Below are 57,671 nucleotides of genomic sequence, written 5' to 3' on the forward strand. Positions count from 1 at the left end.
TTACGTGCGGTTTTGAACGTTCAAATTTTTCTTTAGACATAATAGTCCCTCTGGATAAAGGTCATTGGTACAAAGCACCATTGGTTTACGCTTACCGACCGGTAAAAAGTAATAGGGAGACTAAAAAAGGAATGTGGTGCTGATAGGCAGATTCGAACTGCCGACCTCACCCTTACCAAGGGTGCGCTCTACCAACTGAGCTATATCAGCACTGTGGAGCGGGCAGCGGGAATCGAACCCGCATCATCAGCTTGGAAGGCTGAGGTAATAGCCATTATACGATGCCCGCATCAAACCTTTGGAAGACGACCTACTACCAAAATAAATGGTGGGGGGGGACGGATTCGAACCATCGAAGCTTTCGCGGCAGATTTACAATCTGCTCCCTTTGGCCACTCGGGAACCCCCCCACACTGTCACCTTGTAACAAGGTGAAGCCTTACACTTAAGAGATGGTGCCGATTGCCGGAGTCGAACTGGCGACCTACTGATTACAAGTCAGTTGCTCTACCAACTGAGCTAAATCGGCATCGCTTAAGTGCTGCGCATTCTATGTAATGCATTTATTAAATGCAACAACCAAATGGAAAAAAAAACTAAGGATTGATGTGAACGCGCAAAAATCAGCCAGCAGGCTCAATTATTGGCCGCGTAGCGATACTTCACCGGCCATAAAGGCTTGTTGTTGGCCGTTTATTTCAAGCAGTAATTGGCCTTGCTTATCTACGCCTTTTGCCGTGCCTTTTAACTGTCGCTCCTCGGAGAAGCGCAAGCTTACTGCTTGATCCGCAAAAATATCGTAGCGATTCCAACGCTGCTGCAGTGCAGCGAAGCCCTGTAACCGAAATACCTCGAACATCTGATTCAAAGACTCAACAATGGCTATAGCTAAGTCGGTTCTGTTTAACGGGGACTTGGCATTAGTTTCTAACTGAGCGAAAGCTTGGTCAATTTGCTCTGCTTGAAGGCTGGCCACTCTAACATTCACTCCTAAGCCAACCACCAAACTAACTTCGCTATTAGCGTGACCTTGAAGCTCAATTAGTACTCCACCAAGCTTATCACCACCAAGATAAATATCATTTGGCCACTTTAAGCCTAAATCCTTAAAACCGGCCTTTTCTAATGCTTCTACAATCGCTAGCCCAACAGCTAAGCTTAAGCCCATGGCGGCTTCAATGCCATCCTGCAGGCGCCACAACAAAGACATACAAAGTTGACCCGCATAGGGCGTTTGCCATGCTCGCCCTCTCCTGCCGCGACCAGCACTTTGGTATTCGGCGAGAACCACTTGGCCATGCTCCACGCTGTCTATATTGCTCATTAACCAAGCATTGGTTGAATCAACCTGATCGAATACCAAGGGCATATTATTGGGTAAAGCCTGTTCTAAGACTTTAGAATCTAGCAGAGAGAGCGGCTGGGCCAAGCGGTAACCTTTGCCTTTCACACTGTAGATATCTAAACCCAAAACAGAGTACTGCTTGATATAACTAGCAATTGTGGTTCGAGAAACATCAAGTTGCTTAGCTAAGCTTTCGCCAGAGCAAAATTCACCTAATGAGAGAGCGCTTATCAGCTGATAAGGTTTACTCTGTTGCATCGGGCCTGCCTAATACTGTGCTTGGCTCAATCTCACCAGAGCGCGTAATAAAACGAACTTCTGGTTGCAGTAACACATTAAAGGATTGCCATACTTGCTGGCGAATGTGGCGACATAGTGCGAGTAAGTCGCTAGCTTTTGCATTGGCTTTGTTAACCAATACCAATGCTTGATCTTGATGCACTGCTGCACCACCTATTGAATAACCTTTTAGGCCAAGTTTATCAATTAGCCAACCCGCGGCTAGCTTAGCTTGTCCCTTGCTTGCTGGATAATTTGGCATCTCAGGGTAACGAGATAACAAGCTTGAAAGATGCCCTTGGCTAACCAGAGGGTTTTTAAAAAAGCTGCCAGCATTGCCTAGCATCTTAGGATCAGGCAGTTTGCTGATGCGCATTCTGCACACCTCTTCAAACACTGTCTGCGCAGACACACCTTCAGCTAGCTGCTGCAATCCACCATAGTCAACCTTTGCTAGCCATGACTTACTAAGCTTAAAGGTAACCTTGCTGATAATAACTTGGTCTTTTAGCTGAGCTTTGAAAATGCTGTCTCGATAAGCAAATTTGCACTGTTTACTGCTAAGAGTTTGCATGCTGTTAGTCAGCAAGGAGTAAAATTCAACCTCACTGCATACATCGGCTAGCTCAATGCCATAAGCGCCAATGTTTTGTACAGGAGACGCACCCACTGTTCCTGGGATCAGAGCTAAATTCTCTAAGCCCGGCATTCCTTGTGTAACGGTCCACTGCACAAACTGGTGCCAATCTTCTCCCGCTGCTGCTTTAATGGTGTAGCAGTCTGCGTCATCACTAACTTCAATGCCGCGTAATTTATTTACTATAACCAGCCCGTTAAAGTCTTCTAGCAGCAGTAAGTTAGAGCCTCCACCAATCACCATCCACGGCAGTTGCTTGGAGCCCGCCCAGGCAATGAGCTTGTTGATGTCTTCAGCATGTTTTAATTCAACAAAATGCTTAGCTTTAGCCACTAAGGCAAAGGTATTGTAGGGGCTTAAATCAACATCACTTTGTATCAAGGAAACTGCACTCATTTTCTTAAACGAACCCGACTTACTTCATGGTTAGCACTTTTCTCTAAAATCAAATCAGCGCGCTCTCGGGTGGGAAGAATATTCTCAATTAAATTTACGTGGTTAATTGAAGACCAGATTTGCTTAGCAATCTCTGCGGCTTCGCTTTCGCCAAGTCGAGCGTAATGATGGAAGTAGTTATTAGGATGAGTAAAAGCGCTAGCCCGTAACTTTTGAAAGCGTTCGATATACCAGGTTTCAAGAAGCTCTGGTTCGGCATCAACAAATATTGAAAAATCTAGGTAATCGGAAACAAATACCTGCCGAGGTTGATTGGGATAATCGCGGGCAGACTGCAACACGTTTAAGCCTTCAAGAATAACAATATCCGGCTGTTCTACTTTAATCTGCTTATCTTTTACGATGTTGTAGGAAAGGTGAGAATATACTGGCGCCGAAACACTCTCCTCTCCAGATTTAAGTGCCGCCACAAAATCGACCAAGGCTTTTTGATCATAACTTTCTGGGAAACCTTTACGCTGCATCAAGCCACGCGCTTCAAGCTCTTCGTTAGGCAATAAGAAACCGTCGGTGGTAACAATATCAACCTTAGGATGCTCCGGCCAACGTTGCAGCAGCGCCTGTAAGATCCGCGAAGTGGTACTTTTGCCGCCGGCTACACTACCAGAAACACCAATAATATAAGGGACATGTTTTCCACTACCCAAAAAATTAGCTAATACTTCTCGGCGGTCTTGGCGCGCTTTAACGTATAAGTTGAGCAAGCGAGATAACGGCAGGTAAATATCAACAACCTGAGGCAGGGACAGCGCTTCGTTAATACCACGAATGCTTTCTAGATCATCTTCGGTAAGAGTAAGAGGTACTGATTGACGGAGTGTTGACCAAGCTTCGCGTTCAAAATCTAAATAACTAAACGCATGCGGCGCGGTGGTGTAAGTTGCTGGCATGGGCCCTTCCTATATAGTGCGGCACAACCATATACCAAAACTAAATAACTCTCCAGCTTAAGGCAGGATTTAACCCTGTTTGCGGAATTTGTCTTCGCGTAAGGGAACTACTTTAGGGCTGCGTTCAACCAAATGAACAGAAGGTAGGTCGTAATCGTAAGCACGTTTGTTGCGGGCGACTTTATTAAATACTACGCCAGATATTTCTAAATCCATCCGCGCCAACTTATTCAAAGCATTCTCTATTGATTTGCCATCAGTTCGTTCCGCCTGCACAACCAACAACGTGGCGTCTACCGAAGGTGCGACCATAACCGCATCACTAACCTGCATTAATGGGCCGGTTTCAATAACAATGCGATCGTAGTGCTGACGCAGGCCCTTAAGCAACAGCTTGAACTTTTTAGAGGCTAATAAAGAGGTAGAGTGTCGGTCAATCAAACCTGCGGTTAGAACATCAAAACCTAACTGGTTATCACGGTGAATACATTGCGATACAGAATGAGTACGCGCGAGTAAGTGGGTTAAACCCGGTTGTGACAACGAGTAATTTAAGTAGGTAGAAACCGAAGCACGGCGTAAGTCAGCATCAATCAACAATACCTTTTCTACATCACTACAGGCCGAGGCTGTTTGGATGGTTAAACTGGTTTTGCCCTCACCTTCTAAAGCAGAGGTAAACAACACTACTTGGCCGCGGTTTGGCCGCATTTGTAAACGCGCTCGCAAAGAACGCAGTGGCTCACCCAACCAAGGGTGAACACCTTGTCTGAGCCATTTGTTGCTGCGCACCTTCACTTTTGGTACTTCAGCTATCACTTCAATACTTAGCGCATTTTCCAGCTCATCAACCGTTGAGAACGTACGTGACATAGCCTGTCTAAGTAATACAAACACCACACTCAAAATACCGGCAAGCATGCCGGCTAGTATCACGATGATTGCTTTCTTTGGTTTAATTGGAGACTCAGGGATCCGTGCGCTATCAACCAACTGAGCATAACCCCGGTTGAATCCTTCTGCTGCTTCGGCTTCCTTAAACTTCTCAAGGAAAGTGTTGTAAAGTCGGGTATTACTTTCTATCTCGCGAGTCAGTTGGTTAAAACGCGTTGTCTTGCGGCTAAGGTCTTGATATCTCACCTTAGCTAACCGTAAAGATTCTGATAAAGCGGCTTCGCGCGCAACAGCAGACTGATAGCTTTTCTCGATACCTGAGATAATAAAATCGGTTTGGCTGCGTAGCTCTAATTCAACCCTTGAGATCTCTCCCGTCAAGGACACACGCTTAGGGTGTTTAGGTCCATAACGCTTAGCTAAGTCGGCTTGTTCTAATTCCAGCTCAATCCGTCGGCGCTTAATATTTTGCACCATAGGATCACGTTGAATCTCACTTAGCGAGGTAAGTTTATTCAAATCGCCAGTGGCGGTGCGTCTTACTAGATTCCATAGCGCACTGGCCTCACTTTTAATCCGCTGAGCTTCCAGTTGCTGAGTTGTCAGTTGCTGCAGCTCTTTACCGATAAGCCCTAAGATACCTTCCTGATCAACCAGGTTTTCTTGCTCGCGATACAGCTGCAGCTCAACTTCTGAGCTCTGCAGGGCCGACTTTAAGCGATTCAGCTCTTGCAATAACCAGCCAATAGTTTGATCAGTGGCCGCTTCACTAGAACTTCGGTGATACTCAATATAGGCTTCTGCTACCGCGATAGATACTTGCTGAGCCAGTAACTTGTCCCAGCTTCTAAATTTGATTTCGACTAAACGACTTTTAGGTAACGGCGTTACCGATAATCGACTTTTAAATACCCTTAATATCTGAGCTTCACTTGGTGAGTTAGTGCTACTAAATTGAGAACTATAGCCAAGGGTAATGACCTGCCACCAATAACGCCAAGGGGCAATTGGTTTGCGTAAGAATTCAGGGTGATGTTGTAAATCTAACTTATGAATAACCGCTAATGCGATACGCTCAGAACGAAGAATTTCTGTTTCAGTATTAAAATATGCTTCAGCTTGGGTATCGAAGTTGTAGACATCTTCTACAGCTACCATTTTGGTTTGGCTGTAACCGATCATTAGCTTGGAGGATGCTTGGTATAAAGAAGGCAGTGCTTTTACATACAACATACTTAGCAGCAACGTGACCATCACAACCAAGATAATGTTTAATTTTGCTTGCCACAAAGTAACAAAGAGATGACGTAAATCGACTTCTTTGCTCTCTCTATTTTGTGACGACTTCTGCTCTTCCATGAACCTAAACGGTGACTCCATTACCTAATGTACTTCCTATAACTAACTGATACTGCCAGCTCAGCGGGCTACATGCAATTAGGAAATATCGGAATTGCAGGTGAAAAAAATGCTTCATGCTGCAAAAAACAATAATAATATAATTATTATTAATAAACGAAAAAAGGCTCCCAATGGGAGCCTTTTTCATAGTTTTAAAGCTTAGGCTTTAACTACTACGTCTACCAAAGTCCAAGACTTAGTCTTAGAGATTGGAGCACATTCTCTGATGGTAACTACATCGCCTTGAGCGGCAACGTTAGCTTCATCATGAGCGTGTAGCTTAGTAGTGCGTTTGGTGTATTTCCCGTAGATAGGGTGTTTAACCTGACGCTCAATAGCAACAACAATAGACTTGTCCATTTTGTCGCTAACTACTTTACCTTGCAATGTACGGATATCGCTCATTACGCACCTGCCTTCTGATTCAGAATTGTTTTCACACGCGCGATATCGCGACGTACGTTTTTAAGCAAGTGAGTTTGAGCCAATTGGCCAGTACTTGCTTGCATACGCAAGTTGAATTGCTCACGAAGCAGGTTTAGTAGCTCAGCTTTAAGCTCTTCAACACTTTTATCTTTAAGTTCGTTCGCTGTCATTACATCACCGTCCGCGTTACAAAAGTGGTGCTAATAGGTAACTTACGCGCAGCAAGCTCGAAAGCTTCGCGAGCAAGACCTTCTGAAACGCCGTCCATTTCATACAGAACTTTGCCTGGCTGAATTTGGGCTACCCAGTATTCCACGTTACCTTTACCTTTACCCATACGAACCTCAAGAGGCTTCTGAGTAATCGGCTTGTCTGGGAATACACGGATCCAGATTTTACCTTGACGTTTAATGTGACGAGTCATCGCACGACGTGCTGCTTCGATCTGACGAGCAGTAAGACGGCCACGACCAGTCGCTTTAAGACCGAAGTCGCCAAAAGACACGTTTTGTCCTTTGCCTAAACCACGGTTACGACCAGTGTGTTGCTTACGGAATTTAGTACGTTTTGGTTGTAACATTCCCGGTTCTCCTATTTAGCGTTGCGCTTGTTACCGCGCTTCGGCTTAGAAGGAGCTTCAGGTGCTGCAGCCACTGGCATTCCGCCAAGTACTTCGCCTTTAAAGATCCAAACTTTAACGCCGATGATACCGTAAGTAGTCAACGCTTCTGAAGTTGAGTAATCGATATCAGCACGTAAAGTGTGTAGAGGTACACGACCTTCACGGTACCATTCAGCACGAGCAATTTCTGCACCGCCTAAACGACCACTAACTTGAACCTTGATACCTTTAGCGCCTAGGCGCATTGCGTTTTGTACTGCGCGCTTCATAGCACGACGGAACATAACACGACGCTCTAGCTGGCTAGAGATAGAGTCTGCTACTAATTTAGCGTCTAACTCAGGCTTACGAACTTCTGAGATATTGATTTGCGCAGGTACGCCAGCTAATTTAGCTACGTTCTTGCGAAGTTTTTCAACATCTTCACCTTTCTTACCAATTACAACACCTGGGCGAGCAGTGTGAATAGTTACACGAATGCTCTTAGCAGGACGTTCAATAGTAATGCGAGATACAGAAGCGCTTTTCAATTCTTTAGTTAAGAATTGACGCACTTTGTGGTCGCTGTAAAGGTTATCTGCGTATTCACCTTTATCGGCATACCAGGTTGAATTCCATGGTTTTACGATACCTAGGCGAATACCATTAGGATGTACTTTCTGACCCATTGCTTATCTCCTAGTTATCAGACACAACCACAGTGATGTGGCTGGTACGCTTGATAATACGGTCGGCTCGGCCTTTAGCACGAGGACGAATACGCTTTAGAGTTGGACCATCATCTACGAAGATTTTGGTGATTTTCAACTCATCAATATCAGCACCTTCGTTGTGCTCAGCGTTAGCAATGGCAGATTCTAGAACTTTCTTAACAAGTCCTGCTGCTTTTTTGCTGCTGAATTGCAACGTAACAAGTGCTTTTTCAACTGGTAGACCACGTACTTGATCTGCAACCAGGCGAGCTTTTTGCGCAGAACCACGAGCAAAACGATGTTTAGCTAAAGCTTCCATTATTTAGACTCCTACTTCTTCTTCGCTTTCTTATCAGCAGCGTGGCCGCGATAAGTACGAGTTGGCGCAAATTCACCCAGTTTATGACCGATCATTTCATCGGTAACAAATACTGGAACGTGCTGACGACCATTATGGACAGCGATGGTCAAACCGATCATTTGTGGAATGATCATTGAGCGACGAGACCAAGTTTTCAATGGTTTCTTGTCCCCGCTTTCCACCGCTTTCTCTACCTTCTTCAACAAGTGTAGGTCAATGAATGGACCCTTCTTGAGAGAACGTGGCATGGCGATTCCCCTTATTTCTTAGAACGACGGCGTACGATATATTGATCCGTACTCTTGTTTTTACGAGTTTTGTAACCTTTGGTTGGAACACCCCATGGAGTAACTGGATGACGGCCACCAGAAGTACGACCTTCACCACCACCGTGTGGGTGATCAACTGGGTTCATTACCACACCGCGAACGGTAGGACGAACACCACGCCAGCGCGTAGCACCAGCTTTACCAAGTTTACGTAGCATATGCTCAGCGTTACCAACTTCGCCCAATGTAGCGCGACAATCAGATAAAACTTTACGCATTTCACCGCTACGTAGACGTAGAGTTACGTATGCGCCATCACGCGCTACGATTTGAGCGTAAGCACCAGCAGAACGTGCCATTTGGGCACCTTTACCAGGCTTCATTTCAATCGCGTGCACAGTAGAACCTACTGGCATGTTGCGCATTGGCAAACAGTTACCTGCTTCGATTGGTGCATCAACACCAGTCATTAGCGGAGTGCCTGCTTTAACACCTTTAGGTGCTAAAATGTAACGACGCTCACCGTCAGCAAACAATACAAGAGCAATGTTTGCGCTGCGGTTTGGATCGTATTCTAGACGCTCTACTTTCGCAGGGATGCCGTCTTTGTCATTACGTTTGAAGTCGATCATGCGGTAGTGTTGCTTATGACCACCACCGATATGACGAACGGTAATTACACCGCGGTTGTTACGACCACCAGACTTAGACTTACTTTCCAATAAAGGAGCGTAAGGCTTGCCTTTGTGCAGGTCTTGGTTAACCACTTTAACAACGTGGCGACGACCAGCAGATGTAGGCTTACATTTTACAATAGCCATTTAAGATACTCCTTACTCTGCGGCACCGGTGAAGTCGATGTCTGCACCTTCAGCTAAGGTTACATACGCTTTCTTCACGTCGTTGCGGCGACCAAAACGTGCTCCGTGACGCTTAGTTTTACCTTTTTGGTTCAAGGTAGTAACACCAGTCACTTCAACTTCGAATAGTTTTTCAACTGCAGCTTTGATTTCTGCTTTAGTAGCGGTTTTCACTACTTTGAATACGATAGTGTTATCGGCTTCAGCAGACATAGTGCTCTTTTCAGAGATATGTGGAGCTACTAGAACTTTCAACAAACGTTCTTCGCTGATCATGCTAACCACTCCTCAATTTGTTTAACTGCATCAGCAGTTACCAACACTTTATCAAAAGCAATCAAGCTAACTGGGTCAATACCAGCTACGTCACGTACGTCTACTTTATATAGGTTACGTGCGGCCAAGAATAAGTTTTCGTCAACTTCAGGAGTAACGATTAATACATCGTTAAGATCGAAGTCTTTCAACTTAGCAACTAATTCTTTAGTTTTTGGCGCTTCAACAGCAAATTTTTCAACCACAATCAAACGTTCTTGACGAACAAGTTCAGACAAGATGCTGCGGATTGCGCCGCGGTACATTTTCTTGTTAACTTTTTGGCTGTGATCTTGTGGCTTAGCTGCAAAGGTTACCCCGCCGCTACGCCAAATTGGGCTACGAATAGTACCGGCACGAGCTCGGCCTGTACCTTTCTGACGCCATGGTTTCTTACCACCACCTGATACTTCAGAACGTGTTTTCTGAGCGCGTGAACCCTGGCGAGAACCTGCAGCATATGCAGTTACTACCTGGTGAATCAACGCTTCGTTAAAGTCACGTCCGAAGGTAGTTTCGGAAACTTCAAGAGCGCTTTGCGCGTCTTTCAATACCAATTCCATTACTATCTCCTAACGTTACGCTTTAACAGCAGGTTTAATGATCACGTCACCATTGGTAGCGCCAGGTACGGCACCTTTAACCAAAATTAGGTTACGTTCAACATCAACACGTACAACATCTAGGTTTTGCGTAGTTACACGCTCAGCACCCATATGTCCGGCCATCTTCTTGCCCTTGAATACTTTACCTGGGCTTTGGTTTTGACCAATAGAACCAGGAGCACGGTGGCTCAAAGAGTTACCGTGAGTAAAATCTTGGGTAGCGAAGTTCCAGCGTTTAACACCGCCTTGGAAACCTTTACCTTTAGAAGTACCAGTAACGTCTACTTTTTTAACTTCATTGAACAAGTCAACTTTTAGCTCATCAGCTACGTTAACTTCTTCGCCTTCACCGTCTGCTAGACGGAATTCCCACAGGCCGCGACCCGCGTCAACACCAGCTTTAGCGAATTGACCCGCTTCTGGTTTGCTAACACGACTTGCTTTTTTAGCGCCGGTGGTCACTTGCAGAGCGCGGTAACCGTCGCTGTCCTCAGTGATAACACGAGTAACGCGGTTTGGCTCACATTCGATTACGGTAACTGGAATAGAAGCGCCATCTTCAGTGAAGATGCGAGTCATTCCAACTTTACGACCGATTAGACCAATCATTGTAAAAACCTCTTATTAAACAGACTCAGGCTTAGCCCAAGCTGATTTGCACATCTACACCAGCAGCAAGGTCAAGGCGCATCAAAGCGTCAACTGTTTTATCAGTTGGCTCAACGATGTCTACAAGACGTTTGTGGGTGCGAATTTCATACTGATCACGCGCGTCTTTGTTAACGTGCGGAGATACTAGTACGGTGTAACGCTCTTTACGAGTAGGTAGTGGGATAGGACCACGAACCTGAGCGCCAGTGCGTTTGGCAGTTTCTACGATTTCCGCAGTAGATTGATCGATCAGACGGTGATCAAATGCTTTCAAGCGGATTCGAATTCTTTGGTTCTGCATTGACAGAGCTCCAAATAAAAAATAAAAGAACCTAACACACACCAACGACATCCGATTCCAATATCTGGGGATGGTAGTGCATGCGACGAGTAACGTTTGCTTCCAAATCGGAAGCACTGTTAGTAGTTAACCGTTTAACCAGTTAACTGATGAATTGCCGAAACAACTCAGCCACTAATTTAGTGAGCCGCGGTATTATACTCAAGCACTGTTAAAAAACAAGCCAATCTACAAATTTTGTTCAATCGCTAACCAAATCACCTTCACACAACAGCGGGAATCTTTAAGCAGCTCGCAAAACCTTAATAGTTGTAAGCCTATAATATTCAACAACAAGCATTTAAAAGAGCTAGTATGAATACCCAACATAGCTTACTGATTGTTAGCCAACACCCTTGGCCAAAGCAGCTGGAGCATGAAGATGCTCCCTGGGCCTACTGGCAAACTAAGACCTTTCCTAATTCCCAACAACTCTCAGAGCACCAACTTGCGCTCGTCGTTGTAGATATAGCCTTACTGCAAAGCCCAGAAAACAACGCCAGCCTAAGGCATTTGCTCAGTCTGCCTACAACAGAAACGGCTAATGTGCTGTTTTATGCCGACAAGCTACCCAGCGCTAAACGATTATGCGAGTTAGTTAATCAGTTCACGCCGATGCACATACTCTCTCCAGAAGACTCTGACAGTGAGTTGATTGAGCAGCTAAGATTGCATTGGCCAATTGCCGAACACCACCAGCAGCAACGTTGGCTAGAAAAACAATTGGCCGAGCATGTTGCTCAGTTTCGCGCTAACTTTTTTGATTACACCGCACTTAGTGACCAAGAGTTATCCAACCAAGTTATTTCGGCACTGTATGCCTTTTTTAAGAATAACGATGAAGACCACTTGTGCCGAACTTACAGTGCCAACCATTTACTAACCCAAGAAGGAAAAGCCAATCAGTTTTTGTGGTTTATTGCCAAAGGAGAAGTGGTTTTAAAGAAACAACAAGACCAACAAACCTTAGAAGTTGCCCGCATGCAGGCTGGCTCATTGGTAGGAGGCATGTCCTTTGTAACTGGCGAACTCGGTTTTACTAGCGCAGTGACCACCATGCAAACCGATGTGATTAAGTTAGATAGGGTCACGTTTGCCAAGGTATTGGATTCTAGCAGCCACTTATTGCCTTTGTTTACCAACTTGTTGTTGCGACATTTTAATCGGCGTCTACAAAAAAGCATTCATACCAAACTTACCTTACAAAGTACGCTCAACTCATTAGATTCTGCCCACGAACAGCTCATAGAGAAAGAGAAGATGGCAGTGCTCGGTCAGCTCATCTCTGGCATTGCTCACGAACTAAATAATCCGGTTGCCGCCATTACCCGCGGCAGTGACACTATCGCGAAGCAATTGCCTAAGGTACTTAACAGTCCGCTTAGTGATGCACAGCAAGCGTTGGGTCAACAGCTGCTCGAAGCAGCTTTTACCCTAACACCTATGTCTACTAGCGAGATTCGTCAGCGTAGCAATAACTCAATCGATTTATTTGGTGATGCCATAACCGCCAGAAAGGCTGTAAGCATAGGCTTAGATAAACCAGACCTCAGGCAACAGTATTTACAGTGTGCAAGCACCTCCGATAACGTAGAGCTAATAAACGCCCTATCTAGCTTCCATCAAATTGGTAATTTTTTACGCAATATTCAAGTCTGTGCGGCACGTATCGCAGAGCTAGTTAAAGGCTTAAAACACTACGCAGGGCAAGATCCGGAGCAACCGGTACTCGCCGATTTAAATGAAGGCATTGCTGAAACGCTAGTGATCTTAGAAAACCGATTACGCGGCTTCGAAGTAGAGTGTAATTACGGTTTATTGCCAGTGTATCGTTGTCACCCAATCGCCTTACAACAAGTTTGGACTAACCTCATTGCTAACGCTTTAGATGCCATGGAGAGTCGTGGCAAACTAAGTATTAGTAGTCAATATGTAGAAGCCTCACCTAGCTATATTTCAATTGTTATAGAAGACACCGGCCCCGGGATAAAGCCCGAGATTATTGAGAAGATTTTCCAGCTAAATTTCACCACCAAACGAGAAGGTAATTTTGGCCTTGGTATAGGCTTAACCGTTTGCCAACAAATAGTTGCACAACATTTAGGCAGAATCGAAGTGGAATCTGAGCTAGGACAATTTACCCGTTTCATTATTACCTTACCATTAAACCAACAATAGGACTTAGAGGAGTCGCACCATGGAACAACTACTGATTTTGTGTGTTGATGATGAACGCGAAGTATTGGATAGCGTTCTTAACGATATAGCCCCTTTAAGCCCACCATTTACTATAGATGGCGCCGAAAGCGTTGCGGAAGCACGCCAAGTGATTAATGACTTTGAAGCGCAAGGCGGCAAGCTAGCCTTAATTCTTGCCGACCACATCATGCCCGATGAGTTAGGCATCGATTTTCTCATCGACCTCAACCACGCTAGCACCAGTGAATCAGCTAAAAAAATCCTATTAACTGGGCAGGCTGGTCTGCACGACACCATAGAAGCGATTAATCGAGGTGGACTAAATTACTATCTCGCTAAGCCATGGTCAGAAGAGCAACTGCTTAACATCATTAAAGAAAAGCTAACCGATTTTGTTATTGAGTATTGCGACAACCCTATGCCCTTTGCTCAGGTACTAGACGGAGAGCGGATCTTTAGTCATATGAACCAACACCGCCTAGATCTAGGTAATTAACAAAATGTCAGTAGAGATTGCTTGCTGCTTAGATAAATTTGTTTAATGGCTTTATTATAAAAGCAGGATTCTAGAGTTATACCTATCACGCTAGGTAAGTGATTAAAAATAACGCAGGAAAAATACTCGAGAATAAGGCAGGATTTTTCGATAAGTAGTTATTCTACAATCAAAAATTCTAACGCAGTTATCCAGTATTTTAACCAGATAGAATGAACAGGTACTTAGTACGATTGGTATTAGGCAAAGTTATGAATTACGAACAACTAAAAGCGTATTTAATGGGCAAACCTGAGGTGACCCAAGATTTGCCCTTTGCCCCCGATGTGCCGGTATTTAAAGTTCGCGGGAAAATGTTTGCTCTAGTAGGTTGGAAAGACGGCGTAATGAATATGAACTTAAAATGCCAACCCGAGCAAATCGATGCGCTGATCGATATTTATCCCGCCATCACCCGTGGCTATCATATGAATAAACGCCACTGGCTAACTCTTTATTTTGATGGAAGTGATGCCGAACAAGAAGCCTTGCGTTTAATTGATAACTCGTTTGAGTTGGTGGTTAAAGGCATGAACAAACAGGCTCAGCAACAACTGCTAGGCGCAAGGTAATCTTGACTCAGCCGTTAAGGTTAGCCTTTAAGCTAGTGCAATTTGGCCTGATTTTGGCGTTATCTGCATGCTCTAGTAATGATAATAAGGCTGCCAGCTCAATTCCTTTAAAAATCGCTTACTGGCCACATCCTGATGTGAGCACAACACCTTTACCACAACTTAAAGTCGCTACGCTAAACCTTGCCCATGGACGTAAACATGCACTTAATCAGCTGCTGGTGAACGGCGATACCACCAAAAAGAATTTGTTAGATATAGCCACTTACTTACAACAACAAAATATCGACATTGTGGCTTTACAAGAAGCAGACGCAAGTTCATCTTGGTCTGGCGGCTTTGACCATGTTGCTTACCTCGCTCAACATGCTGGCTATCGCTGGTATGCACATAGCATTCACAGCAGCAGTAAGTTGGCGAGCTATGGCACCGCCATTCTTTCCAAATATCCTATTAGTGAAGCGCTTGCGGTTAACTTTGCACCTAGCCCGCCCACTACCAGTAAAGGCTTTACCCATGCACGCATAAGGCTTAACTCTGAGCAGAGCCTTGATGTAGTTTCTGTGCACCTAGATTTTTCTCGCGCCAGTATTCGCCAGCAACAACTTGAGCAACTCAATAAACAACTAAATGATACGGTAAATCACACCATTATCATGGGCGACTTTAATAGTGAGGGGCAGCTAGACAAGCCAGATGAAGTAAACCACTTTCTTCAGCATAGTCCTTACCGAGCGTTTGAGCTGGGTAGCAAGGCCTTAGCCAGCTATAAAAACAAACGCTTAGATTGGATTTTTCTTTCTAAAGACCTAAGTTTTATTGACTACCAAGTTGGGCCAGATAGCTTATCTGACCATCGCCCAGTAATTAGCCTTATTCAAATTCCGGCACACTAAACGATAATAGAAACAGCAATAAAAAAGCCTCGCGATGCGAGGCTTTGGCAACACAAACGATGACTGTTAAGCCACGTTTTGCTTATGAATAAGTGTGCTGTTATCAATGATGAACTCTAAAGCAACTTCATCACAGGCATGCTGACGAGGACAAATATCGCAATCTTTCATCACTTTCTCTGGCAACATGTTTTTAGAGGTTGGGCTAAAGCCTAACTTCATGAAGAATTCTGGCACTCGAGTTAGTACAAATACCTTCTCGATTTCCATTTTCTTGGCTTTCTTCATTAAGTGCTGCACCATTGCACGACCTTGGCCAACACGCTGTGAGCCTGGGTTTACACCCAATGAGCGAATCTCTGCTAAACCAGTGTCATAAAGGTAAAGCGATGCACAGCCGGTAACTTTGCCAGCTTGCTCACTAACCGTGAAATCACCAATTGCTTGAACTAGCTCCGGACGAGGACGAGGCAAATTTTCACCGGCTTGTGACCAGTAATTTACCATCTCTTCGATGTTGTCTAAATCGGTCATGCGGGCAGAACGTACATACAAACCTTTTACGTTTCGTTTTGATAAACGTACTTCTGCTTCGGTGAGAGCATGTTCAACTTGCTCAGGCGCTACACCACCTAGAGCTTGGCGCTTCGCAAGAGTAGATTCTAACGATAAGTTTGGATAAACGTCATCTTCAATCTCTGGTGCTAGCTCTTTAAACTCAGCTAAGCTTAGCTCTTCTAGCGGCACACCTTTTTCTATGGCTTTCACTACCGCAATACCCACAATATGGTGAGCCTCGCGGAATGGGATGCCTTTCGCCACTAGATAGTCGGCAAGCTCTGTGGCATTAGAGTAACCACCTTTGGCAGCTTCGGTAGTGGTTTCTTCGTGCACGTTCATATCATCAAGCACGAGCTCTGCCATAGCTAAGCAGTCGCCCCATGTATCTAGCGCGTCGAACAAGCCTTCTTTGTCTTCCTGCATGTCTTTGTTGTAAGCCAAAGGCAATGCTTTTAAGGTCATCATAATGCCAGACAAAGAGCCGTAAACTCGACCGGCTTTACCACGAATAAGCTCTAGCGCATCGGGGTTTTTCTTTTGTGGCATTAATGACGAGCCAGAAGTCACTTGGTCTGACAAATCAAGGAAGGCAGACTCACCTGAGTTATAGAAGATTAAATCTTCAGCCATGCGACTTAGGTGAATCATGCTAATAGATGCAGTAGAAATAAGCTCAACCACATGGTCGCGATCCGATACCGAATCTAAGCTATTACGTGTTGCGCGGCGAAAGCCTAAATCTTTAGCAATTTGCTGGCGATCCATTGGGTAAGCAGTACCGGCAAGCGCACCACAACCAAGCGGACAAACATCTACCCTGCTTAGCGCATCTTGCAAACGTGAATAATCACGTTCAAACATTTCTACATAGGCCATTGCCCAGTGAGAAAAAGTTACCGGTTGGGCACGTTGTAAGTGAGTGTAACCTGGCAGAACAGTGTCTTGCTGCTGGCGCGCAAATTTAACCAGTTTTTGTTGCAGCTTGTCTAAATGCTCAAGAAGTTCAACTCCTTGGCTTTTACACCACAATTTTAAATCGGTAGCAACTTGGTCATTACGGCTGCGGCCGGTATGTAGCTTTTTACCTAAATCACCTACCCGTTGAATCAGTTGAATCTCAACCCAAGAGTGAATATCTTCGGCATCGCTACCCAAAATTTGCTGTGGGTTTTCGGCGACTTGCTTACCTAAATCTAATAACGCGTCTTCAAGTTTGCTTTGCTCATCTTGTGTGAGAACGCCAACACTTAATAAGGCCTTAGACCAGGCAATAGAACCCGTTATGTCTTGTTCCGCTAAGCGGTAATCAAAACGTAAAGAATCGTTGAACTGCTTAAATCTGGTATCTGCAGCTTGGCTAAAACGCCCACCCCACAATGCCATTTTACTCTCCATTTATTATTGCAAAGACCTCAGAGCAACTTGCCTCTGAGGTCTAAGTATTCCTGCTTATTACTTCTGCCAATCTTACTTGCTATTTAAAGCGCGGATCCGGCTGGCTAGAGAGTATAAACGAATAAAGCCTTCAGCGTGCTTTTGATCGTAAACTTGGTCTTCACCAAAGGTTGCAAACTCTTCCGAGTACAAGCTATTTGGCGAACGTTTTTGCACCGCAACTGCTTGGCCTTTATAAAGCTTAATCACTACATCACCATTGGCATCAGCAGCCATCGCTTCTGACGCGGCAATGAGTGATTTACACAGTGGCGTAAACCAACGACCGTCGTATACCAAGTGTGCCATTTCTTGGCCCACTTTCTCACGCCATACCCGTGAAGTTTTATCTAATACTAACTCTTCAATTGCGCGTAGCGCCGCAACAATCACCGTGCCGCCAGGAGTTTCGTAACAACCACGAGACTTCATACCAACAGTACGGTTCTCTGTAATATCAATACGACCAACACCATGAGCAGCAGCAATATCGTTTAGCTTCATTACTACTTGGTAAGGGCTTAATGCTTCATCGTTAACCGCAACAACACGGCCTTGCTCAACTTTAAGGCTTACGTATTCTGGCTCGTTTGGTGCATCTACTGGATCAACGGTTAAGGTCCAAACACCTTTGCTTGGCTCGTTCCAAGGGTCTTCTAGCTCGCCACCTTCGTGCGAGATATGCCATGCGTTAGCATCACGGCTGTAGATTTTAGTTGCTGAAGCAGTAGTCGCAATGTTGCGCTCTGCTAGGTAGTCCAGCAAATCTTCACGGCTTTCCATGTCCCACTCACGCCAAGGCGCAATTACTGTTAGTTCTGGAGCCAATGCTGCAAAACAGCTTTCGAAGCGAATTTGGTCATTACCTTTACCAGTACAACCATGACATACCGCGTCGGCGCCAACTTTACGGGCAACTTCTACTTGCGCTTTAGCAATGATAGGGCGCGCCATTGAGGTACCTAACAAGTAAGTCCCTTCGTATACTGCACCAGTAGCAATGGTTGGGTAAATGTAGTCAGCTACAAACTCTTCTTTAAGGTCAACGATGTAACATTCAGATGCACCAGAGGCTAAAGCTTTCTCTTCTAGGCCAACTAGCTCTTCTTCGCCTTGGCCAACATCGGCACAAAAGGCAACAATTTCACAGTTGTTGTAGGTTTCTTTTAACCACGGAATGATGGCCGAAGTATCTAGGCCGCCTGAGTATGCTAATACTACTTTTTTGATATCTGACATTTAAAAATTCCTTGTTTAACTCAGCCTAGAGCTGAACATTCACTAACTTAATAAACTTACTAGTACGGCGTTTTGTGCATGCATACGATTCTCGGCTTGATCAAAAATCAAAGATTGAGGACCGTCCATCACTTCCGAAGTAATTTCCAACTCGCGGTGAGCAGGTTGGCAGTGCAGCACGTGGTTAATAGCACATTGTTGCATCAAATTCTGGTTAATTTGATAAGCCATAAACTTATCTTTAACTGATTGCAGTGGCGTATCGTCGCCCATCGATACCCAAGTATCACCATATACTACGTCGTAGCCTTTAATGTCTTCAACGGTATTGGTCACTACAATTTTGCCGCCATGCGCTTTGGCTAATTGATTAGCTTTTTGCACAACTTGCGCATCTGGGCTTGAGCCTAGCGGGCAAACGGCAGCCACTTCCATGCCTAAAATAGCGCCGCCTAACAATAATGAATGCGTCACATTGTTGCCATCGCCTAAGTAAGCCAGCTTAACTTTGCTTAAATCTGAGTAGTGCTCAGCGATGGTTTGGAAATCAGCTAAGCCTTGGCATGGGTGGTACAAATCACACAGTGAGTTGATAATTGGTACCGACGAATGCTCACGCAAAGTTTGTAGGGTTTTATGAGAAAACACTCGCGCTACAATCGCATCAGCCCAACGGGTAATGTTAGAGGCAAAGTCTTTCACACTTTCACGCTCGCCCATCGCACCATTTTGCTGGTCTAAATAAACCGCATGTCCGCCTAAACGGTTAATGCCAATATCAAAAGTTACTCGTGTACGTAATGATGGTTTTTCAAACAAAGTTACAACACTTTTACCTGCAAGGGTTTGCCCATAATCTGCGGGTGTTTTTTTAATTTTAGCGGCCAGCTCAAGCAGCCCTAAAATTTGTTCTTGAGTTAGATCCTGCAAGCTTAACAGGTGTTTAAAATCACTCATCATCTTTCCTTAAACGGTAACCTGAGTCCCTACCGACTCACCTTTATATGTTTGTCCAGCTAACAAGCTGGCGAGTTTCGCAGGATCTTTCCATGATGCTAGCGAAACCGGTGTTTGCAAAAATTCGGCAGCCTCTAGAGCCGCTTTAACTTTTACCGTCATGCCATCGGTAATCACACCATCGGCAATCAATTTGTCAGCCAGTGCGCTATTTAGCTCAGCCACCAGCTGTTTATCTTGGTCGAGTACGCCAGCCACATCGGATAATAACACCAATTGGCCCTGCAGCAATTTACACACCGCTAACGCAGCTTGGTCGGCATTCACATTGTAAAGTTCGCCGTCTTCGCCAATACCAATTGAGCTCATTACCGGCACGTGGCCCAGCTCAATAAGGCTATTTAACAATGCAGGGTTGCCTAAAGATGCCTCGCCAACGTGGCCTAAACGTGCATCCATTTGGCTTACTTTACAAGAGCCTGCATCACTTAAACACAAGCCCACAGCCGACAAACCTGCTTTTAGCGCTTGCGCTAACAACAACTTATTGCTGGTACCTGCCAAGGCACCCACTACATAAGGAATTTGCTCTTTAGGTGTTATGCGCAAACCGTCTAACTTTTCTGATACAAAGCCGGTTTTAGCTAATACATCTTCTACGACTACACCGCCACCATGCACTAATACAATAGGTTGCTTAACTTGTTGCAAGGCAGCAAATAAATTGTCTAGGGCTAGGCTGTTATTTAAAACGGCACCGCCTAACTTAATCACTAATGGTTTCATTGCCTGCTCCTAAACCAGCGACTCAGTAAGGGCAAAGCCATTACGAATATTCAAACACTGGATAGCTTGGCTAGCTGCACCTTTTAATAGGTTATCTTCAGCTGATACCACAATTAAGTCTTCACCTTGTTGTTGCCAAGCCACATCAATAAACGGTGTGTTTTCTACTTTGGCAATAGAAGGCCACTCACCTTCCAATATGCGCACAATGTTTTGGCCTGCATACGCTTGCTGATAAGCCGCATTTACTTGCTCTTCAGTGGTGCCTGCTTTTAGCACCACATTAATGGTGGCTAAAATACCGCGTTTAAAGTTACCCAAATGTGGAGTGAAGATCACTGGGTGACCTAAGTGGGCAGCAATTTCTGGTTGGTGGCGGTGATTAAACACCCCATAAGGCGCTAGGCTTACTTCGCAGAATGAGCTAGTTAACGAGGCTTTGCGCCCTGCACCACTTACGCCACTAGTAGCATTAATTACCGCTTTGTTGCTTGACTCAACCAACCCAGCTTCAACTAATGGCTTAAGCGCGGTTAATGATGCAGTTGGGTAACAACCTGCTACAGCGACTAAATCCGTTTGCTTAATTTTCTCGGCATTCCATTCAGCTAAACCGTATACCGCTTTTTCTAATAACTCGGGGAACTGATGAGTAAAACCGTAGAATTTTTCGTAAAACTCTGCGCTTTGAACACGGAAGGCACCAGACAAATCGAAGACCTGACAACCTGCATTTAAAAATGCTTCGGCTAAATCATGGCTTACTTCGTGAGCAGTGGCTAACAAAACAATATCAATATTAGCAAAGTTTTTGGCGATATCAGCCACAATTAACGGTTGCACTGGAGCGTCAACCACACCGCGTAATTTGCCGTGCAGAGTAGATAGCGCCTTGCCTGCGTCTACACTTCGCTCTGAAACATACAACCCGGCAAGTTCTAAATCTGAATGGCGACTTACATAGCCTGCCAACTCTGCTCCGGTGTATCCACTTGCACCAACAATCGCTGCCTTTAACATCGTTTCTTGTTCCCTTGAAATCTTATGGCATAGTGTTATTTATTGAGCTGCATTTTACTGACCAAATGAACAAAATGTCACGCTTGTCAGCTCAAAAAAAACTAGCTGTCTTTAATATAAACGGAGAATACCACAGGCAATTCTTTATGCAATAAAAATGAATTTTTATTTATTGTTAAATTTACGCATATAGGTTAAAAAGTAAGCCAAACAAAGTTGCCCTTATTAAAATATGAGTAACAATCTATAAATAGCCGCTTGATCCTAAGCAAAGGAAACAGCGTTATTTGTAATTTAATTACAGGTATTTTGACTATATGCTCGGTCTTAGGTATGTTTTTGCCCTAGGACTAGGGTGATTTAGTAAAAAAATTTCAATAATCGCTAGCAAACGCAAACAGTGAAGGAAAGACAATGAGCCAGAATATGCCTCAGGAGATTAACGCCTCGTTACGAGGAAATGTGAGTCTACTCGGACAACTACTTGGTAACACGATCAAGAGCCATATGGGAGAAGCGTTTCTAGAGAAAGTAGAAACCATACGCCAGCTAGCTAAGGCCTCACGTAATAACGATGATGAGGCGCGCGAGCAGTTATTGGAGCTATTGCGTAACCTAAGTGATGACGAGCTATTGCCGGTAACCCGCGCCTTTAGCCAATTCCTAAACTTGGCAAATATCGCCGAGCAATTCCACACCATTTCACGTAACTGCGAAGGCAGTACCTGTGCCCAAGATCCTATCGTCCAAGTTTTCAATAAACTAAAGCAAGAAAACTTAAGTGAAGCAGAGATCCACCATGCAGTGGCACAGCTAAATATTGAGCTGGTACTTACCGCGCACCCAACCGAGGTGACCCGCCGTACCCTAATCAACAAACACGTTGCCATTAATAACTGTTTAGATTGGTTAGAACTCGACTTACCAGACCAAGAGCGCAGCCAACTGCTAAGCCGCTTAGAACAGCTAATCAACCAAGCATGGCACACCGACGAAATTCGCCAGCAGCGCCCTACTCCAGTAGATGAAGCTAAATGGGGTTTTGCGGTAATTGAAAACTCACTATGGCAAGCCGTGCCAGACTTTGTGCGCCAGTTAGACAAAAAACTTGGCCAGCACTTCGATATGCGCATGGCTTTAGATGCTGCGCCAGTAGTGTTCTCATCTTGGATGGGAGGCGACCGTGACGGTAACCCATTTGTTACTTCTAAAGTAACCGAAGAAGTATTGTTGTCTAGCCGCTGGGTTGCCGTTGACCTTTACTTAAAAGAAATTCAAACCTTGGTTAGCGAATTGTCGATGAGCGATGCTAACGAAGCGCTGCTTGAGCAAACTGGTGACCAAAACGAACCTTACCGCGCCTTATTAAAAGTATTGCGCAGCGAGCTGCAAGAAACTCACGACTACCTTACAGCCAAGCTAAAAGGCCAGTACACCGAAGCGCGCGATATTATCACCAATACCGAGCAGCTACGTGAGCCACTTGAGCTTTGTTACTACTCGCTACAAGACTGCGGCATGGGCATCATCGCCGACGGCACCTTGCTAGATCTACTGCGTCGTATTGCCTGTTTTGGCATCAACTTACTACGTTTGGATATTCGCCAAGACAGTGGCCGCCACGAAGAAGTGTTCTCAGAAATCACTCGTTACTTAGGCATGGGTGACTATGCACATTGGAACGAAACCGATAAACAGCACTTCTTACTGCAAGAGTTAAACTCTAAACGCCCGTTGTTCCCACGTGATTGGGAGCCAAGTGAATCGGTACAAGAAGTACTAGACACGTGTGCCATTATCGCCAAGCAAGAGCGCGAAGCATTAGGCATTTACATTATCTCTATGGCGAGTGAGCCATCTGACGTATTAGCCGTGCAACTGCTACTGCAAGAAGCTGGTTGTCCGTTCCGCTTGCCGGTTGCGCCTTTGTTCGAAACCCTAGACGATTTGAACAATGCGCCAGCTACCATGAGCAAACTGCTATCAGTTGATTGGTACCGCGGTTACATCTCTGGCCAACAACATGTAATGATTGGCTACTCAGATTCTGCTAAAGATGCCGGTGTATTAGCCGCATCGTGGGCGCAATACCGCGCTCAAGAAGCGCTAGTATCTATCTGTGAAGGCCATCAAATCAGCTTAACCTTGTTCCACGGTCGTGGCGGTACAATTGGTCGTGGTGGTGCGCCGGCTCACGCAGCCTTGTTATCACAACCTCCAGGCTCACTAAAAGGTGGCTTACGGGTAACTGAGCAGGGCGAAATGATCCGCTTTAAGTTCGGCCTACCTAAAGTTGCCATGGATAGCCTAAACCTCTACGCCAGCGCAGTATTAGAAGCGAACTTGATTCCACCCATGGAGCCAAAAGACGAATGGCGCGAAGTGATGGACCAAATTGCCGAAACCTCTTGTGAAGCCTACCGTGGCATTGTTTGGGGTGAAGAAGAGTTTGTGCCTTACTTCCGCTCGGCTACTCCAGAGCGCGAGTTAGCTAAACTGCCATTGGGCAGCCGCCCAGCCAAGCGTCGCTCAGACGGTGGTGTAGAAAGCTTACGTGCTATCCCATGGATTTTCTCATGGAGCCAAAACCGCCTATTGCTGCCAGCTTGGTTAGGTAGCGGTGCGGCATTCGAAGGTTTAATTAAAGAAGGTAAAAGCGAGCTGCTAACCGAAATGCGCGCGTGGCCATTCTTTGATAACCGCTTAGCAATGCTAGAAATGGTATTTATGAAAGCCGATACTTGGCTATCAAAAATCTACGACGAGCGCTTAGTGGAGCCAGAGCTACAGGAGCTAGGTGAAAAGCTTCGGGTTAAGTTAGAAGGCGCTAAAGCGGCCATTGTTTCGCTAGCACCAGACAACAAGCTATTGGCTAATCAAGCCTGGGTGGTTGAATCACTTAATCTGCGTAACCCTTACATCGATCCTTTGCATGTATTACAGGTTGAGCTGCTAAATCGTTCTCGCGCTAACGAAGAACTTTGCCCAGTAGTTGATCAAGCCTTAATGGTAAGCATTGCCGGTATCGCTGCGGGTATGCGTAACACCGGTTAAATACACACATATTTAACCGTAGCAACCCCGCTTTATGCGGGGTTGTTTGTTCTTAGGCTAAGCTAATAGCTTACTTTACAGGGTACTTTTGCTGCTTGGCAGCGTTGGCTCATTGATAGCTAGGATGTCTTCAATGCAACAATACAAAGGGTGGTTATTTCTTGCCTCGCTGCTACTTTACTTACTGTATGCCTTTGGCGTAATTGGCATTGGTTTAGCCACCGCAGTAACCTGGGCTGCCGCCTTGCTGTATTTGCCTCAGCTTAGCAAAGCCATTCGCATTCAGGCGGGCTGTTTGTTAAGCATTGGCATCGTATTGCTATTAATTGCAGCCAAACAAAATACCTTGCTAAGAGCCTCCGACATACTCTCAATAAACCTTCCCTTGCTGGCGATGTTTAGCGCGGTATCTTTTCTCGCCTTAGCCAATCCAGAGAATCAACAAGACCCTTTACCTATTGGCAAGCGTAGCATTGCCTCAACCGCCCTAGGCATGAACCTGCTGGGTGCGGTAATCAATCTATCGATTGTATTCATTGTCGGTGACCGTTTGGCCAAACAGCAAGCTTTAACTAATGCCCAACAAAAAGTATTAATGCGCTGTTTTTGTGCCGCAGCCTGGTGGTCTCCGTTTTTTATTGCCACTGCGGTTTCCATTACTTACGCCCCCGGTATGCAATGGCTAGATGTGCTGCTACCGGGCGCTTTAATGGCGCTGATTGCCTTGGCCTTTACCACTGCCGAAGTATCACTAAGAGAGAAAGACAGTTTTGCTGGTTACCCCTTGCGTCGAGAAAGCTTAACCATTCCCTTTGTGCTAGCCACCAGCGTGATAGCTTTGCATTTCGCCTTCCCCGATTTCAGCATTATTTTGATGATTACCTGCCTAGCACCTCTTGCAGCCTTAAGTTTTGCCAAAGGGAACTCAAAAGTGCTCATTGCCAGAAACTTTGTTAGCCATCGCTTATCTAACGTTGGCAGCCAATACGTGTTGTTTTTAGCTGCTGGGGTATTCTCGGCGGGTATTAAAGCCTTGTTGCTGGCCTATCCAGAAACCTTAAGCCTGCACAACGTAAGCTTTAATCATCAAACCTTTGCAGTAGTGTTAGCAATGATGATCGTGGCCTGCATGTTTGGTATTCACCCAGTTATTAGCATTTCTTTAGCCAGCCCTTTGTTATTGCCGCTTAATCCAGAGCCTAGTCAGCTAGGTTTTCTATTCTTAAGTTCTTGGGCAATATCCACCGGCAGCAGCCCGCTATCTGGCGTAGGCCTAACCATGATTGGCCGCTACCAATTTTCGACTCGGCAGATACTTAAAAACAACTGGTACTACGCCCTAATCATGTGGCTAATATGCTCTGGGGTCAATGCACTGTTGATGTAACTGGGGTCGTGGCCATGTGGTTAGTTCGTTTACATTTACCGTAAGCTTGAGCTTTCAACTTCTAGTTCACGATATGGTATCTAGAGTCAAACTCATTGCTGCTCCTTTATGTGTTAGCTATAGAGCAAAAGCTTTCGCCTGCGGCGACGTCATTTTTCTTTGACGAGCAAAGAAAAACGAAGCAAAAAGAAAACTCGCCCTGCATTATCTTTATCCTTCGTTGCTCAGTGGCAAGCGCGCCTGCGCAACTCGCTACGCTCAAACAGACTTCAACTCTGCTCCCTTGTTCATTTGCGCTACTCGGCGAAGATAATGGGATTGAAAAGCACAATCTTGGCTATCAAGTTTGTGAAACGCTCTTGCCCCGAAGTTAGCTAGAAAATGCCATTGCATGTTAAAGCTTTTACCTACTTATCTTTATTTAATTTAATTAGCTTATCAAGTGTATAAACACTGCCATTTAAACGTGTAAATGAATGCCTGCCTCTATAAAACCTTGCACTCTACAATGTTGGATTTATCATTACTGTAGTTGTTGTTGGTGGTGGCTAATGTATAAGTATAAAGTCAAAACTAACTTGTTTATTTTTTAGAGTGAAATCATGAGAATTATTTCAATGCTTTTTGTTGCCTTGCTTGGCGGCTGTGGGATGCCACCAGAAACCGCAGAAGAATTTAGAAATTCTAAATATCCGCCGCTGACATTTAAAGTTAATTTAAGCGTTACTGAAGTTTTTCAATTACTAATTGATGAATATGCACAATGCTACCAGGTTAACCATTCGACGTTACTCCCTATTGGCGATGCTTTTATTAGCTCTGATGAGTCTAAAACAGTTGAAGTCAGTCAGTTATCTGACCACCATTATCAAATTGCAGTAAGGAGAGAGGTTAACCTAAATAGTTGGTACGAAAGGATGATTGAGTTGCAAGGGAACAATGAGGTGCAAACGGAAATTACCGTTTACCAACTACCAGTTTACAACTCGAAAGATAAGACAACAATAGAACTATTCCTGTCAGGAGATAAAGTCTCAATTTGTGAGAATTAAATACAATTAAGTAAACATCATCACCAGCAAAAATGTCGATGATGATGTTTATCTGAAGCACGGTTTTTGGCTCAAAAGTTAGTCATCATTCTTCGTTTGACCCTTTTATGTCCAGCTCCGTGCTGATGGGCAGAACACCGTAACGCAGATCTGTCCAATAGTTTGTTTGAAGATAATCTACTGTTATAACCGCCCTCCCCGATACAAAAAAGCCTAGCATTGCTAGGCTTTTTATCTCTCAGCTGTATTCGTCACTAAGCAGGCACTGCTTCCGCTGGGCGAACACCTAAAGTGTGGCAAATAGCGTAAGATAACTCCGAGCGGTTAAGTGTATAAAAGTGAAAGTCTTTCACTCCTTCGCGCGATAATACTTTAACCATTTCAATGGCCACACTGGCGCCTACTAGGTTTCGAGTAGTTTGGTCATGCTCTAAGCCAGCAAACTGATTGTGTAACCATTTTGGCACTTTTACATTGGCAAAAGAGGCGAACTTTTTCAGGGTATTGTAGTTAGATACTGGCAAAATACCGGGTACGATTTCCCCTTCAATGCCAATGGCTGCACAGCGGTCACGAAAGCGCAGGTAGCTTTCTACATCAAAAAAGAACTGGGTAATGGCGCGGTTGGCACCGGCATCCATTTTACGCTTTAAGGCCAACAAATCGGCTTGGGCACTTTTTGCTTCTGGGTGAATCTCTGGATAAGCCGCTACCGAGATATCAAAATCAGCTTCTTCTTTTAACAAAGCAACCAAATCGCTGGCGTACATTTGCGGCTTGGCGGAACCTTCTGGTAAATCACCTCGTAGTGCCACAATGTCTTTAATTCCGCTGTTCCAGTAATCGCGAGCAATTTGGCGCAACTCATCGGGCGTTGAGTCGATGCAGGTTAAATGCGGTGCAGCCGCTAAGCCTGTGCGGTCTTTAATTGCTTTAATCACCTTGTGAGTGCGATCTCGAGTACCGGAGTTTGCGCCATAGGTTACTGATACAAACTTAGGCTTTAAGGTTTGCAAACGCTCGATAGACGACCACAAAGTTTGCTCCATGGTCTCGGTGGTTGGCGGGAAGAACTCAAAGGACACGTTAATATCGCGGTTAAGCTCACTTAAGCTTTGATTGAGTGTTTCGATTTGTTGCGCGTTGTGAAATCCCATTGACCTTCTCCGTTAAAGACACTTAGACGTCTATACTGCTAGATACTAAAGAGAAGATTATTTAAGTCAACGCTATTCATCTTAAACATAGCTTTAGATGAATTATTTTCAACATGGGGGTTTTAGCCGCTAACTGCTGGTTAAATATGCATTAAGACGAATAGTTAGCTAACAGAATTAGCTCCGCTACTCGAAAGGAGTGTATTGAATAAGATTAATCCACCACTCTTTAGTGCCAGAGGGCGTTTTTACAAACACATCATCGTCTACTTGCTTACCGATAAGCGCTCGTGCCATGGGAGAGTCGATAGTTATGTAACCCAGCTTTGGGTCTATTTCATCGGTGCCAACAATGCGGTAGCGCACGATATCGCCTTCATCATTTTCCAGCTCGACCCATGCGCCAAAAAATACTTTGCCGTTTTGTTGGGGGTGATGGTCAACAATTTCTAGGGCATCTAAACGCTTGGTTAAGAACCTTAGTCGAGAATCGATGCGGCGAAGCTCTCGCTTACCTTCTTTGTATTCCGCATTTTCTGAGCGATCACCCAGTGCTGCGGCTTCGGATACTGCTTGAGTTACTTGAGGGCGTTTAACCTTCCACAAGTACTTTAATTCTTCATCGAGCTTATGCCAGCCAGGGCGAGTGATTAAATTGGTTTTCATAGCTACGTAGTTAAGTCTGCCTAAGCCGATTATAAACGACTTAGGCAGCAAACTCGCAAGCTTTAACTAGAGGATATGTGCTTGGGTGGTTTCTCGTTTCACCAATTCAACTGGAGGAATACGGAAGTTATTGCTAGCACCACCATTTAGCATGTCTAAAATGGTTAAGGCGGCAGCATAACCGGTATCAAATATGGGTTGGCGCACTGTAGTTAGCGGCGGAATGAAAAACGCCGAGCCAGGCACATCATCAAATCCAATCACCGAAACCCGCTCTGGCACTGGTCGCTTTGCTTTGTATAAAGCCAACATTGCGCCATGTGCGGTTAAATCATTAGAAGCAAAAATAGCACTAAACTGACGCTTGTTGGTTAACAAACGCTGCACCGCATCAAAACCGCCTTGCTCGGTAAAGTCGCCCTGCTCAACCAGCTGCAGCTTCACAGGCAAACCTGCATGCTCCATAGCCTGGCAATAACCTTCATAACGTTGCTGAGCGTCGGGATGCCCCTCGGCCCCTTTAATATGAACAATCTCGCGGTGGCCCAATTGAATAAGATGATTGGTGGCCATGTAAGCGCCCACTGAATTTTCAATCTTTATCGAACGTAAGCGGGCTGCTTCTAACTCACGGCCTAAAGCAACGATGGGTCTTTTCTTTGAAAACTCGACTACCTGTTCGTCACTCAACCCGCCAGTTACGATGATAATTCCATCCACCGAGCGCGATAGCAGCAGCTGCATCGACTCCATTTCTTCTTCGCTATTCCAGTGGCCCGTTACAATAATATGTGAGTAACCTTGAGCCAGCAGAACTTCTTCAATTCCATTTAAAATAGATGAATAGAACGGGCTATCTGGGTCTTGCACCAATACACCAATTGTCATGGTGCGGCTGCTAGCACTGGCTCCGGTTTGCTGGCCAGGTTTATAGCCAAGCTCAATCATTGCAGCTTGAATTTGCTTACGTTTTGCATCAGACACATAAGTGGTTTGATTCATAAACCGAGATACAGTGCTAGGTGAAACCCCAGCCAACGCAGCGACATCATAAACAGTTGAGCGTTGCTCTAACTTATTTTTATCTTTCACATTGATTCTCTGACAACTAACACTAGTTCGCATTATATCTCTCCCGGTGTTGCTAAATAGTGATAGCGACCTAGAAAGATATAACTCCCTGTCTCACTATAACCGTCTACTTAGCCAAGAACTTGTTTTCAATGATATTGAGCGTTAGAACGCCGTGACAGATCACATAATCTGCTGGTGCTTACACCCAAGTATCAGTAATTACTTAATTTTTGAAGCAATAAAGGCCGACATAATGTCGGCCTAAAATACTAAATTGTTATGGATTTACTTACTTGAGACGGTGTTCATCCAACACTGTAGTCACCCATACCAAAGGTGCATTCCAGTTGATGGTAATTTCGTTCAAGGTCCAAGCACCAATTTCATCGGCAAAACAAGTTTGGCCAACACAGCCGCCCTTCATACCTGCCGCAACTGGGTCGCTAAAGCTGATTGAATTTGGTCCACCCGATAATGCACCTGGTGCCGGTTTTGGTGAATTAGCATCAGCTTGATGCGCCCAAAAACGGTGGTGCGGATTCTTAAGCGGGTTGCTGCCGTAACCAGTGATGTATGACTGATCAAGCGGGTTACGCCCTAAGATGTAATCCATGGCATGTATCAAAGCTTGCATGTACTTACTATCGCCACTGTAATCACTTGCATAGGTAAGGAAAATACCGCGATTCACTAAGTTTGAGTTAGACCCCCAAGGATACTGCTCTGCGCTGTATGGAATGTGGTAGCCCTCTTTTGTCATTAATGAGCTGTATGCATCGGCCGTAGCAACAATCTTAGCGCGCGCTTTATCACGAGTTGCTTGATCTAACTTGCTAGGAACAAGAGCTAGGCTCAAGGTGCCTGCTGAACTTAAATCTTGCCAGAATAAGTCACCTTTAGCTGTTTCATCACCTACTGGTGCCGCTAAGAATGCAGGAGATGCTTTAGCTGCTTCTAAGTACTTCGATTCACCTGTCGTAATAAATAGCTCTGCCGCTGCCCAATAAAACTCATCAGCTAGTTCTAGATCCCCATAAGGGCCAGAGCCAGTGAAGTTATCGTAAGCGTATACTTCTGGGTGTTTATTGGCAGCTTGCCAAGCACGGTTTGCCGCAGTTAAACACTGAGCAGAGAAATCTGCATCAATATCTTTCCAAATACGCGCACATTGTGCAGCTGTTGCCGCTAAGTTTAAGGTTGCGGCAGTACTAGATTGGCCAACATGACGCTTTTGAGTATCTTTATGCGGCGGTAATGGCATACCGGTCCACTTTTCATCGGCTACCTTGTGGAACGCCATACCAGAGGCGTCAATTTCGGTTAGCTTAAGGGAACGAATGTTTTCTTGTTGGTTACCCACAGGCACCGATACTTTGCTGCCTTCTGGGATTTGCATGGCTAGCATGAATTCCATGTTCCAGCGCGCTTCATCCAATAAATCGTTAACACCATTACCCGCTTCTGGCATCGGTTGCTTGCCATCGGCAAACGGCTCGCTAGCGCCTTCAATAAACTGTGAGCGCTCGTAAAGGTTCATTAAGGTCCAAGTACTAATGCCGCCGTTTACCACATACTTACCGTGGTCGCCCGCGTCATACCAACCGCCGGTGAGGTCCATGTCAAAATCACAACCTGGCCACTTGTTGCCTTTGTCGTCGGTTTTGTTAAAGCAGCTCACTACATCTGGCACATGCCCTGCTGGGCGCGCCAAGTTTGGACGTTGTACAAACTCTGGCTTAATCTCGATACCGCTTCGGTTCTGGTAGAAATAAGCTAAGGCATCATGTTTCAGCTCACTGTAAATATCGTCGGCGATTTTGAAAGGATGGCTAGTTTGGCCATCTACATCTAGCACCAAGTTTTCATGCTTGGTGGTTAAAGCAGAAAAATCAGCTTGATGCACTGTTTCGCCAGATGCAGCATTCACCCCAAATATTTTGGTTTTACCAGTAAGCAGGTGATTGCCTTCGGCATCTTTCACTCGCCAAACGCGAGGCTGTTGTTCTTCGCTGCGAATCACCGCAATTTTTTCTGATTTAGGATAGAAGCCAATCTGATTTAAACGAATATTAGGAATTTTGTTTACGATTACGAACGATTTACCTTTCACCGATATGTCGCTAAAACACAGTACCGCTTCTTTTTGGGCTCCTAGCTGGAACTGAAACTCGGTTTTAGCATCACTCTTTTGATCTTGAGTGAACTTGAAGCTAAAGGCTTTTGGCTCGGTGCCAATCTCTAATACTTGATTAAAGTATTGCGTATAAGGCGCACCATTATGCTGGATAAGTGCAGTAAAGGCCGTGTCTTTGTTGGCGCGCGCCACAAAGTCGATGGCATAGTCTTGGCCTTCTTCTAAACCAAATCCGCGCTGGCCTAAAATTACATCCCATGGGTTAGAGCCGGCACGTTTAATGTCCATGCAGGCTTCGCCGTCTTTTGCTACTAACTCGGCACCGCTAGACCACCAGCCGGTGGTTCCATTGCTAAAATCAGTATTACTAAGCATTTCATCGCTAGCCGCTAGTGCTGGGGCACTGATTAAACTTGCCAATACAATGCTTTGGCTAATACGGCTTAAACTAAAATTGATAAGAGTCTTGTCGCTCGCGCTCATTTCGCTCTCCTTGAACTGAGGCATTAAAATCTAACTTCACTCTAATTCAGCAAGTCGGTTTTGTTGATGGGCTTAGCTCACATAACTATGACCAAGGGCCTGCAACAAAACGTATCTATGAAGTGCTTATGAAAAATTTGTCACGCTGTGAAATAGTTTTCACGCTATTAAGATTCCACATATTAACTTTTCTGCTTGATGCCAGTTAATAAGCGAATAAGATAGAGGGCACTTTCTTTTGCTGCAGCAAGCAGCGCCTCTAAAATTACATAAGCCCATGCAAAATTTAGAACAACAAATTGCTTCAGATATCAACGCACAAGCTCAACAAGTGAGTGCCGCCATTAAGCTTCTTGATGAAGGTTCAACGGTTCCTTTTATTGCCCGCTACCGTAAAGAAGTTACCGGCGGATTAGATGACGGGCAATTACGCTTGTTAGAGCAACGCTTAATTTATTTGCGTGAGATGCAGCAACGCCGTATTGCAATACTCAAATCCATTGCCGAACAAGACAAACTTACACCGCAATTAGAACAAGCCATTAATGCAGCAAGCAGTAAAACAGAACTAGAGGATCTCTATCTTCCTTACAAACCCAAACGGCGCACTAAAGGGCAAATTGCCATTGAAGCTGGCATAGAGCCTTTAGCAGAGCTTTTGCTAAGCCAGCCAGATACCAGCCCAGAAAGCCTAGCCGAAGATTTTATTAATAGCGAAGCAGGTTTTACCGACAGCAAAGCGGTATTAGATGGTGCTAAGTTCATACTAATGGAGCGCTTTGCCGTGCAAGCCCCGCTGCTCGCTAAGCTTCGTTTATTCTTACAACAAAATGCCTCGGTAAAGGCAGAGATTATCGATGGTCAGCAACAAAATGGTCAGAAATTCCAAGACTATTTTGACTACCACGAAGCCATAGGAAAAATACCTTCTCACCGCGCTTTAGCCATATTGCGAGGGCGCAATGAAGGCATACTTAACCTAAGTGTAGAAGTTGAGCAAGAGGACGGGCTAAACCACCCTGCCGAGCAAATGATCCGCGACTATTTTGCTTTAGCCCCTAAAGGGCATGCTAGCGACCGTTGGATAGCGACCGTGGTGCAATGGACCTGGCGAGTAAAATTAAAACTACAACTAGAAACAGAATTGCTCAATCAGCTACGTGAACATGGCGAAGACGAAGCAATTAGTGTGTTTTCGCGTAACTTAAATGATCTATTGATGGCGGCCCCTGCAGGGCCTAAAGCCACCTTAGGTCTAGATCCAGGTTTGCGCACCGGGGTCAAAGTAGCGGTGGTTGACGCTACCGGTAAACTGGTTGCCTACGACACCATTTACCCTCACGCGCCACGAAATCAATGGCAAGACTCGCTTAAAACATTAGCGAGTTTAGTGACTAAGCACCAAGTTAAGTTGATTAGTGTAGGTAACGGCACCGCCTCACGTGAAACCGATAAACTGGCCGCTGATCTCATTGGCATGTTGCCACCGCAAGGTTTGCAAAAAGTAATGGTGAGTGAAGCTGGTGCCTCGGTGTATTCTGCCTCTGAGTTAGCAGCGCAAGAATTTCCAGAGTTGGATGTGTCGATTCGCGGTGCAGTGTCGATTGCTCGCCGGCTGCAAGATCCCTTAGCCGAGTTAGTGAAAATTGAGCCCAAAGCGATTGGTGTTGGCCAATACCAACACGATGTGAGCCAAAGCAAACTATCACAACAATTAGACAGCGTAGTGGAAGACTGTGTAAATGCCGTAGGTGTAGATGTAAATATGGCTTCGGCACCACTGCTAAGTTTTGTGGCCGGTTTAAACACCGCCATAGCGCAAAACATTGTGGCCTACCGCGACGAGCACGGTGCGTTTAAGTCACGCGCAGCCATCAAAAAAGTGGCTCGCTTGGGGCCTAAAGCCTTTGAACAAGCCGCGGGCTTTTTACGGATTAACCAAGCGAAAAATGCTTTAGATAGTTCGGCGGTTCACCCCGAGGCTTATCCCGTAGTACAGGCCATTGCTGAGCATAGCCAGTGTGAAGTTAGCCAGTTGATTGCCAACGGTGAGCGCTTAAGCAAACTCGATCCGAAACAATTTACTAGTGACAAATTTGGTCTACCCACTGTAACCGACATTATTGATGAGCTTAAAAAACCTGGTCGCGATCCTCGCCCAGAGTTTGCAACCGCCACCTTTAAAGAGGGTGTAAACACCATTAGCGATCTAAAGCCAGCCATGCTGTTAGAGGGCGTTGTGACCAACGTAACTAACTTTGGTGCTTTTGTTGATGTTGGCGTGCATCAAGACGGTTTGGTACATATCTCCTGCTTAGCCAATCACTTTGTAAAAGATCCTCATCAAGTGGTTAAAGCCGGCGATATTGTTAAGGTAAAAGTGTTGGAAGTAGAAGTGCAACGTAAACGCATTGCCCTTAGCATGCGCTTAGATGAAGACGTCCGCTCTACTCCACCTACAAACAAAACAAAACCAACGCACAATAAGCCTCATTCGGCCAAAAAGCCGCAAGCTAGTGCGCCGATTAATAGCGCCTTTGCAGATGCTTTTGCTAAAGCGAAGAAATAAATGTAAGCAGAGAAATAGATTAAGCTTGTAAGCTTAGTTGAGATTGTGGCCTAAAGGCCGCAGTGCTGCTATAGCGCTGTTCGATGGTTTGATTACGCTGCGCCATTTGCTGTGCGATATCGGGGTAGCGTTGCTGCAAAGCTTGAGCATTTTGCTGCTCTCGCGCTTGCTGAGTAGGTTCAAACTCGGCACCTTCGGCAGCAATGGTGCCAAAGGCTGAAGGTTGTTCGTCTGATGCCAGCAAACCAGGCGGTTGCGCATGATTAAGTTCGCGTTGTGCTTCGGCTGCTTTTTGTTGAGCCTGAGCGGCCACTTGCCGATCTTGCGAGGAAGGCTCTGCGGGTGCTAGTGCCGCCCGTTGTACCTGCTCCATTTTAGCAATGGTAGCTTGTGGGTCGTCGGGGATTTCACTCACATCGATAGACACTTCACCGCCTACCGCATATTGCTTTCCATCTGGGCCACGTTCAAACTCAAAAGAGGCGGCACTGGCGTATTGCCCTCCTACCGCTTGGTGTTGCGCTTCGTGGGTGCGAACTTCTTGATCGCGCGCACTTAGCTCATCAACTTTCTTCTGTTCGCTTTCACTAAGCTCGTTTTGGCCCTTTTGTCTGGCACTGGGTTGATCAGAACCGGACTGGTCTTGGCTGCCTTTTTGCTCGTCTTGTTTACCCTGCTGCTCGCCTTGTTGCTCGCGACCTTGCTGCGCTTCACGCTCGTTTATTTTAGCTTGCTGCTGTTCTTGAACTTGAGGGTATTGAGCCGTACTTTGCGGCTTGCTGCGATCTTTCTCAGCGCCTACCTCGGGCTCTTTAGCAAAACTAGCGACTTCTTTGGGTTGAGCTATCACCTGACGCAACTGATTGTCGCGACGGGCTGAATCCGTAGGCGGAGTTAAGGTATTGGGGAAAACATTAGGCAAGCTAACATTGATATTCATACTAGGCCTCTACATCCAGTAAAGTGCCTAACATTTTTGATTCGGTTTGTATCACCTTTGCGCCAGCTTTAGCATAAAGCTCAGCTTGGCTAAGGCTCACCATGGCATCAACCACTTCGTTTTGCTGTGGTTCACGTTTTGCCGCTACTTCAGCAAGGGTTTGAGCACTTTCACTAACCTGCTGATTTGCATTAGCAATAATTTGAAAACCGCTACTTGCTGCGCCAATTTGCATATGCCCTCCGCTTAGTTAGTTGCCGCCTCGATCATAGTTAGCCTTAATTCTAGCAAATCGCTCACTTTTACACCACTATGCTGCGCGCAAAGCTGAGTACTTTTTCGGCAAATAGCTGTTTCTCAGAGATGAATGGTGCATGCGAAGAACTAGCAAACAGGTATTGAGTAGCCTCAGGATGAAGCTCGGCATGTTGCTGCATAGCGGCCTTTGGCACCAGCGCATCACTACGACCATATAGCTGTAACCAAGGCATTGAGATCTGCGCCAATTCATCACGTAAATCTTGGCTTTGCAATAGCGCTAAGCCCTGTTCTAAGGCGCTAAGCAGGGGTAATGGTCGGCTTGCTAGTAGCTCTCGCAGCTGCTTGATATCTTGCTTAGCTTGATCGCTTCCCATGGCTTGAATGGCCAAAAATTGCTGTAAGGTTTTCTTAAAATCTTGCTGCAAACCACTGGCAAAACCATCGAGCACTTTTTCCTGAATTCCCGGCCACTCCGATTTAGCGATAAAGTGAGCCGAGCTGGCCACTGTAATTAGGCCCGCAACCTGTTGCGGCTGGTGAATAGCTGCATACTTTGCCACTAAACCACCTAAAGACCAGCCTAGCCAAATGGCCCGCTCCGGCACCTGCGCACTGATAGCTTGCACCATGCCATCTAAACTAAGCGGCTCAATAGCAGGAGAGTGACCAAAACCGGGTAAGTCCACCAGATATACACTGAAATGCTCGGCTAATAGCTCGGTAACAGGCTGCCATACAGCGCCGTTTAAACCCCAACCATGAATAAGAATGAGCGCAGGGCCTGAGCCATGACGTTCAAAATGCAATTTGCTCATCTACACTTAACTACTCATCAAAAAGGATGCTCATGTTAACTAGATTTCACGCGGCTTTAAACTCCCACTTAGTTTTGTCTAAACACTGTGATTTTTGTTTTCAAAGTAAAAGGCTCAATCAGGTTTGTTGCGACAGCTGCAGCGCCTTGCTGTTAACGCCAAACCAACATCGTTGTGAGACGTGTTATTTGCCCTTGGCAGAGCCAGGAATATGCGGCGAGTGCCAGGGCAACATTCCTTTTTACGATCAAGTAATCTGTTTAAGTGACTACCAATGGCCAATAGAGCCGGTGATTAAAGCCTACAAATACGCCAAACAGCAACACTTGGCGAAGCCCTTAGGTCAACTTATTTGGCAGCATATTCAACTCACTCAAGCAACGCTGCCAGATGTTTTTTGTCCGGTACCTTTGCATTGGTTTAAGCAATGGCAACGCGGTTTTAATCAAAGTGAGGTTTTATGCAAGCAATTGGCAAAACACGCAGCTAAGCCAATGCAAAATCCGTTTACGCGCAAACATTATGGTTCAAGCCAAGCAGGGCTTACTCGCCGCCAGCGACAAAAAGCCTTGGCGGCCAGCTTTAGTTGCCAAGATACGTTTAACTATAAACACTGGGTAATAGCTGATGATGTTGTAACTACCGGCAGCACCGCTAACGTGCTAGCTAGGCAGCTTAAAGGTGCCGGCGCAGAACGAGTCGACATCTGGGCTATTGCACGCACCCCAAAACCTTCTCAACGAAGATAAGCACTCGCAACACTAGCAGCGCTGTTTAAAAAGCCGTACAATAAACCTTAGTATTTTAGTCAGGTATCGAGGAAGCAGATGGTATCGATCTCAGAAACAGCTCAACAGCATTTTGTTAAGTTGCTAGAACAACAGCCTGAAGGCACCCATATTCGTGTATTTGTGGTTAATCCTGGTACACCAAGCGCAGAGTGTGGCGTATCGTATTGCCCACCAGAGTCGGTTGAAGAAGATGATACCGCGCTACAATTCGACGGCTTTAAAGCCATGGTTGATACCGCTAGCGCGCCGTTTTTAGAAGAAGCCGAAATCGACTTTGTGACCGACAAAGTGGGTTCACAACTTACTCTTAAAGCACCAAATGCCAAGATGCGCAAAGTAGATGATGACGCTCCACTCATTGAGCGTGTTGAATACACCATTGAAACTCAGGTTAACCCTAACTTGGCTTCACACGGTGGTAAAGTTAGCGTAATGGAGCTAACCGAAGAAGGCGTGGTAGTGCTGCAGTTTGGCGGTGGTTGTAATGGTTGTAGCATGGTAGATGTTACGCTAAAAGAAGGCATTGAAAAGCAGTTGCTTGAAGCCTTCCCAGGTGAGCTAACCGGTGTTAAAGATGTTACCGAGCACCAAGCCGGTGAGCACTCTTACTACTAGGCTCAGCGAACTACAAATATAAAAAAGCCTATCATTTGATAGGCTTTTTTGTTGCTAGCTTGTGGCGCTTGTCACTACTCTTCGCGCTGGTCGCGCGCAAGTAAATCAATAGCAGCTTGTTTAGCTTGCTTCCCTTTGTAGAGCACTTGATAAACCTGCTCCACAATTGGCATTTCAACTCCAACTCTTTCAGCTAACAAATAGACTTCTTTAGTATTGCGGTAACCTTCTACCACTTGGCCAATTTCACGTTCGGCTTCCTCTAAGGATTTTCCGGCGCCTAGTGCCAAGCCAAAACGGCGATTACGGCTTTGATTATCAGTACAGGTAAGCACTAAATCGCCCAAGCCAGCCATGCCTTTAAAGGTTTCAGGATCAGCACCTAAGGCCTTACCCAAACGCGCCATTTCGCGCAAACCGCGGGTAATTAAGGCAGTACGTGCATTTGCACCAAAACCTAAACCGTCGGCTAAACCAGCACCAATCGCAATAACGTTTTTAACTGCGCCCCCTAGCTGTACGCCAATAATATCGTTATTTGTGTACACCCTAAAGCTTCGCTCACAGTGCATAACCTTCGCCAAATAGCGCACAAACTCAGCATCTGAAGATGACGCAGAAATGGCGGTAGGTAAACCTGCTGCTAGTTCTTTAGCAAAAGTAGGCCCAGAGATCACCGCTAGCGACACCTGTTCACCTAAGGCATCAACCGCAACCTCAGACAACAAATGTCCGGTATTCGCTTCTAAACCTTTGGTTGCCCAAGCTACTCGTGATTGTTCATTTAGCATCGGCTTTATCTGACGCATTACATCAGCGAAAGCAAAGCTAGGCACTACCACTAGCAAGTTGTCACTTTGCGCAACCGCGGTGGCTAAATCAGCTTCTAGTTCTAGGCTTTCGGGGAAAGCAACTCCAGGCAAGAAGTCTTGGTTTTCACGTGCTGCATCAAGTGCAGCCACGTGCTCAGGCTCATGACCCCATAACACGGTACGTTGTCCATTTCGAGCAATCGCAATTGCCAACGCGGTACCGTATGAGCCTGCGCCCAATACGGTCATAGTAGCCTTTGAGTTAACCATTAAGCGTCAGCTTTAGCCGCTTGCTGTTGTTCTGCTTGCTGTTGAACATAGTTAGCAAACAAAGCATCAAAGTTAACTGGCGCTAAGTTAATTTGTGGGAAAGAACCACGGTTAACTAGGTTAGATACCGCTTCACGTGCGTAAGGGAAAAGAATGTTAGGGCAGTAAGCGTTAATTGCGTGAGCAAGTTGAGGCTCTGGCATGTTACCTAGAGTGAAGATACCACCTTGGTGAACTTCACATAAGAATGCAGTTTGCTCGCCAACTTTAGCAGTAACAGTAAGTGTTAATACTACTTCAAATACGTTGTCAGCTAGTTTGTTGCTAGTAGTGTCTAGGTCAACCTTAACTTCTGGTTTCCACTCTTGTTGAAAGATTTGTGGAGAGTTAGGCGTTTCAAAAGAAATATCTTTTGTGTAAATACGTTGAATTGCAAATTCTACTTGTGGTGCTTCAGTGGTTGCTGCTTCAGCCATGATAATTACCTTTAATACATTTATTTAAAATTGCTTAATCGCTAGAGCGCTAGCCATTAAAACTCGATCTTACTTCTTAGTGATCGGTAGGTTTGCTGATTTCCAATCGGTCATGCCGCCGCGTAAGTTATACACTTTCTCAAAACCGCCTTTAACCAGAGCGTTAGCCGCTGAGCCTGAACGCATCCCTGTTTCACATACAACGATAATGGGGTTGCCCTTTAAATTTTCAATAGGCTTAAAGTTATTAGCCTGTATTTGGGTTAAAGGAATGTGACGTGCGCCCGCAATATACCCTTTTTTGTACTCGTCGTTAGTACGAACATCCACCACTACTGCATCTTCTTTATTAATGAGCAATGTAGCTTCGTGATTGCCAACCGAGGTAACCTTCGACAGCATTGGTTGAATAAAAGTGTAGATAACGGCACCGAACAAACCTACCCAAGCGAATGAAATGATAGGGTTATTTCCGACAAATTCGACAACTTGCTGCATAGTGTGACAATTCCAGTTAAGCAAATAGTTAGTGATATTGGGGCGAGAGTATACACCTGAGCGAGAAGAATAGCAGCTCTCAAGCGCGCCAAAGCTCGCAAATTGACCTAAGATTCATACACCAGAACAAATCTGAGCAAAAACAACTAATCTCGGTTGATTTGCGCTCAATCAGGTGACTCAGACAAAAAATGTAGTAATATTTCACTAATTCGTTTTTCACTTAAACATTTACCGATTGAGGAAATTGCAATGTCTGCAAGCAAAAAGCCTTTAGCACTAGTTATTATGGACGGCTGGGGCTACCGCCAAGACAGCGCCAATAACGCTGTAGCAAACGCCAACACTCCAGTATTAGACAACCTTTGGGAAACTGCTGCTAGCACCCTTATCTCGGGTTCAGGCCTAGATGTAGGTTTACCAGATGGACAAATGGGCAACTCAGAAGTTGGTCACACTAACATCGGTGCTGGTCGCGTTGTATACCAAGAACTTACCCGTGTTGGTAAGTCAATTACAGACGGTGACTTTTTCACTAACGAAGTATTAGTAGGTGCGGTAGATAAAGCCGTAGCTGCCGGTAAAGCCGTTCACATCATGGGTCTACTTTCTCCAGGCGGTGTTCACAGCCACGAAGATCACATGCTAGCTGCGATTGATTTAGCCGCTAAGCAAGGCGCAAAAGAAATTTACTTACACGCTTTCTTAGACGGACGTGACACTCCACCACGCAGCGCGCAAGGCTCAATTGAAAAGTTTGACGCAAAATTTGCTGAAATTGGTTCAGGTCGAATTGCTTCTTTAGTAGGCCGTTACTACGCAATGGACCGCGATAACCGTTGGGAACGTGTAGAAGAAGCTTATCAATTACTTACTGAAGGCAAAACTGAATACAGCTACGCTAACGCCACTGAAGCGCTAGCAGCTGCTTACGCGCGTGACGAAAACGATGAGTTTGTTAAAGCCTCAGTAGTAGGCGAAAGCGCTGCCAGCATTAATGATGGCGATGCAGTATTGTTCATGAACTTCCGTGCTGACCGTGCCCGTGAAATTTCACGTTGTTTTGTTGAGCAAGACTTCACTGGATTTGAGCGCGCTAAAGTGCCTGCATGTGCCTTTGTTACACTAACCCAATATGCAGCGGACATTAAAGCTCCTTGTGCTTATGGCCCTACAGACTTAGTGAACACACTAGGTGAGTGGCTTGAGAAGAACAACAAAACGCAACTACGTATTTCTGAGACAGAAAAATACGCCCACGTAACTTTCTTCTTCAATGGCGGTAAAGAAGACGCTTTTGTTGGTGAAGACCGCGAGCTTATCCCTTCTCCAAAAGTAGCCACTTACGACCTACAACCAGAAATGAACTCGGAAATGCTAACCGACAAGTTTGTAGCAGCGATTGAAAGCGGCAAGTACGACGTAATCATTTGTAACTACCCGAATGGCGATATGGTTGGCCACACTGGCGTATACGATGCTGCAGTTAAAGCCTGTGAAGCAGTAGATAAGAGCATTGGCCGTTTGGTTGAAGCACTTGATAAAGTTGGCGGCGAATGTTTAATCACAGCCGACCACGGTAACGCCGAGCAAATGGTTGACCCAGAAACGGGTGGCATCCACACAGCTCATACCAACTTGCCTGTGCCTTTCATCTACTATGGTCGTGAAGCAAGCCCCGTTGAAGGCGGTCGTTTAAGTGATATTGCACCAACAATGCTAAGCTTGATGGGCATGGAAACTCCAGCAGAAATGACTGGCAAGGTATTGATGAATTTGAAATAATGGCTTGATGAAAGAGCCTATTTCAGCTTCGAAACAAGGCGCTAGCAAGCGCCTTATTCGCCTGTTTAACGCCAGCCTTATTGCTGGCGTTTTGCTATTGCTCTGCCCGCCACTGCATGCCAACGAACAACAACAGTTGCTCGATGTTCAACAACAGCTTAAGCAACAACAACAGCAACTTAAAAAGCGCAAAAATGATGTAAGCAAAGCGCAAGAACAGTTAAGACAATATGAGTTGGCGCTCGCGGACTCCAGCCAACAACTACGCAAACTTAACAATCAGCTTTCCCACTCAAAAATCGAACAGCAAGATATTCAGCAGCAAGAAAAAGCTCTAGAAGAAAAGCTAACTCAACAGCAACAAGCACTTAAAGCACAAATCAACAGCGCTTATCGCTTAGGTAATAGCGATTACATGAAAATGCTGCTGAACCAGCAAAATGCCGCAGATTTAGAGCGGATGTTAAGCTATTACCAATATTTGGCCAAAGCCCGCAGCAAGGCCTTAGAGCAAGTCAGCTTCCAGCAACTAGAGTTAAGCAAAGTTCAGAGCCAACTGGCCGAGGTGCAAAAGCAACTAGAAGGCTTGGTCGCTCAGCAAAAACAAAAGCTGGACCAGCTGCAGTCTCAACAAAATCAACGTAAGCAACAACTCGCTAAACTTAATAAGCTGCAAAATACTGAGCAAAGTCGTTTAGAGCAGCTACAAATTAATGAACAACACTTACAGCAAGTGATTAGTGACCAAATAGAACAGCAACAACAACTTGCCCTTAAACAAAACTTAGATAAAACGCCTCTTACTGGCCTCGCCAAAGCAAAAGGCAAACTGCCTTGGCCGCTCAAAGGCAGAGTTCTACACAGTTATAACAGTAAAAATCAGGGGCAAACACGCTGGCAAGGCATAGTGATTGACTCCCACCCTGGTACTAACGTAAAAGCAGTGGCCTCTGGCAATGTAGTATTTGCTGATTGGTTGCGAGGTTATGGGCTGGTAGTCGCCATCGACCATGGCGAGCAATACCTTAGCTTTTACGGCTATAACCAAAGCTTAAATGCAGAAATTGGTGAGCGAGTAAGTGCTGGTCAAACCGTGGCTTACGCCGGCAATACTGGCGGCCAAACGACCAACGCCTTATTCTTCCAGATTCGCCATAAAGGGCAGACCCAAGACCCACGTAAATGGTTAAAATAATTCTACTTTGCCTAGGTATGCTGGCGACAAGCTCGGCTATGGCTGCGCAGTTAAGTATCATCATTGATGATGTCGGTAATAGTGCTCGCGACTTTGCGCTATTAGATCTGCACCCCAATATTACCTTATCGGTCCTTCCATCAAGTCCTTATGCCAAAGACATTGCCGAACAAGCTCAGCAACAGCAACGCGAAATAATGTTGCACCTGCCGATGCAAGGCAGTGGCACCATTGCTTTAGGGCCATATGGCTTACCAGACAACTTAGAAGAAGCGGCCTTTAAGCAACGTGTAGAAGCAGCTATTAATGACTTTCCAGAAGCCACTGGCTTAAACAACCACATGGGTAGCCAACTCACCCAACTCCCCACAGAAATGCATTGGTTGATGCAAGTACTGGCTAAACAGCAGCTATTTTTTGTGGATAGCCGCACCCACCTAGCCAGCATTGCCCAGCAAACAGCCAGGGTGTATCAAGTACCCAGTTTAAAGCGCCATGTATTTCTTGACCACCAAGACAATCCCGTGGCCATTGAACGCCAATGGCAAAAGGCCCTAAGCCTTGCTCGAAAATATGGTCATGCAGTGCTAATCGCTCACCCCAGACCACACTCGGTGGATTTACTTAATCGGCTAAGTTTGCCGGAAGATGTGCAACTGGTTGGGGTAGCCCAACGCCTAGCTTTATTAGCACCAGAGCTCGAGAGCGAACCTAGCATTCGTTTAGTGGGTTCAGAAGAGCCCATTGTGCAGCCTGTGCACAACAAACAGCTCTAGGCAGTTGCATTAAAGCAAGCAGTACAAAGCCTTAATACCAAGCAATATTATTACGCGGTTTGCTTTTCTAAATAGATGAGATTGTCCATAGCTTGTTGCTGGGTAGTTCCACACAGCCACTCTGCAGCTTTAAAATCGCTGCAAATCTTAGGTCGCTCAGCTTTACCAAAGATAGCGCATAAATTATCAGCATTTAAATGAACACATCGCTCACCCGCTACTTTATTTAATGAGCTAATTGATGGCGCAATGCAACAAGCACCGCAGCCTAAACGACACTGCATAACAGGCTCTCCAAAAAAGGGCGGCTAGTGTAGCAAAACACGCCAACATAAATCGACGTTTATTTGAACAAAAAAGCAGCCCTAGAGGGCTGCTTTTATTACGCTTTGCGGCTTACTAGTGTAAGCGGCGTAAGCTTAATCGACCGGTTGGCGAGGTAAAGTCGTCAAAACAGAGCATGGTGCCGTTACTTAAAGTAATGCAGTTTTTCTGATTAATCGAGCCATCGTGAACTGAACCATCACTAGGTAAGTTGGGATCGATAATCACCCCTGGCGAAGAAGGAATACCATCTTCTACCTTTTGATGAGAACTATCATTATTAATCGTATCGTTAGGGTCGTTGGGATCGGTATTACCATTAGTACCCGTATTCCAAGTTCTTCCTGAATGCAAATTCAACTCCATATACCAGCCACTACCACCCGAGGCACAAGTATCAGTATTGGGTAGCATAGTGGTAAAGCTAAGTTTATTGGCAAGCAGTAAGCTGTTACTTACCTGCCGTTCACCGTAGTTATTAGTATTGTTATTCTGAGTATTCACAAAATCCAAATACCATCCACTATGGGTATTCCAATCAATTGGATTATCGCTTAGCAAGCGATTGCTGGAGTCCTCTTCTATAATGGCTTGGCGCAATAAGTTGGCATCATAAACATCTTCTCCACTCACTCTAGAACGCTTAGAATTTACTGCCTCGCCGTTTAAACGATCCCAGATAACATAGATACTTTGAGTATCTTGATCATCTGCATCGTTATCATCTATTTCGATATACTTACCCGTTCCAAATGCTACTAACACACCTTGATTCAAGCCCATTGGATGAGCGCCAACCGACGGCTTAGTAGTTATTGGCTGCGCCTGATATTGCATGCTAGCACCAACTAAGCGTTTGCTTGGGCTAGTTGCAGAAAATAACGGCGGCTTAGACCCAGCACTTTGCATGGTAGCTAGCTCCCAGTTGCTGGCTCGAGTATCGGATAAATCAAATGCCCACATGTTTCCGTATAGATCACCCGCATAAATGCGATCGGCAACACCATTACCCGTTAAGTCGACCACCGCAGGAGAAGCCAATGCGTTTGGCCGGCCTTGTCCAGTTGGGTCCACTGTGCTGCCTACACCAGTGCTTAGGGCGGCAATTAAACTGCCGTCTTTTAGGTCGGCAATATATAGAGTTGCTTCATCATCTGCAGCGTTATAGCCATTTGAAAAGATCACTCCAGTTGTACCGTTTGCCAACTTAGCAATAGTAGGCTGCTCACGGCTATAACCTAGGCCTTCAAAACCTTTGGTGGAACTATCAATTTCCCACTTAATGTTATTCTTAGTTGGCCAATTCATATTGGTAACATCTAATGCATATAAGCCCTTCACGCCGGTGCCCAAGGTTCCCACTACAGTGGTTTTATCCGATTCGTCGGTGTAGCCGGTAATAGCCCCATCGACAAAATACTTGTGAGTGTAAGTACTGCGGGTAAGGCTATTTAGATGTTGATAAACTTGGCTAGGTAGATAGGCCATTAGCTCTTTGCCGGTTTTAGCATCAACCACATGCACCATGCCATCGTTTGCTCCAAACACCAGCACTGGCTTATTCACTTTGTGGCCAGTAGCAAGATCCACATAATAGGGAATGGAGTTGATAACATCACCCAATGCAGTAGCGCGTTTTCGCATGGAAAACTGCAAGTCACTTTGCTCATAAGTGCGCTCACCTCGCAGGTAATTCACTACCGCCTGAAGATAATCTAACTTTAGAGAATCAGAGCCTGTTTGCCCTGCCAGCAAGGCGGAGATTTGCGATTGGCTAAAGCCAGTAGCTGAAGGCTGTAAACTGTTTGGCGCTGTAAACTCAAAGACCTCGCCGGATTCATCGTTACGGGAGAAAATGGTACGCTGTTGATGAGGCATTGCATCAAGTTCCTTGGCTACACTCCAAGTCTCAGTAGAGCTAAATCCACCTCCACTGGCCGCTTTAAATGCCTTTACATCGCCACTCCAGTATTCCCCATCAAATGACGATTGATATAAGAACGAGCTACTGCTTAAAAAATTGTTATTAAACACCGGAGGGCTAGCCGACTGGCTGCCACTGGCGATTTTCTCTAAGGCTTTGCCAATTTGCGCGCCCAGTTGCCCAGCGTTAGTTACCGGGAAATAGTTATCTGGCTGACCACTTTCTTCTTCGTCCCATTCGCCGTCATCAGGTATGCCGTTGTTATTGGTATCGGTAAAACCGCCCCATTTTGCCGCATACCAAAGCGGCGACGGCAATAAGGTCGCAGCCTCAGAGCTTGAGCTAGGAAAGAAATTCCGCTTACGAATTAGCGGTAAATCTGAGCTGTTGTTGCTAGATTCCCGAGAGTTATTTGGAAAAGCCGAATCATTTTGTAAAGGTGTATCTAGGTAGTAAGTGCGCTTGCTACCACCACGATCTTTCACATCTAAATAGATACCATCTTTGTCAGTACCGGAAATAACGTAACCAGCATGTTGGTCAATACTGCCCGCAGCGTAAATTGAATCTAAAGTCAATTGAACACCTAAGCGCTTACTACAAGTGGCCTCATTATCGTAGGCATTCTCACATAGCTCTCGCACCTCGTAGTGGTACTTCACGATCATGTCCATTTCATGATCGGCACCCTGTTCGACATCCTCAAAGTTAATCCTAAAGGTGCCTTTAGTGGGAGAAAACTCTTCTACGTAGTAATCAACAATGGCATTTGTTGGCTGAAAATCCCCCTTATTAGTACTAATACAACTACCACTAGCACAACCGCCTACTGACTTGGCAAACGGAACAATGATGATAGTTTCTCCATCAACCTCAACTTCCACCTCAGGCAGTGGAGAAGAAACAGCTACAACCGTGGTTTGAATGTTTTGCTTACCCGGCTTGTTGGGGAAAATATCGGTTTTGTGACCATAATGCGCCACTGCAGCTACTGCATAACTGCCCTCTTTTGTTGGCTCTTGAGGAGAGAGGCCTCGAATCTCCGATAAAGTATTTACAGTTTTTGCAGTGGGTGCACTAGTGGTACCAGTAGTATCACTAACAGACTCACCAATGAAATAATCACCACCAATATTTTCGTATTTTGAAATATTATCTAATAAGTTTTTAAGGTGAAATCCGTCAAGTATCGACCCTTGATAAGAGCCTGCGTAACTTGGGTGTGCATTGGGAATTTCGTCAGAATCATAAGACGGACTAATATCGCTAACCACCAAATTATAGGGTGCTGCGCAATACTCTCGATTAGCAAAAGGATCGTCCCACTTTGCAAACGGCAAGCCTAGTTGACCATCGATAGTACCGCTGCCGCTTGAATATGAGCTGCTAGCAAAACCTTCTCCGTGAAAGTAACGTAAGCTTTCGTACAACATCTCACCAATAGGATTGCCCCATGAAGTACATTCGCCATTACGAATTGCGCGATCGGTAATCCAGCCACAGCCATACTCATAGCTGCCATACTTGAAACCGTAAATACGTAATTTATTGATTGTACTTACTATGCCATTTACGCTGGTTTTAAACTGCCCGGTATTGCTGATTAACTCATCGCCAAAATGAGATACCGCTTTACGCAAAACCCCACCGGATAAGTTTTTGTCGTAACTACCAGTAATAAGCCCAAACTCGATACTGCCGTCTTCACCGTAGTCATGCAGCAATCCGGTGGGTTTATATTGTTTGTTGGGATACTCTTTACAGTTAGCCTCCAACTTGCCTTGTACACATACCTCAACCCTAATCTCATAAAACTCACTATAGTTTCCGGCCAATACAGGACGTTCTGTAGTCGCCCACTCCCATATTTCACTGTTCTGGTTCTTTTTGATTCTTAGCTCTGGCGCACCGCCATCAGACCAAGACGCAGTTCCAAAAAAGTGCTTACGATTGCTATTAGGCTGAGACAATGGGGTGTAGTTGTCGATACGGTAACCATTCACCGCTTCCGAGGTATAACTTTTACCCCATGAGTGGGCATCCTGCGGAATAAATACCCGTTCCAATACCGTAGTACCTTCACTATCTATCGCTCTATAGCCGCCGTACAGTACGGTACGTAGAACATCCATGCGTGACATGGTGAGATAATTGAGAAAATCGCCACTCCACTCTCCTGAACCGGTGCACGCCTTAGTATTCGCGTTCGCCTCGACGCCAGGGGTAAAACGTTTTTGCGAAGAATTATAGGTGTAGCAGCGCTCACTATTGAAGTAACCCGCATAGTCTACAACCAAGGGATTGTAGTTAATATCTAGGTCGTTATTGCCACTTAAGTCGGTAGCATCGTTATAAGCTTCATAGTAAAGAGTATGGTCCCTTCCCATTACCAACATCACCATTGGTGAAGGTGAAGTAGCTACGTATAAGGGGCTATCAGCCAGATTCAATTGGGCAGCTTTAGCTGCTAATGAAATTACGCTTAGCAGCAAACCCATAATCAAATAAAGGCAAGTGAAGCGGATATATTTTTGCGCAAGCATGCAGCAACGCACGTGTGTAAATAGTGTGGTGAGAGTACTCAAAGTTTTGCTTCCAACAACTTAGGCTGTTGTTACCTCAAATTGGCTTGAAGCGACAACTAACAACCATAGAAAACCTGCTGAAATTTTAATCTTTAAACAATAGAAATTTAGTGAGGCTCTAGACAGTTTAAATTAGTAATATGTTTAAAAAACATATATTTAAATAAACTACTCACTAAAATATATCAAGGTTATATAGAGAATATAAAAATGACCCCAATAGCAAATATCTGATAAAAAAGGGAGCCTTAATCGGCTCCCTTTTTATTGTCTAATTTCCTACCTTGGATCTTAGTGTAAGGTTCTTAAACTTAAACGCCCTGTGGGTGACTGGTAATCGTCGTAACAGAACATTGAGCCGTTACTTAAAGTAATACAATTCTTCTGAATAATTCCATCGTCACTAACAACCCCGTCAGTCAAATTAGGGTCAATAATCACCGAAGGTGCTGATGGAATCCCGTCATTTACTTTTTGATGAGAGCTTTCATCATCAATGGTATTTGTATCATCATTGGGATCGACATAATTTTCATTCCCAGAGTTCCAAGTAACGCCAGAATGTAAATTCATTTCCATATACCAACCACTACCACCAGTAGTGCAAGGGTCCTCGTTCGGCAATAAGGTCGTAAAACTCAATTTGTTAGCCAACAATAAACTATTAGTTACCTGTCGCTCGCCATAGTTGTTTGTATTGTCATTCTGAGTATTCACCAAATCCAAATACCAGCCTTTGTGTGCTCCCCAGTCTATTGGATAGCTAGAGAGACGGCGGTTTCTTGAATCCTCTTCAATGATAGATTGACGTAAAAGACTAGTATAGACCTGCTCTCCATCAACCTCCTCTCGAGTATCGGTGTAATAAGTCTGATTCAACTTATCCCAAATCGCATAAACGGTTTGAGTTGGCTCACCAAGATACTTATTATCGTCATTTTCAATGTATTTACCTGTTCCAAAAGCCACCAGAACCCCTTGAGATAAGCCATTAGGGTGAATACCAACCGAAGGTTTTGTGGTTATAGCTTGCGAAATATACTCAGCGGGAGAACCAGATTTATCCAAGCTAACTGCGGTAAATAGAGGTTTGTTATCTGAGTTATCAATTGTCCAATTTGAAGAGCTTGAATTAGAAATATCGAAAGCCCATAGGTTGCCAAATAAATCGCCAACATAGATACGATCAGCCACCCCATCGCTATTCTTGTCTACGACTGCTGGGCTAGCAAGTCCATTGGGCCTGCTTTCTCCAGTAGGATCATCACTACTTCCCACTCCAGTTTTTAAAGTGGCAATTAAACTGCCATCTTCGATATCAGCAATAAATAGCTGGCCTTCATCATCACTTGAGTTGTAGCCATTACTAAAAATAACCCCAGTTTTTCCGTTTGCAAGCTTTGCAATAGTAGGTGTTTCTCTTGTGTAACCTAGCCCACCATAACCAGAAGTGTCAGCATCGATTTCCCATTTAATCTTATTTTTATTTGGGCTCGACATATCGCTCACATCAATCGCATAAAGACCTTTAAATCCAGTACCCAAAGTACCTACAACAATAGTTTTATCATTATCATCAGTGAAGCCTGCAATACCACCATCAACAAAATACCTATGCGTGTAACTACTTTTAGTCAAACTATTTAGATCCGCGTATACCTGACTAGGTACATAAGCCATTATCTCTTCGCCTGTAGCAACATCTAAAACATGAACCATGCCATCATTTGCGCCAAAAACTAATACAGGCTTCCCTACATCATGGCCGTTTACTTTGTCCACATAATATGGAGTAGAGTTTATTATGTCACCTAAAGCTGACTTTCGCTCCCTCATGTTGTAAGCAAGATCTGGTGATTCGAAAGTTCTATCACCTCGCAAATAGTTAATAACAGCCGTAAGATAAGCGAGCTTTTCATCATCAGAACCATTTTGCCCGGCTAACAAAGCACCTATTTGATTAGAGCTTAAGCCATCATCAGCACCAAGCAAATCGGTAGGAACTACGAAATCAATAATTTCATTACTCTCATCATTTCGAGTATAAATTACTCGACTTGAGGAAGATATGGCGTCTATTTTTTCAGCAGCTTGCCAAGACGGCGTATCACTAAAGCTCCCCCCGTTACTAGAGTAAGCTAAAACATCCCCGCTCCAAGCTTCACCTTCAAATCTTGTCTGGTACAAGAAAGCGCCACTGTTTAAAAAGGTGTTATTAAAAACAGGAGAAGTTGAAGATTGATCATCACCAAATGTGCTATCGAGCGCTTTACCAATCTGAGCTTGAAGCTCACCAGCATTGGTTACTGGGAAGTAATTGTCAGGTTCGCCAGATTGGTTTTTATCCCACTCGTCTGGATCTGGCATACCATTAGCGTTTGGCCCTTCATCTGAATCTACAAAGCCCCCCCATTTAGCTGCATACCACAATGGTGAAGATAGTAAGTTTGCAGGCGTAGAACTTGGGAAGAATCGGCGAGTACGCACTAATTCCAAATTATCAACATTTGGATTAATAATCCGTAGACGTGAATTATTAGGAAATGGCAAATCATTTTGCTCAGGAGTATCAAGATAATAGTTGGTCAAACTACCGCCACCATCTTTTTTGTCTCTTACATCTAGATATATACCATCAGCATTCTCACCATCACCATTCTCAGCCCCTGAAATAACATAACCAGCGTGCTGATCGATGCTCCCATAAGCATAACTAGAGACTAAGCTTAACTCTAAGCCCTCCTTCGTGACACAGTCAACAGGATCATCATAGTCTGGGCATAGCTGTTTGACTTCATAGCTATACTCAACAATTAAGTCCATGTCGTGGTCAGCACCTTGCTCAACATCTTCAAAGTTAATCCTAAACTTACCTTTGGTAGGTGATAACTCTTCGACATAATAATCAACAATAGTATTGGTGGGCTGAAACTCCCCTTGTGTTTTGTCAATGCTGTAACCTGACACAGACTTAGCGAAGGGAACTATTTTAATAATACTACCGTCAACTTTAACGTCTACCTCAGGTAAAGGGGAAGAAATCGCCACTACCATAGTATTGATATTCTGCTTACCTTCTTTTGAAGGAAACAAGTCCGTCTTATGTCCATAATAAGCGACTCCAGCTACAGAGTAGCTGCCTTCTTTAGTCGGCTCGGCAGGTGATAAACCACGAATAGTTGATAAATCAGTGACGTCTTTAGCGGTAGGCGCACTTTTAGTATTCGAAGTATCTCCAACTGACTCACCTACAAAAAAATGACCATTGTCTAACCCTTCTTCTGAGGAGATAGTTTTTAGAAGATTGGTTATATTAAAGCCATTAAGTGTAGAGCCTTGATAGTTAATAGCATTGCCTTCGCTATCCCGCTTAAGAAAGTCATCAAGTGTGCCTGGAAGCTCATCGGAATCATAAGATGGATTGATATCACTAATAACTAAGTTGTAAGGCGCTGCACAATAGGAACGCTTGGCGGTAGCAGGGTCATCCCAATTCTCATAAGGATCATCCCAAGTGGCATATGGCAGGCCTAAAGTTCCGTCAATGGTGCCGCTACCGGCAGAATAGCTCGAACTTGCGCTCTTCTCTCCGTTAAAGTAGCGAAGGCTTTCATAAAGCATTTCACCAACCGGATTGCCCCAAGAAGTACACTCTCCATTGGTGATCGCCCTAGTCGCCACCCAACCACAGCCATATTCTTCAGAGTCATAATTGAAACCGTATATCTTCAACTTGTTGATGGTACTAACAATGCCATTAACGCTACTATCAAATATGCCGGAGTCAGATTTAACTTCTAAATTAAAGTCTCCCACCGCTTTGCGAAGTACACCACCCGATAGATTCTTGTCGTAACTTCCAGTGATTAAACCAAACTCAATACTACCGCTTTCTCCATACTCATGAAGAACCCCTGTAGGTTTATAGTTTCCATCAGAGTACTCTTTACAGTTTTCTTCAAGAACACCATCAACACACACTGCAACTCGTATATTGAAAGTATTATCGATCGTTCGATTAGAACTGCTTAGCACCGGCCGCTCGGTACTCGCCCACTCCCAAATGCTACCGGTAGGCTCATTAGGGTTACTAGCACTAGGGGCAACATCTCTTCTAACTTTTAATGTGGGAGTGCCACCATCGCTAAAAGAGGCTGTGCCAAAAAAATGCTTAGTGTTATCTTCTGGTAGCCCAAAGGGTGAATAATTCCTTATATCAAACTTATTGATGGCCACAGATGTATACATTTTCCCCCAACTATGTGCATCTTGTGGAATAAAAACACGCTCTAGAACTGTCTGACCAAGTGAATCGCCGCTTGCAGCAGTGTCGATGTATCGATACCCGCCGTATAAAACTTTGCGTAAAACGTCCATGCGAGACATAGTAAGATAATTTAAGAAATCACCACTCCAAGGCCCAGCTCCCGATTGAGCACATGTTTTGTAGTCATTGGTATCAGAGTCTGATTGCGCAATACCTGAGTTGATTACCGCCTGTTTAGGTACAAACTTGCCAGATTCATACGCATAACAGCGGTTACTATCGAAGTAGCCTGCGTAATTTATTTTATTAGGTTTATAGGTAATATCTAACTCACCATCACCATCTAAATCAGAGGCATCATTATACGCTTCATAATAAAGTGTGTGGTCACGCCCCATTACTAACATAACCATTGGTGGTGGCTTACTAGCTGTATACAGAGGCTGCTCGGCTAAATCCAGCTGAGCAGCCTTAATACCAAGCGATACGGCCCCTAAAGCCGAACAACAAAGTGCGGACTTCAAAAAACTATTCATTACCAACAATCCCCACTAGTTGAGCTTGTGTGACCCGTATGGGTGATTGATAAACTTTGGCAATCATCACTGGATTGAGAGCCTTTAGGTGTAGCGGTAAGTGTGTAGCTAGAAGCGCCAACATTGGCGGTAAGGGTATAAATTTCGTTAAATTCCGAGCTAGGTGTGTAGATACTTAAGTTTGTTCCGCTTGCTGCACTCGCATAGCTAAGATGCATTGCGTAATAACTTTCCATTTGCTGAGCAGCTTCCACCAAAGTGCGCTTAGCTTCTTCTCTTTTAGTGCTTTGCACATGGCTCAAATAACTAGGGTATGCAATGCCCGCAAGAATGGCTACGATGGCAACGGTTATCATCACCTCTAGCAGTGTAAATCCTTTTACTTGTTTCACTACATTACTCCATAAATGCTACATAAGATTGTAGATAAGTTACCGCACCACCTTCACCTTCCGCTTTCGAAGTAATACGTAAAAAGCGACGTTTAGGTACTTGTACACCCAATACTAAGCCGGAATCAACTCCACCATCCTCGATAATGTAACGAGGTGTTCCAGCCAAAGAATTGCCGCCAGCATCAGTCACTGCTGTCACTTTATTGGCCGCGCTCCAATTACTGTTATCTTGCCACCAAGTATCACTTGCAAAAGCAGGAGCCACTAGATTATTAGGTGTGTCTGGGTTTAATAAAGCATCGGTATGATAGGCCTGCTGGCGAACGACAAACTCAGCTTCGTTCACTCCGGAAGTTGCACGAGAAAAGCTCATAGAGTGGTCTTGGTGTACCGCAGAGCTCTTACGGCCACTGGTAACTTGCTGGGCAATGGCAATACCAATCATCGCGATAATTACTACCATTACCAGGGACATGATTAGCGCCATGCCTTGTTGCTTAATATTGACTAAAGGCATATTTAGGTTCCCATATTTAATAGTAAAACAGTTTCACTCACCGCTTGGCGGATACTTTTATCATTCACCGAAATTTCTTTATCTAATACCTGATATTTTCGGGTATTCGTCAAATTACTCATCGATACTTCCTGTGAAACCAGTAAGCCCACTTTGACGCGATTAACTTCATTCCAATCCGAGACTTCAGTGGCTGTATAGTACTTAAATGTACTGTCCTCGATACTTCCGTATAGCACTTGCAAATTATCTATGCTTTCGTCAAATACAGTATCGCCACTTGCGTCACGGCAAATCAATTGGTCACTAGTAGAAATAAAGAACACCAAGGTAGTTACTGTATCCGCCGCCAACTCAGAGCCGTCACAGGTATACATACTTGCATTGGGCGCGGCTGCACCAAAAAAGCGAAAAGCAATAACATCGGTATCCGCTTTTGCGCCAGCAAAGGTGGTTTGGTCGTTTAAACCTTGCACCATTTGCGCTTCATCCCAAGTAAAGCCAAAACTATCGGCGGTTGAAACCAGCGGTAACAAGGTATTTTGATAGAGTTGGTTGTAGTCTCGGAAGCCAGCTTGCTGCAGATACAAGCGCAACGTTTGAATGCTCATCCGGTTTTTACTCACCAATAAGTGGCTAGCTCGAGTGGCTTCATAACTTTTTTGGTCACCAATTAAAGCTGCATAAAGACCACCCACCACAATGAGTGACAATACCAAGGCAATCATTAACTCAACTAAGCCAAAACCACTTTGTTTGTGCATTACCTTACCCATACCGCTACCTCACTACATTGGTGACCTGCTCCACTTGTATCTGCAGAGCAATCAGCGGCGCCGGCACCCGATAAGTTGGCATCCCAAGTCATTTTTACAGTGACCAGGTTGCTGGCGTGTTGTATCGAAAAGCGTAGCTGGGGTATATACTCAGAATGATTACCAAACCAATCAGCTAACTCAAACGCAGCAAACTCTGCTCGTGTGCAAGTTTCGCTAATACAATTTTTGGAACTGGTAGGGGCTGTACCATCGGCAAGGTTATCTATATTAAACTCGTTGTTTACGGTGGCTTCTGGCATGGCACTAAAACGCTGTACAATATCTAACATGGCAATGTTAGCCGTTTGCGCAAAGCGGGCTTGGTGAGCAGTGTTCACCGACTGGATCTGTAAAGCGGCGTGCCCAAGTAAACCGATAGCAACAATAACTACTGCTATCAGCAGTTCAATTAAGGTAAAGCCTTGTTGTTTAGTTGCAGTAAGCTGTTGATGGCGAAGCATATTCAACCCTCCCCATACGTGTAATGCTGATTCGCTGGTCTTCATAATCGTTTGAAGGAGCACAAACCGTTAACTCACCAGCGGTAGCGTGACCAGTAGGGAAAAAACGCACCAAAGTACTGGTGCTCCCACTGGCAGAAGGACTATATTTCAATTCTCCGGATTGAGGCTTAGGGTGCGCAGCAATAACGGGGTCACTTGAAGACAAACCGCCAGAGCGGGTTTCATCAATAAATACCAACCAGCCCTTATTCGCTCCCCAAGCAGCCTCACAACTTGTACCATTGGTGGTAGGACAAACATAAGTTGAGAGATTGGCTCTAATGGCTTCTTGCTGAGCCACCATTAAGCTATTGGCAAGTAGATCGCGAGTGACCTTTTGCTTGTTGTCTTGCATCAAGCCTTGCATCGAGGGCACAGCTATTACCAGCACTATCACCAGAATCGCCACCGCGATCATCAGTTCAAGCAGGGTAAAGCCTTTGGCTACATAGCCTTGTTTGGAAATACCAAGCATTGCTTATCATCCATAACAGCAATAATCACAGCAAATAATGTAAAGCGAACCAGTCACTCCACAGGTAAAAAATTGATGAGACTATATAGTAAAAAAATCAATAAATTAGCGAGTCATTTTGTCAAACATACCTTGTATACACAATAAGCAGAGCAACAATAGTTGACAGATATCATACTTCGAACTACCACTTCTGTAATGCAGGGTTGACAGCATGAAATACTGTCTCAAATACCCAACACAATTTTGTCCAGCGAACCGTGTTAGCAATACTTTTCTTAACAAAGCCAGATAAAAATATTGGTGTGTAACAATGAAAATGTGTAACCTAAATCCACCAATAATCACGCAACTTTTTTTATGAAACCTCAGTCAGTACCTAGCTACGTTGATGATAACTATGTAAACAATGTTGTTAACGAATGTGTCAGTTTCATGAAGGGGAGTGCGCCGTGGTGGGTACAACAATCGTGTTTAGATTGCCGAGAATCAAAACAACTATTGCATTTATTTTTGGTCGCTTTTAGCACTTGGAGAAAGCGCCGAGCGCAACCCAATCATAAGCGAAATATCGAGCCCAATAATTTATTTGACCTTGGGCCTCTCATTTACGACTTGAGCTATACCCTCAATCAATTAGCTAACCAAGACAAAGACTACCTTAGTGAAGAGTTAAAAGGTGCCATTAAACTTATTCACCAAGATGCTCAGCATTTCTTAAAAAGCTGGCACAGTCTCGATATAGAACAAATTACCGATACACCACTCTCTCAAGTTTCTTAATTTATACAGCAAAAGGTTTTATGCGTTTATCTTTTCAAACTATTGAAAACTGGCAACAGCACGCCAGTGATTTATCAAAAATATCCAGTAATCTAGAGCCCTCGCAGTGGCAAGAATGGCAGCAAGCGGCTCAACTCTACAGCTGTACGTTTAATCAGCGTGTGGTTGCATATTGTGTTGTAAGTTGTAATAAACAACAGTTGTTAGTGCAGCGCTTTCACGTGCGAGATATTACCCAACGCCGCGGCATAGGCTTGTTTATGTTCCAGCAGCTTCTGCAGTTAGCGGCTCAAAAGGGCCTAAGCCAGCTCACTTTTCCGCACAGCAACGATCCAGCCGTGCTGGCCTTTTATCAGCATCTTGGCTTAAACAATCAATTCACCTTTCAGCTATAAAAAAACCAGAGCCATAGCTCTGGTTTTTTGTACCTTTACTACCCGTATTACTACAAAATAATCGACTTCAAATCGTCGTTTTTACGATCTAAATAGT

At 44.8% G+C, this 57,671-nt stretch carries 54 protein-coding genes and 4 tRNA genes (1 of these 58 running past the window's edge); 15 read left to right on the forward strand and 43 right to left on the reverse strand.

Features of this window, described 5'->3' with window-relative positions; all coding sequences use genetic code 11:
• Window positions 1–134 precede the first annotated feature (134 nt).
• The 19 genes from ACYFDN_RS10850 to rpsJ form a co-directional block, all read right to left on the reverse strand.
• Window positions 135–210 (reverse strand) — tRNA-Thr (locus ACYFDN_RS10850).
• Between the two features lie 4 nt (window positions 211–214).
• Window positions 215–289, reverse strand: a tRNA-Gly gene (locus ACYFDN_RS10855).
• Between the two features lie 37 nt (window positions 290–326).
• Window positions 327–410, reverse strand: a tRNA-Tyr gene (locus tag ACYFDN_RS10860).
• A gap of 43 nt (window positions 411–453) precedes the next feature.
• A tRNA-Thr gene (locus ACYFDN_RS10865) sits at window positions 454–529 on the reverse strand.
• A gap of 111 nt (window positions 530–640) precedes the next feature.
• Complete coding sequence (gene birA, locus ACYFDN_RS10870) at window positions 641–1,603, reverse strand: bifunctional biotin--[acetyl-CoA-carboxylase] ligase/biotin operon repressor BirA (protein ID WP_483511099.1); 963 nt, start codon at window positions 1,601–1,603, stop codon at window positions 641–643.
• A complete protein-coding gene (gene murB / locus ACYFDN_RS10875) occupies window positions 1,590–2,657 on the reverse strand; it encodes a UDP-N-acetylmuramate dehydrogenase (protein ID WP_483511100.1) in 1,068 nt (355 codons plus the stop codon). Before murB ends, birA begins: the two co-directional genes overlap by 14 nt.
• Entirely contained in the window at window positions 2,654–3,607 is a 954-nt protein-coding gene (gene coaA / locus ACYFDN_RS10880) for a type I pantothenate kinase (protein WP_483511101.1), read from the reverse strand. Before coaA ends, murB begins: the two co-directional genes overlap by 4 nt.
• A gap of 69 nt (window positions 3,608–3,676) precedes the next feature.
• A complete protein-coding gene (locus tag ACYFDN_RS10885; RefSeq protein ID WP_483511102.1) occupies window positions 3,677–5,881 on the reverse strand; it encodes a GumC family protein in 2,205 nt (734 codons plus the stop codon).
• Window positions 5,882–6,061: 180 nt separating this feature from the next.
• The gene (gene rpsQ, locus ACYFDN_RS10890) at window positions 6,062–6,307 is read right to left on the reverse strand and encodes a 30S ribosomal protein S17 (RefSeq protein WP_016403503.1); all 246 of its coding nucleotides are present in this window, start codon (window positions 6,305–6,307) and stop codon (window positions 6,062–6,064) included.
• The gene (gene rpmC, locus ACYFDN_RS10895) at window positions 6,307–6,498 is read right to left on the reverse strand and encodes a 50S ribosomal protein L29 (protein WP_016403502.1); all 192 of its coding nucleotides are present in this window, start codon (window positions 6,496–6,498) and stop codon (window positions 6,307–6,309) included. The genes rpsQ and rpmC overlap by 1 nt, the downstream gene beginning before the upstream one ends.
• Window positions 6,498–6,908 carry a 50S ribosomal protein L16 gene (rplP, locus tag ACYFDN_RS10900; protein ID WP_016403501.1) on the reverse strand — a complete coding sequence of 137 codons (411 nt, stop codon included), beginning with the start codon at window positions 6,906–6,908 and terminating at the stop codon, window positions 6,498–6,500. Before rplP ends, rpmC begins: the two co-directional genes overlap by 1 nt.
• Window positions 6,909–6,919: 11 nt before the next feature.
• Window positions 6,920–7,618, reverse strand: a complete 699-nt coding sequence (gene rpsC / locus ACYFDN_RS10905; RefSeq protein ID WP_016403500.1) for a 30S ribosomal protein S3 — start codon at window positions 7,616–7,618, stop codon at window positions 6,920–6,922.
• A 10-nt stretch (window positions 7,619–7,628) separates the two neighbouring features.
• On the reverse strand, window positions 7,629–7,961 hold the full coding sequence (gene rplV, locus ACYFDN_RS10910) for a 50S ribosomal protein L22 (RefSeq protein ID WP_016403499.1): 333 nt from the start codon (window positions 7,959–7,961) through the stop codon (window positions 7,629–7,631).
• Window positions 7,962–7,972: 11 nt separating this feature from the next.
• Window positions 7,973–8,251 carry a 30S ribosomal protein S19 gene (gene rpsS, locus ACYFDN_RS10915; protein WP_026959667.1) on the reverse strand — a complete coding sequence of 93 codons (279 nt, stop codon included), beginning with the start codon at window positions 8,249–8,251 and terminating at the stop codon, window positions 7,973–7,975.
• Window positions 8,252–8,262: 11 nt separating this feature from the next.
• Entirely contained in the window at window positions 8,263–9,093 is an 831-nt protein-coding gene (gene rplB / locus ACYFDN_RS10920; RefSeq protein WP_016403497.1) for a 50S ribosomal protein L2, read from the reverse strand.
• A 12-nt stretch (window positions 9,094–9,105) separates the two neighbouring features.
• Window positions 9,106–9,408: a 50S ribosomal protein L23 gene (gene rplW / locus ACYFDN_RS10925; RefSeq protein ID WP_016403496.1), complete on the reverse strand. Its 303-nt coding sequence runs from the start codon at window positions 9,406–9,408 to the stop codon at window positions 9,106–9,108.
• A complete protein-coding gene (rplD, locus tag ACYFDN_RS10930; protein WP_016403495.1) occupies window positions 9,405–10,010 on the reverse strand; it encodes a 50S ribosomal protein L4 in 606 nt (201 codons plus the stop codon). The genes rplW and rplD overlap by 4 nt, the downstream gene beginning before the upstream one ends.
• Window positions 10,011–10,025: 15 nt before the next feature.
• Window positions 10,026–10,661, reverse strand: coding sequence for a 50S ribosomal protein L3 (gene rplC / locus ACYFDN_RS10935; RefSeq protein ID WP_016403494.1), 636 nt, complete (start codon window positions 10,659–10,661; stop codon window positions 10,026–10,028).
• Between the two features lie 31 nt (window positions 10,662–10,692).
• Window positions 10,693–11,004 carry a 30S ribosomal protein S10 gene (rpsJ, locus tag ACYFDN_RS10940; RefSeq protein ID WP_014290685.1) on the reverse strand — a complete coding sequence of 104 codons (312 nt, stop codon included), beginning with the start codon at window positions 11,002–11,004 and terminating at the stop codon, window positions 10,693–10,695.
• A gap of 354 nt (window positions 11,005–11,358) precedes the next feature.
• On the opposite strand from rpsJ, the gene ACYFDN_RS10945 reads away from it, so the two are divergent.
• The 4 genes from ACYFDN_RS10945 to ACYFDN_RS10960 all read left to right on the forward strand — a co-directional run bounded on the left by ACYFDN_RS10945 (window position 11,359) and on the right by ACYFDN_RS10960 (window position 15,245).
• The gene (locus ACYFDN_RS10945; protein ID WP_483511103.1) at window positions 11,359–13,221 is read left to right on the forward strand and encodes an ATP-binding protein; all 1,863 of its coding nucleotides are present in this window, start codon (window positions 11,359–11,361) and stop codon (window positions 13,219–13,221) included.
• Window positions 13,222–13,240: 19 nt separating this feature from the next.
• Entirely contained in the window at window positions 13,241–13,738 is a 498-nt protein-coding gene (locus ACYFDN_RS10950) for a response regulator (protein WP_483511105.1), read from the forward strand.
• A 251-nt stretch (window positions 13,739–13,989) separates the two neighbouring features.
• The gene (locus ACYFDN_RS10955; RefSeq protein ID WP_483511106.1) at window positions 13,990–14,349 is read left to right on the forward strand and encodes an MmcQ/YjbR family DNA-binding protein; all 360 of its coding nucleotides are present in this window, start codon (window positions 13,990–13,992) and stop codon (window positions 14,347–14,349) included.
• Window positions 14,350–14,351: 2 nt separating this feature from the next.
• The gene (locus tag ACYFDN_RS10960; RefSeq protein ID WP_483511107.1) at window positions 14,352–15,245 is read left to right on the forward strand and encodes an endonuclease/exonuclease/phosphatase family protein; all 894 of its coding nucleotides are present in this window, start codon (window positions 14,352–14,354) and stop codon (window positions 15,243–15,245) included.
• A gap of 66 nt (window positions 15,246–15,311) precedes the next feature.
• Here ACYFDN_RS10960 and argH read toward each other — a convergent pair whose 3' ends face one another.
• The 5 genes from argH to argC form a co-directional block, all read right to left on the reverse strand.
• The gene (argH, locus tag ACYFDN_RS10965) at window positions 15,312–17,189 is read right to left on the reverse strand and encodes an argininosuccinate lyase (RefSeq protein ID WP_016403487.1); all 1,878 of its coding nucleotides are present in this window, start codon (window positions 17,187–17,189) and stop codon (window positions 15,312–15,314) included.
• An 84-nt stretch (window positions 17,190–17,273) separates the two neighbouring features.
• Window positions 17,274–18,479: an argininosuccinate synthase gene (locus ACYFDN_RS10970; protein ID WP_152783416.1), complete on the reverse strand. Its 1,206-nt coding sequence runs from the start codon at window positions 18,477–18,479 to the stop codon at window positions 17,274–17,276.
• Window positions 18,480–18,521: 42 nt separating this feature from the next.
• The gene (locus ACYFDN_RS10975) at window positions 18,522–19,436 is read right to left on the reverse strand and encodes an ornithine carbamoyltransferase (RefSeq protein WP_483511108.1); all 915 of its coding nucleotides are present in this window, start codon (window positions 19,434–19,436) and stop codon (window positions 18,522–18,524) included.
• 9 nt (window positions 19,437–19,445) lie between these two features.
• Window positions 19,446–20,222: an acetylglutamate kinase gene (argB, locus tag ACYFDN_RS10980; RefSeq protein ID WP_152783414.1), complete on the reverse strand. Its 777-nt coding sequence runs from the start codon at window positions 20,220–20,222 to the stop codon at window positions 19,446–19,448.
• Between the two features lie 9 nt (window positions 20,223–20,231).
• A complete protein-coding gene (gene argC / locus ACYFDN_RS10985) occupies window positions 20,232–21,242 on the reverse strand; it encodes an N-acetyl-gamma-glutamyl-phosphate reductase (RefSeq protein ID WP_483511109.1) in 1,011 nt (336 codons plus the stop codon).
• Window positions 21,243–21,656: 414 nt separating this feature from the next.
• Here argC and ppc point away from each other — a divergent pair, with 414 nt between their 5' ends.
• The 3 genes from ppc (at window position 21,657) to ACYFDN_RS11000 (ending at window position 26,735) form a co-directional block, all read left to right on the forward strand.
• The gene (gene ppc, locus ACYFDN_RS10990) at window positions 21,657–24,296 is read left to right on the forward strand and encodes a phosphoenolpyruvate carboxylase (RefSeq protein ID WP_483511111.1); all 2,640 of its coding nucleotides are present in this window, start codon (window positions 21,657–21,659) and stop codon (window positions 24,294–24,296) included.
• A 133-nt stretch (window positions 24,297–24,429) separates the two neighbouring features.
• Window positions 24,430–25,683, forward strand: a complete 1,254-nt coding sequence (locus tag ACYFDN_RS10995; protein WP_483511113.1) for a hypothetical protein — start codon at window positions 24,430–24,432, stop codon at window positions 25,681–25,683.
• 602 nt (window positions 25,684–26,285) lie between these two features.
• Window positions 26,286–26,735 (forward strand): hypothetical protein, encoded by a 450-nt coding sequence (locus ACYFDN_RS11000; RefSeq protein ID WP_483511114.1) that lies wholly within the window; start codon window positions 26,286–26,288, stop codon window positions 26,733–26,735.
• 254 nt (window positions 26,736–26,989) lie between these two features.
• Here ACYFDN_RS11000 and metF read toward each other — a convergent pair whose 3' ends face one another.
• From metF to ACYFDN_RS11020, 4 genes are all read right to left on the reverse strand, one after another.
• Window positions 26,990–27,892 (reverse strand): methylenetetrahydrofolate reductase, encoded by a 903-nt coding sequence (metF, locus tag ACYFDN_RS11005; RefSeq protein ID WP_152783404.1) that lies wholly within the window; start codon window positions 27,890–27,892, stop codon window positions 26,990–26,992.
• A gap of 186 nt (window positions 27,893–28,078) precedes the next feature.
• Window positions 28,079–28,558: a transcription elongation factor GreB gene (gene greB, locus ACYFDN_RS11010; protein ID WP_152783402.1), complete on the reverse strand. Its 480-nt coding sequence runs from the start codon at window positions 28,556–28,558 to the stop codon at window positions 28,079–28,081.
• A 66-nt stretch (window positions 28,559–28,624) separates the two neighbouring features.
• A complete protein-coding gene (locus tag ACYFDN_RS11015) occupies window positions 28,625–29,650 on the reverse strand; it encodes a substrate-binding domain-containing protein (RefSeq protein ID WP_016403475.1) in 1,026 nt (341 codons plus the stop codon).
• A gap of 271 nt (window positions 29,651–29,921) precedes the next feature.
• Window positions 29,922–32,249, reverse strand: coding sequence for a glycoside hydrolase family 9 protein (locus ACYFDN_RS11020; protein WP_483511115.1), 2,328 nt, complete (start codon window positions 32,247–32,249; stop codon window positions 29,922–29,924).
• Window positions 32,250–32,526: 277 nt separating this feature from the next.
• Between ACYFDN_RS11020 and ACYFDN_RS11025 the strand changes: the two genes are divergently transcribed.
• Entirely contained in the window at window positions 32,527–34,818 is a 2,292-nt protein-coding gene (locus ACYFDN_RS11025; protein ID WP_483511117.1) for a Tex family protein, read from the forward strand.
• A gap of 19 nt (window positions 34,819–34,837) precedes the next feature.
• Here ACYFDN_RS11025 and ACYFDN_RS11030 read toward each other — a convergent pair whose 3' ends face one another.
• The 3 genes from ACYFDN_RS11030 to bioH all read right to left on the reverse strand — a co-directional run bounded on the left by ACYFDN_RS11030 (window position 34,838) and on the right by bioH (window position 36,834).
• On the reverse strand, window positions 34,838–35,758 hold the full coding sequence (locus ACYFDN_RS11030) for a putative metalloprotease CJM1_0395 family protein (RefSeq protein WP_483511119.1): 921 nt from the start codon (window positions 35,756–35,758) through the stop codon (window positions 34,838–34,840).
• Between the two features lies 1 nt (window position 35,759).
• Entirely contained in the window at window positions 35,760–35,993 is a 234-nt protein-coding gene (locus ACYFDN_RS11035; RefSeq protein WP_016403471.1) for a hypothetical protein, read from the reverse strand.
• A 67-nt stretch (window positions 35,994–36,060) separates the two neighbouring features.
• Window positions 36,061–36,834 (reverse strand): pimeloyl-ACP methyl ester esterase BioH, encoded by a 774-nt coding sequence (bioH, locus tag ACYFDN_RS11040; protein ID WP_483511121.1) that lies wholly within the window; start codon window positions 36,832–36,834, stop codon window positions 36,061–36,063.
• A gap of 32 nt (window positions 36,835–36,866) precedes the next feature.
• On the opposite strand from bioH, the gene ACYFDN_RS11045 reads away from it, so the two are divergent.
• Both ACYFDN_RS11045 and nfuA read left to right on the forward strand, forming a co-directional pair.
• The gene (locus ACYFDN_RS11045) at window positions 36,867–37,583 is read left to right on the forward strand and encodes a ComF family protein (protein WP_483511123.1); all 717 of its coding nucleotides are present in this window, start codon (window positions 36,867–36,869) and stop codon (window positions 37,581–37,583) included.
• 78 nt (window positions 37,584–37,661) lie between these two features.
• The gene (gene nfuA / locus ACYFDN_RS11050) at window positions 37,662–38,240 is read left to right on the forward strand and encodes a Fe-S biogenesis protein NfuA (RefSeq protein WP_016403468.1); all 579 of its coding nucleotides are present in this window, start codon (window positions 37,662–37,664) and stop codon (window positions 38,238–38,240) included.
• A gap of 74 nt (window positions 38,241–38,314) precedes the next feature.
• Here nfuA and gpsA read toward each other — a convergent pair whose 3' ends face one another.
• The 3 genes from gpsA to ACYFDN_RS11065 all read right to left on the reverse strand — a co-directional run bounded on the left by gpsA (window position 38,315) and on the right by ACYFDN_RS11065 (window position 40,296).
• Window positions 38,315–39,322 carry an NAD(P)H-dependent glycerol-3-phosphate dehydrogenase gene (gene gpsA / locus ACYFDN_RS11055; protein ID WP_483511125.1) on the reverse strand — a complete coding sequence of 336 codons (1,008 nt, stop codon included), beginning with the start codon at window positions 39,320–39,322 and terminating at the stop codon, window positions 38,315–38,317.
• Window positions 39,322–39,798: a protein-export chaperone SecB gene (gene secB, locus ACYFDN_RS11060; RefSeq protein WP_016403466.1), complete on the reverse strand. Its 477-nt coding sequence runs from the start codon at window positions 39,796–39,798 to the stop codon at window positions 39,322–39,324. Before secB ends, gpsA begins: the two co-directional genes overlap by 1 nt.
• Before the next feature lie 69 nt (window positions 39,799–39,867).
• Window positions 39,868–40,296 carry a rhodanese-like domain-containing protein gene (locus ACYFDN_RS11065; protein WP_016403465.1) on the reverse strand — a complete coding sequence of 143 codons (429 nt, stop codon included), beginning with the start codon at window positions 40,294–40,296 and terminating at the stop codon, window positions 39,868–39,870.
• 252 nt (window positions 40,297–40,548) lie between these two features.
• Between ACYFDN_RS11065 and gpmM the strand changes: the two genes are divergently transcribed.
• The 3 genes from gpmM to ACYFDN_RS11080 are packed head-to-tail and all read left to right on the forward strand — an operon-like array spanning window position 40,549 to window position 44,052.
• Window positions 40,549–42,081: a 2,3-bisphosphoglycerate-independent phosphoglycerate mutase gene (gene gpmM, locus ACYFDN_RS11070; protein ID WP_483511127.1), complete on the forward strand. Its 1,533-nt coding sequence runs from the start codon at window positions 40,549–40,551 to the stop codon at window positions 42,079–42,081.
• Window positions 42,082–42,088: 7 nt separating this feature from the next.
• Complete coding sequence (locus tag ACYFDN_RS11075) at window positions 42,089–43,276, forward strand: murein hydrolase activator EnvC family protein (protein ID WP_483511129.1); 1,188 nt, start codon at window positions 42,089–42,091, stop codon at window positions 43,274–43,276.
• Complete coding sequence (locus ACYFDN_RS11080) at window positions 43,264–44,052, forward strand: divergent polysaccharide deacetylase family protein (RefSeq protein WP_483511131.1); 789 nt, start codon at window positions 43,264–43,266, stop codon at window positions 44,050–44,052. The genes ACYFDN_RS11075 and ACYFDN_RS11080 overlap by 13 nt, the downstream gene beginning before the upstream one ends.
• A gap of 50 nt (window positions 44,053–44,102) precedes the next feature.
• Here the strand turns inward: ACYFDN_RS11080 and ACYFDN_RS11085 are convergent, their stop codons facing one another.
• From ACYFDN_RS11085 to ACYFDN_RS11120, 8 genes are all read right to left on the reverse strand, one after another.
• Window positions 44,103–44,336, reverse strand: a complete 234-nt coding sequence (locus ACYFDN_RS11085) for a YkgJ family cysteine cluster protein (RefSeq protein WP_483511132.1) — start codon at window positions 44,334–44,336, stop codon at window positions 44,103–44,105.
• Window positions 44,337–44,451: 115 nt separating this feature from the next.
• Window positions 44,452–48,843 carry a pilus assembly protein gene (locus ACYFDN_RS11090; RefSeq protein ID WP_483511134.1) on the reverse strand — a complete coding sequence of 1,464 codons (4,392 nt, stop codon included), beginning with the start codon at window positions 48,841–48,843 and terminating at the stop codon, window positions 44,452–44,454.
• Between the two features lie 333 nt (window positions 48,844–49,176).
• Window positions 49,177–53,565, reverse strand: a complete 4,389-nt coding sequence (locus ACYFDN_RS11095; protein WP_483511135.1) for a pilus assembly protein — start codon at window positions 53,563–53,565, stop codon at window positions 49,177–49,179.
• A gap of 122 nt (window positions 53,566–53,687) precedes the next feature.
• Window positions 53,688–54,080, reverse strand: coding sequence for a type IV pilin protein (locus ACYFDN_RS11100; protein ID WP_483511136.1), 393 nt, complete (start codon window positions 54,078–54,080; stop codon window positions 53,688–53,690).
• A 4-nt stretch (window positions 54,081–54,084) separates the two neighbouring features.
• Window positions 54,085–54,600, reverse strand: a complete 516-nt coding sequence (locus tag ACYFDN_RS11105; protein WP_483511138.1) for a pilus assembly PilX family protein — start codon at window positions 54,598–54,600, stop codon at window positions 54,085–54,087.
• A gap of 2 nt (window positions 54,601–54,602) precedes the next feature.
• Complete coding sequence (locus tag ACYFDN_RS11110) at window positions 54,603–55,376, reverse strand: PilW family protein (protein ID WP_483511139.1); 774 nt, start codon at window positions 55,374–55,376, stop codon at window positions 54,603–54,605.
• A complete protein-coding gene (gene pilV / locus ACYFDN_RS11115) occupies window positions 55,364–55,879 on the reverse strand; it encodes a type IV pilus modification protein PilV (protein ID WP_483511140.1) in 516 nt (171 codons plus the stop codon). The genes ACYFDN_RS11110 and pilV overlap by 13 nt, the downstream gene beginning before the upstream one ends.
• Window positions 55,848–56,396 (reverse strand): GspH/FimT family pseudopilin, encoded by a 549-nt coding sequence (locus tag ACYFDN_RS11120; RefSeq protein ID WP_483511142.1) that lies wholly within the window; start codon window positions 56,394–56,396, stop codon window positions 55,848–55,850. Before ACYFDN_RS11120 ends, pilV begins: the two co-directional genes overlap by 32 nt.
• A 360-nt stretch (window positions 56,397–56,756) precedes the next feature.
• Here ACYFDN_RS11120 and ACYFDN_RS11125 point away from each other — a divergent pair, with 360 nt between their 5' ends.
• Complete coding sequence (locus ACYFDN_RS11125) at window positions 56,757–57,179, forward strand: hypothetical protein (protein WP_152783368.1); 423 nt, start codon at window positions 56,757–56,759, stop codon at window positions 57,177–57,179.
• 20 nt (window positions 57,180–57,199) lie between these two features.
• Window positions 57,200–57,574: an acetyl-CoA sensor PanZ family protein gene (locus tag ACYFDN_RS11130; protein ID WP_483511143.1), complete on the forward strand. Its 375-nt coding sequence runs from the start codon at window positions 57,200–57,202 to the stop codon at window positions 57,572–57,574.
• A 50-nt stretch (window positions 57,575–57,624) separates the two neighbouring features.
• On the opposite strand, the gene glpX is transcribed toward ACYFDN_RS11130, so the two are convergent.
• Window positions 57,625–57,671, reverse strand: partial view of a class II fructose-bisphosphatase gene (gene glpX / locus ACYFDN_RS11135; RefSeq protein ID WP_483511145.1) — the final stretch only. 961 nt of this gene lie beyond the right edge of the window; the window shows 47 of its 1,008 coding nt (coding positions 962–1,008); its start codon lies off the right edge, out of view; the stop codon is at window positions 57,625–57,627.

This window comes from Agarivorans sp. D1326, from assembly GCF_056958115.1.

Excerpts from the sequence above, each read along its gene's own strand:
- birA (WP_483511099.1), bottom strand. The coding sequence starts at position 1,603 with ATGCAACAGAGTAAACCTTATCAGCTGATAAGCGCTCTCTCATTAGGT.
- murB (WP_483511100.1), bottom strand. The coding sequence starts at position 2,657 with ATGAGTGCAGTTTCCTTGATACAAAGTGATGTTGATTTAAGCCCCTAC.
- coaA (WP_483511101.1), bottom strand. The coding sequence starts at position 3,607 with ATGCCAGCAACTTACACCACCGCGCCGCATGCGTTTAGTTATTTAGAT.
- ACYFDN_RS10885 (WP_483511102.1), bottom strand. The coding sequence starts at position 5,881 with ATGGAGTCACCGTTTAGGTTCATGGAAGAGCAGAAGTCGTCACAAAAT.
- rpsQ (WP_016403503.1), bottom strand. The coding sequence starts at position 6,307 with ATGAGCGATATCCGTACATTGCAAGGTAAAGTAGTTAGCGACAAAATG.
- rpmC (WP_016403502.1), bottom strand. The coding sequence starts at position 6,498 with ATGACAGCGAACGAACTTAAAGATAAAAGTGTTGAAGAGCTTAAAGCT.
- rplP (WP_016403501.1), bottom strand. The coding sequence starts at position 6,908 with ATGTTACAACCAAAACGTACTAAATTCCGTAAGCAACACACTGGTCGT.
- rpsC (WP_016403500.1), bottom strand. The coding sequence starts at position 7,618 with ATGGGTCAGAAAGTACATCCTAATGGTATTCGCCTAGGTATCGTAAAA.
- rplV (WP_016403499.1), bottom strand. The coding sequence starts at position 7,961 with ATGGAAGCTTTAGCTAAACATCGTTTTGCTCGTGGTTCTGCGCAAAAA.
- rpsS (WP_026959667.1), bottom strand. The coding sequence starts at position 8,251 with ATGCCACGTTCTCTCAAGAAGGGTCCATTCATTGACCTACACTTGTTG.
- rplB (WP_016403497.1), bottom strand. The coding sequence starts at position 9,093 with ATGGCTATTGTAAAATGTAAGCCTACATCTGCTGGTCGTCGCCACGTT.
- rplW (WP_016403496.1), bottom strand. The coding sequence starts at position 9,408 with ATGATCAGCGAAGAACGTTTGTTGAAAGTTCTAGTAGCTCCACATATC.
- rplD (WP_016403495.1), bottom strand. The coding sequence starts at position 10,010 with ATGGAATTGGTATTGAAAGACGCGCAAAGCGCTCTTGAAGTTTCCGAA.
- rplC (WP_016403494.1), bottom strand. The coding sequence starts at position 10,661 with ATGATTGGTCTAATCGGTCGTAAAGTTGGAATGACTCGCATCTTCACT.
- rpsJ (WP_014290685.1), bottom strand. The coding sequence starts at position 11,004 with ATGCAGAACCAAAGAATTCGAATCCGCTTGAAAGCATTTGATCACCGT.
- ACYFDN_RS10945 (WP_483511103.1), top strand. The coding sequence starts at position 11,359 with ATGAATACCCAACATAGCTTACTGATTGTTAGCCAACACCCTTGGCCA.
- ACYFDN_RS10950 (WP_483511105.1), top strand. The coding sequence starts at position 13,241 with ATGGAACAACTACTGATTTTGTGTGTTGATGATGAACGCGAAGTATTG.
- ACYFDN_RS10955 (WP_483511106.1), top strand. The coding sequence starts at position 13,990 with ATGAATTACGAACAACTAAAAGCGTATTTAATGGGCAAACCTGAGGTG.
- argH (WP_016403487.1), bottom strand. The coding sequence starts at position 17,189 with ATGGCATTGTGGGGTGGGCGTTTTAGCCAAGCTGCAGATACCAGATTT.
- ACYFDN_RS10970 (WP_152783416.1), bottom strand. The coding sequence starts at position 18,479 with ATGTCAGATATCAAAAAAGTAGTATTAGCATACTCAGGCGGCCTAGAT.
- ACYFDN_RS10975 (WP_483511108.1), bottom strand. The coding sequence starts at position 19,436 with ATGAGTGATTTTAAACACCTGTTAAGCTTGCAGGATCTAACTCAAGAA.
- argB (WP_152783414.1), bottom strand. The coding sequence starts at position 20,222 with ATGAAACCATTAGTGATTAAGTTAGGCGGTGCCGTTTTAAATAACAGC.
- argC (WP_483511109.1), bottom strand. The coding sequence starts at position 21,242 with ATGTTAAAGGCAGCGATTGTTGGTGCAAGTGGATACACCGGAGCAGAG.
- ppc (WP_483511111.1), top strand. The coding sequence starts at position 21,657 with ATGAGCCAGAATATGCCTCAGGAGATTAACGCCTCGTTACGAGGAAAT.
- ACYFDN_RS10995 (WP_483511113.1), top strand. The coding sequence starts at position 24,430 with ATGCAACAATACAAAGGGTGGTTATTTCTTGCCTCGCTGCTACTTTAC.
- ACYFDN_RS11000 (WP_483511114.1), top strand. The coding sequence starts at position 26,286 with ATGAGAATTATTTCAATGCTTTTTGTTGCCTTGCTTGGCGGCTGTGGG.
- metF (WP_152783404.1), bottom strand. The coding sequence starts at position 27,892 with ATGGGATTTCACAACGCGCAACAAATCGAAACACTCAATCAAAGCTTA.
- greB (WP_152783402.1), bottom strand. The coding sequence starts at position 28,558 with ATGAAAACCAATTTAATCACTCGCCCTGGCTGGCATAAGCTCGATGAA.
- ACYFDN_RS11020 (WP_483511115.1), bottom strand. The coding sequence starts at position 32,249 with ATGAGCGCGAGCGACAAGACTCTTATCAATTTTAGTTTAAGCCGTATT.
- ACYFDN_RS11025 (WP_483511117.1), top strand. The coding sequence starts at position 32,527 with ATGCAAAATTTAGAACAACAAATTGCTTCAGATATCAACGCACAAGCT.
- ACYFDN_RS11030 (WP_483511119.1), bottom strand. The coding sequence starts at position 35,758 with ATGAATATCAATGTTAGCTTGCCTAATGTTTTCCCCAATACCTTAACT.
- ACYFDN_RS11035 (WP_016403471.1), bottom strand. The coding sequence starts at position 35,993 with ATGCAAATTGGCGCAGCAAGTAGCGGTTTTCAAATTATTGCTAATGCA.
- bioH (WP_483511121.1), bottom strand. The coding sequence starts at position 36,834 with ATGAGCAAATTGCATTTTGAACGTCATGGCTCAGGCCCTGCGCTCATT.
- ACYFDN_RS11045 (WP_483511123.1), top strand. The coding sequence starts at position 36,867 with ATGTTAACTAGATTTCACGCGGCTTTAAACTCCCACTTAGTTTTGTCT.
- nfuA (WP_016403468.1), top strand. The coding sequence starts at position 37,662 with ATGGTATCGATCTCAGAAACAGCTCAACAGCATTTTGTTAAGTTGCTA.
- gpsA (WP_483511125.1), bottom strand. The coding sequence starts at position 39,322 with ATGGTTAACTCAAAGGCTACTATGACCGTATTGGGCGCAGGCTCATAC.
- secB (WP_016403466.1), bottom strand. The coding sequence starts at position 39,798 with ATGGCTGAAGCAGCAACCACTGAAGCACCACAAGTAGAATTTGCAATT.
- ACYFDN_RS11065 (WP_016403465.1), bottom strand. The coding sequence starts at position 40,296 with ATGCAGCAAGTTGTCGAATTTGTCGGAAATAACCCTATCATTTCATTC.
- gpmM (WP_483511127.1), top strand. The coding sequence starts at position 40,549 with ATGTCTGCAAGCAAAAAGCCTTTAGCACTAGTTATTATGGACGGCTGG.
- ACYFDN_RS11075 (WP_483511129.1), top strand. The coding sequence starts at position 42,089 with ATGAAAGAGCCTATTTCAGCTTCGAAACAAGGCGCTAGCAAGCGCCTT.
- ACYFDN_RS11080 (WP_483511131.1), top strand. The coding sequence starts at position 43,264 with ATGGTTAAAATAATTCTACTTTGCCTAGGTATGCTGGCGACAAGCTCG.
- ACYFDN_RS11085 (WP_483511132.1), bottom strand. The coding sequence starts at position 44,336 with ATGCAGTGTCGTTTAGGCTGCGGTGCTTGTTGCATTGCGCCATCAATT.
- ACYFDN_RS11090 (WP_483511134.1), bottom strand. The coding sequence starts at position 48,843 with ATGCTTGCGCAAAAATATATCCGCTTCACTTGCCTTTATTTGATTATG.
- ACYFDN_RS11095 (WP_483511135.1), bottom strand. The coding sequence starts at position 53,565 with ATGGTTATGTTAGTAATGGGGCGTGACCACACACTTTATTATGAAGCG.
- ACYFDN_RS11105 (WP_483511138.1), bottom strand. The coding sequence starts at position 54,600 with ATGCCTTTAGTCAATATTAAGCAACAAGGCATGGCGCTAATCATGTCC.
- ACYFDN_RS11110 (WP_483511139.1), bottom strand. The coding sequence starts at position 55,376 with ATGGGTAAGGTAATGCACAAACAAAGTGGTTTTGGCTTAGTTGAGTTA.
- pilV (WP_483511140.1), bottom strand. The coding sequence starts at position 55,879 with ATGCTTCGCCATCAACAGCTTACTGCAACTAAACAACAAGGCTTTACC.
- ACYFDN_RS11120 (WP_483511142.1), bottom strand. The coding sequence starts at position 56,396 with ATGCTTGGTATTTCCAAACAAGGCTATGTAGCCAAAGGCTTTACCCTG.
- ACYFDN_RS11125 (WP_152783368.1), top strand. The coding sequence starts at position 56,757 with ATGAAACCTCAGTCAGTACCTAGCTACGTTGATGATAACTATGTAAAC.
- ACYFDN_RS11130 (WP_483511143.1), top strand. The coding sequence starts at position 57,200 with ATGCGTTTATCTTTTCAAACTATTGAAAACTGGCAACAGCACGCCAGT.